This is a genomic window from Halococcus sp. IIIV-5B, assembly GCF_003602035.1.
Taxonomy (GTDB): Archaea; Halobacteriota; Halobacteria; order Halobacteriales; family Halococcaceae; genus Halococcus; species Halococcus salsus.
On sequence record NZ_QZWE01000001.1, the window covers coordinates 115,181 to 172,851 of the forward strand.

General features: G+C 56.2%; 42 protein-coding genes and 6 pseudogenes (1 of these 48 cut by a window edge). 16 read left to right on the plus strand and 32 right to left on the minus strand.

The features are described 5' to 3' along the window. Window positions 1-262 precede the first annotated feature (262 nt). The 3 genes from D3261_RS00510 to D3261_RS00525 form a co-directional block, all read right to left on the minus strand. The gene (locus D3261_RS00510) at window positions 263-1,027 is read right to left on the minus strand and encodes an IclR family transcriptional regulator (protein WP_120067709.1); all 765 of its coding nucleotides are present in this window, start codon (window positions 1,025-1,027) and stop codon (window positions 263-265) included. A gap of 319 nt (window positions 1,028-1,346) precedes the next feature. After that, window positions 1,347-2,384 carry a zinc-binding dehydrogenase gene (locus tag D3261_RS00515; RefSeq protein ID WP_120067711.1) on the minus strand — a complete coding sequence of 346 codons (1,038 nt, stop codon included), beginning with the start codon at window positions 2,382-2,384 and terminating at the stop codon, window positions 1,347-1,349. A gap of 1,055 nt (window positions 2,385-3,439) precedes the next feature. Further along, window positions 3,440-3,742 carry an L-rhamnose mutarotase gene (locus tag D3261_RS00525; protein WP_120067713.1) on the minus strand — a complete coding sequence of 101 codons (303 nt, stop codon included), beginning with the start codon at window positions 3,740-3,742 and terminating at the stop codon, window positions 3,440-3,442. Between the two features lie 78 nt (window positions 3,743-3,820). On the opposite strand from D3261_RS00525, the gene D3261_RS00530 reads away from it, so the two are divergent. After that, window positions 3,821-4,684, plus strand: a complete 864-nt coding sequence (locus D3261_RS00530) for an amidohydrolase (protein WP_120067714.1) — start codon at window positions 3,821-3,823, stop codon at window positions 4,682-4,684. A 59-nt stretch (window positions 4,685-4,743) separates the two neighbouring features. Then, window positions 4,744-5,472: a fumarylacetoacetate hydrolase family protein gene (locus tag D3261_RS00535; RefSeq protein ID WP_120067716.1), complete on the plus strand. Its 729-nt coding sequence runs from the start codon at window positions 4,744-4,746 to the stop codon at window positions 5,470-5,472. 229 nt (window positions 5,473-5,701) lie between these two features. Here the strand turns inward: D3261_RS00535 and D3261_RS20185 are convergent, their stop codons facing one another. Together D3261_RS20185 and D3261_RS20190 are read right to left on the minus strand one after the other, a co-directional pair. Further along, complete coding sequence (locus D3261_RS20185) at window positions 5,702-6,229, minus strand: alpha-L-rhamnosidase C-terminal domain-containing protein (protein WP_233553817.1); 528 nt, start codon at window positions 6,227-6,229, stop codon at window positions 5,702-5,704. Window positions 6,230-6,268: 39 nt separating this feature from the next. Beyond that, window positions 6,269-6,895 (minus strand): annotated as a pseudogene (locus tag D3261_RS20190) (alpha-L-rhamnosidase); the annotation flags it as partial. Window positions 6,896-7,013: 118 nt separating this feature from the next. Between D3261_RS20190 and D3261_RS20195 the strand changes: the two are divergent. Continuing rightward, window positions 7,014-7,412, plus strand: a complete 399-nt coding sequence (locus D3261_RS20195) for a hypothetical protein (RefSeq protein WP_199693842.1) — start codon at window positions 7,014-7,016, stop codon at window positions 7,410-7,412. Between the two features lie 190 nt (window positions 7,413-7,602). Here the strand turns inward: D3261_RS20195 and D3261_RS20200 are convergent, their stop codons facing one another. After that, window positions 7,603-7,959 carry a hypothetical protein gene (locus tag D3261_RS20200; protein ID WP_199693843.1) on the minus strand — a complete coding sequence of 119 codons (357 nt, stop codon included), beginning with the start codon at window positions 7,957-7,959 and terminating at the stop codon, window positions 7,603-7,605. Between the two features lie 321 nt (window positions 7,960-8,280). On the opposite strand from D3261_RS20200, the gene D3261_RS00545 reads away from it, so the two are divergent. After that, window positions 8,281-9,648, plus strand: a complete 1,368-nt coding sequence (locus tag D3261_RS00545; RefSeq protein WP_120067718.1) for a GntP family permease — start codon at window positions 8,281-8,283, stop codon at window positions 9,646-9,648. A 198-nt stretch (window positions 9,649-9,846) separates the two neighbouring features. Here the strand turns inward: D3261_RS00545 and D3261_RS20955 are convergent. The 7 genes and pseudogenes from D3261_RS20955 to D3261_RS00580 all read right to left on the minus strand — a co-directional run. Further along, window positions 9,847-10,029 (minus strand): annotated as a pseudogene (locus D3261_RS20955) (hypothetical protein); the annotation flags it as partial. A 334-nt stretch (window positions 10,030-10,363) separates the two neighbouring features. After that, a complete protein-coding gene (locus tag D3261_RS20500; protein WP_233553784.1) occupies window positions 10,364-10,738 on the minus strand; it encodes an IclR family transcriptional regulator C-terminal domain-containing protein in 375 nt (124 codons plus the stop codon). A 72-nt stretch (window positions 10,739-10,810) separates the two neighbouring features. After that, window positions 10,811-10,969: pseudogene (locus D3261_RS20960) on the minus strand (helix-turn-helix domain-containing protein); the annotation flags it as partial. Between the two features lie 959 nt (window positions 10,970-11,928). Then, window positions 11,929-12,051: a hypothetical protein gene (locus tag D3261_RS20505; protein ID WP_233553785.1), complete on the minus strand. Its 123-nt coding sequence runs from the start codon at window positions 12,049-12,051 to the stop codon at window positions 11,929-11,931. A 1,172-nt stretch (window positions 12,052-13,223) separates the two neighbouring features. Continuing rightward, window positions 13,224-14,687, minus strand: a complete 1,464-nt coding sequence (locus D3261_RS00565) for a sulfatase (RefSeq protein WP_120067721.1) — start codon at window positions 14,685-14,687, stop codon at window positions 13,224-13,226. A gap of 226 nt (window positions 14,688-14,913) precedes the next feature. Next, window positions 14,914-17,706, minus strand: a complete 2,793-nt coding sequence (locus D3261_RS00570; RefSeq protein ID WP_120067723.1) for an alpha-L-rhamnosidase — start codon at window positions 17,704-17,706, stop codon at window positions 14,914-14,916. A gap of 444 nt (window positions 17,707-18,150) precedes the next feature. After that, on the minus strand, window positions 18,151-19,341 hold the full coding sequence (locus tag D3261_RS00580) for an AGE family epimerase/isomerase (RefSeq protein WP_120067726.1): 1,191 nt from the start codon (window positions 19,339-19,341) through the stop codon (window positions 18,151-18,153). Window positions 19,342-19,533: 192 nt separating this feature from the next. Between D3261_RS00580 and D3261_RS00585 the strand changes: the two genes are divergently transcribed. After that, window positions 19,534-21,147 carry a sulfatase gene (locus D3261_RS00585; RefSeq protein ID WP_120067728.1) on the plus strand — a complete coding sequence of 538 codons (1,614 nt, stop codon included), beginning with the start codon at window positions 19,534-19,536 and terminating at the stop codon, window positions 21,145-21,147. Between the two features lie 293 nt (window positions 21,148-21,440). Continuing rightward, window positions 21,441-22,154: a hypothetical protein gene (locus D3261_RS00590; protein WP_120067729.1), complete on the plus strand. Its 714-nt coding sequence runs from the start codon at window positions 21,441-21,443 to the stop codon at window positions 22,152-22,154. A gap of 5 nt (window positions 22,155-22,159) precedes the next feature. Here D3261_RS00590 and D3261_RS00595 read toward each other — a convergent pair whose 3' ends face one another. Beyond that, window positions 22,160-22,813 carry a hypothetical protein gene (locus D3261_RS00595; protein WP_120067731.1) on the minus strand — a complete coding sequence of 218 codons (654 nt, stop codon included), beginning with the start codon at window positions 22,811-22,813 and terminating at the stop codon, window positions 22,160-22,162. Window positions 22,814-23,062: 249 nt separating this feature from the next. Here D3261_RS00595 and D3261_RS00600 point away from each other — a divergent pair, with 249 nt between their 5' ends. After that, window positions 23,063-24,730, plus strand: coding sequence for an extracellular solute-binding protein (locus D3261_RS00600; protein WP_147464858.1), 1,668 nt, complete (start codon window positions 23,063-23,065; stop codon window positions 24,728-24,730). A gap of 126 nt (window positions 24,731-24,856) precedes the next feature. Here D3261_RS00600 and D3261_RS00605 read toward each other — a convergent pair whose 3' ends face one another. The 5 genes from D3261_RS00605 to D3261_RS00625 all read right to left on the minus strand — a co-directional run bounded on the left by D3261_RS00605 (window position 24,857) and on the right by D3261_RS00625 (window position 34,949). After that, window positions 24,857-25,645: a sugar phosphate isomerase/epimerase gene (locus D3261_RS00605; RefSeq protein WP_120067734.1), complete on the minus strand. Its 789-nt coding sequence runs from the start codon at window positions 25,643-25,645 to the stop codon at window positions 24,857-24,859. Continuing rightward, entirely contained in the window at window positions 25,642-26,613 is a 972-nt protein-coding gene (locus tag D3261_RS00610; RefSeq protein WP_120067736.1) for a Gfo/Idh/MocA family protein, read from the minus strand. Before D3261_RS00610 ends, D3261_RS00605 begins: the two co-directional genes overlap by 4 nt. 249 nt (window positions 26,614-26,862) lie before the next feature. Next, complete coding sequence (locus D3261_RS00615; protein WP_233553786.1) at window positions 26,863-29,862, minus strand: family 78 glycoside hydrolase catalytic domain; 3,000 nt, start codon at window positions 29,860-29,862, stop codon at window positions 26,863-26,865. Between the two features lie 494 nt (window positions 29,863-30,356). Continuing rightward, window positions 30,357-33,620, minus strand: coding sequence for a family 78 glycoside hydrolase catalytic domain (locus tag D3261_RS00620; protein WP_199693845.1), 3,264 nt, complete (start codon window positions 33,618-33,620; stop codon window positions 30,357-30,359). A gap of 165 nt (window positions 33,621-33,785) precedes the next feature. Further along, window positions 33,786-34,949, minus strand: coding sequence for an ABC transporter ATP-binding protein (locus D3261_RS00625; RefSeq protein WP_120067740.1), 1,164 nt, complete (start codon window positions 34,947-34,949; stop codon window positions 33,786-33,788). A gap of 363 nt (window positions 34,950-35,312) precedes the next feature. Here D3261_RS00625 and D3261_RS00630 point away from each other — a divergent pair, with 363 nt between their 5' ends. From D3261_RS00630 to D3261_RS00650, 5 genes are all read left to right on the plus strand, one after another. Continuing rightward, a complete protein-coding gene (locus tag D3261_RS00630; protein ID WP_120067742.1) occupies window positions 35,313-36,278 on the plus strand; it encodes a carbohydrate ABC transporter permease in 966 nt (321 codons plus the stop codon). Between the two features lie 43 nt (window positions 36,279-36,321). Beyond that, window positions 36,322-37,203, plus strand: coding sequence for a carbohydrate ABC transporter permease (locus D3261_RS00635; RefSeq protein ID WP_120067744.1), 882 nt, complete (start codon window positions 36,322-36,324; stop codon window positions 37,201-37,203). 227 nt (window positions 37,204-37,430) lie between these two features. Next, window positions 37,431-38,414 (plus strand): alpha/beta hydrolase, encoded by a 984-nt coding sequence (locus tag D3261_RS00640; protein WP_120067745.1) that lies wholly within the window; start codon window positions 37,431-37,433, stop codon window positions 38,412-38,414. A gap of 170 nt (window positions 38,415-38,584) precedes the next feature. Next, window positions 38,585-38,893 (plus strand): GntP family permease, encoded by a 309-nt coding sequence (locus tag D3261_RS00645; protein WP_255409178.1) that lies wholly within the window; start codon window positions 38,585-38,587, stop codon window positions 38,891-38,893. Between the two features lie 55 nt (window positions 38,894-38,948). Next, window positions 38,949-39,980 (plus strand): zinc-binding dehydrogenase, encoded by a 1,032-nt coding sequence (locus D3261_RS00650; protein WP_120067748.1) that lies wholly within the window; start codon window positions 38,949-38,951, stop codon window positions 39,978-39,980. 57 nt (window positions 39,981-40,037) lie between these two features. Here D3261_RS00650 and D3261_RS00655 read toward each other — a convergent pair whose 3' ends face one another. From D3261_RS00655 to D3261_RS00675, 5 genes are all read right to left on the minus strand, one after another. Next, window positions 40,038-42,209 carry an LUD domain-containing protein gene (locus D3261_RS00655; RefSeq protein ID WP_120068197.1) on the minus strand — a complete coding sequence of 724 codons (2,172 nt, stop codon included), beginning with the start codon at window positions 42,207-42,209 and terminating at the stop codon, window positions 40,038-40,040. 59 nt (window positions 42,210-42,268) lie between these two features. Further along, entirely contained in the window at window positions 42,269-42,778 is a 510-nt protein-coding gene (locus tag D3261_RS00660) for an LUD domain-containing protein (RefSeq protein ID WP_120067750.1), read from the minus strand. An 85-nt stretch (window positions 42,779-42,863) separates the two neighbouring features. Next, window positions 42,864-43,892 carry an LLM class flavin-dependent oxidoreductase gene (locus tag D3261_RS00665; protein ID WP_120067752.1) on the minus strand — a complete coding sequence of 343 codons (1,029 nt, stop codon included), beginning with the start codon at window positions 43,890-43,892 and terminating at the stop codon, window positions 42,864-42,866. Between the two features lie 2 nt (window positions 43,893-43,894). Next, the gene (locus D3261_RS00670) at window positions 43,895-45,109 is read right to left on the minus strand and encodes an enolase C-terminal domain-like protein (protein ID WP_120067754.1); all 1,215 of its coding nucleotides are present in this window, start codon (window positions 45,107-45,109) and stop codon (window positions 43,895-43,897) included. A gap of 129 nt (window positions 45,110-45,238) precedes the next feature. Then, entirely contained in the window at window positions 45,239-46,003 is a 765-nt protein-coding gene (locus tag D3261_RS00675) for an IclR family transcriptional regulator (RefSeq protein ID WP_120067755.1), read from the minus strand. Window positions 46,004-47,010: 1,007 nt separating this feature from the next. Here D3261_RS00675 and D3261_RS00680 point away from each other — a divergent pair. Both D3261_RS00680 and D3261_RS00685 read left to right on the plus strand, forming a co-directional pair. Next, window positions 47,011-48,603: a sodium/solute symporter gene (locus D3261_RS00680; RefSeq protein WP_120067757.1), complete on the plus strand. Its 1,593-nt coding sequence runs from the start codon at window positions 47,011-47,013 to the stop codon at window positions 48,601-48,603. 452 nt (window positions 48,604-49,055) lie between these two features. Then, window positions 49,056-49,472: a universal stress protein gene (locus tag D3261_RS00685; RefSeq protein ID WP_120067759.1), complete on the plus strand. Its 417-nt coding sequence runs from the start codon at window positions 49,056-49,058 to the stop codon at window positions 49,470-49,472. 554 nt (window positions 49,473-50,026) lie between these two features. Here the strand turns inward: D3261_RS00685 and D3261_RS20965 are convergent. The 5 genes and pseudogenes from D3261_RS20965 to D3261_RS20915 all read right to left on the minus strand — a co-directional run. Then, window positions 50,027-50,451 (minus strand): annotated as a pseudogene (locus D3261_RS20965) (TrmB family transcriptional regulator); the annotation flags it as partial. A gap of 356 nt (window positions 50,452-50,807) precedes the next feature. Further along, window positions 50,808-51,101 carry a PadR family transcriptional regulator gene (locus D3261_RS00695; RefSeq protein WP_120068200.1) on the minus strand — a complete coding sequence of 98 codons (294 nt, stop codon included), beginning with the start codon at window positions 51,099-51,101 and terminating at the stop codon, window positions 50,808-50,810. Between the two features lie 342 nt (window positions 51,102-51,443). Next, window positions 51,444-51,911 (minus strand): hypothetical protein, encoded by a 468-nt coding sequence (locus D3261_RS00700; protein WP_120067760.1) that lies wholly within the window; start codon window positions 51,909-51,911, stop codon window positions 51,444-51,446. Between the two features lie 7 nt (window positions 51,912-51,918). Further along, on the minus strand, window positions 51,919-52,245 hold the full coding sequence (locus D3261_RS00705) for a ribbon-helix-helix domain-containing protein (protein ID WP_120067762.1): 327 nt from the start codon (window positions 52,243-52,245) through the stop codon (window positions 51,919-51,921). 172 nt (window positions 52,246-52,417) lie between these two features. Continuing rightward, a pseudogene (locus D3261_RS20915) lies at window positions 52,418-52,531 on the minus strand (UPF0175 family protein); the annotation flags it as partial. 53 nt (window positions 52,532-52,584) lie between these two features. On the opposite strand from D3261_RS20915, the gene D3261_RS20515 reads away from it, so the two are divergent. Continuing rightward, entirely contained in the window at window positions 52,585-52,776 is a 192-nt protein-coding gene (locus tag D3261_RS20515; RefSeq protein ID WP_233553788.1) for a hypothetical protein, read from the plus strand. A 36-nt stretch (window positions 52,777-52,812) separates the two neighbouring features. Then, a pseudogene (locus tag D3261_RS20520) lies at window positions 52,813-53,241 on the plus strand (MFS transporter); the annotation flags it as partial. Window positions 53,242-53,789: 548 nt separating this feature from the next. Here D3261_RS20520 and D3261_RS00720 read toward each other — a convergent pair. The 3 genes from D3261_RS00720 to D3261_RS00730 form a co-directional block, all read right to left on the minus strand. Further along, the gene (locus D3261_RS00720) at window positions 53,790-54,572 is read right to left on the minus strand and encodes an SDR family NAD(P)-dependent oxidoreductase (protein ID WP_120068203.1); all 783 of its coding nucleotides are present in this window, start codon (window positions 54,570-54,572) and stop codon (window positions 53,790-53,792) included. Between the two features lie 625 nt (window positions 54,573-55,197). Next, window positions 55,198-57,300, minus strand: a complete 2,103-nt coding sequence (locus D3261_RS00725) for a glycoside hydrolase family 3 protein (protein ID WP_120067764.1) — start codon at window positions 57,298-57,300, stop codon at window positions 55,198-55,200. Between the two features lie 122 nt (window positions 57,301-57,422). Continuing rightward, a protein-coding gene (locus D3261_RS00730; RefSeq protein ID WP_120067765.1) for a fumarylacetoacetate hydrolase family protein crosses the window boundary here: on the minus strand, window positions 57,423-57,671 show its end. Its footprint extends 627 nt past the window's final position; the window shows 249 of its 876 coding nt (coding positions 628-876); its start codon lies off the right edge, out of view; the stop codon is at window positions 57,423-57,425.

Here is a 57,671-nt window from a genome sequence, read left to right on the forward strand (position 1 = left end):
GGGAGCGGTCCCGACATCACGTCTGCGCTCATGCTTGGTCTATACAGAAACAGAAGGTGGCGCATCGTTCGGATCGAACTCTCTACAACGGTGGTGTGACACAAATATGTTTGTTACAATCATGAGCCTGAGAAAGTAGTAAGTCGCACGTGCGACCGCGGATGCTCTCGACTCTTGCATGGGTTGTTGCCCAGTACATTGAATGAAAAACGACCATGAGAGATGCTCGAGTAGTGCGATTCGATATTCTCGAAAGGATTGGTTACTCGTATCCGATACGGAGTTCGAGTTCGTTTGCCGACCCTCGGAGAATACTTCGGATCTCGCTATCCCGTTCCGGGTTGTCGAGTCGGTGACCGGGGCCAGAGATACTCAGTGCACCCAGGGGTCGGCCATCGGCGTCGAGGATCGGCGTACCAACGGCTCGAAGTCCGGGTGTATCTTCTCTGTCGTTGTAGGCCACTCCCTCCGCTCGGATCGACTCGAGTTCCGCGGTGAGTTCCTCCCTAGTCGTGAGCGTGTTCTCGGTTATGGGGGCGAGTCCATGTCTCTCAACGATGGCGTCAACACGTTCGGGCGAAGAGTGAGCGAGGATCGCCTTCCCGGCAGCGCTCGCGTGCATGAGTATGCGCCGCCCGGCGCGGAGACCTGCGTGGATGGCCTGATCGCCTGCTTCCGTGTACAGAACGATGACACGCCCGTGTTCCGCTACCGAGAACTGTGCTCGTTCGCCGGTCTCCGCAGCGAGGTAGGAGGTCTTCTTCTTCGCGATCTCGAATAAGGGGTTTCGTCGCCGTTCGTACGTCCCAAAGTCAAGAAACCGATAGCTCAACTGGTACACGCCTTGGTCTTGAACGACGAACTCTCGACGTTTGAGTGTGGTCAGGTACTGATGGACGGTACTCGGGGCTTTGTCGAGCTGTTCGGCGAGTTCGGTGAGCGTCACTCCCTCGTTAGCTCTGATCACTTCGAATATATCGAAGACGACCTCGGCCGATTGGATGACCCGTGGATTTGAGCTTTCCATGCTAACAACTCACAACTGGGGATGATAGGTCTTTTTACTCTTCTCAAACAGCTCGCCGTCCGTTCTAACTTCGATATCATCGAAACCACCCCACTGGGCAGAAACAGCTCGGATGTAGCATCGCCGACATCGGTCGGGAACCGAACGATACGCCGACCTCGATATCGGGGAGATCGTGGTCGAATTCGTCGACTTCCCGCGAACGACCGGCGCAGAGCTCTTCGCCGACGGCGCTGTCACCGAAACAACGTCGGTGACGTTATATGGACGAGTTGTCGTTCAGTCCTGAGAGCTGCGTTTGGATGAAATCATGCGAAGATCAAGGCGTGGTTGGGTCGATGATGATTTTCCCGATCACTTCCCGGTTCTCGATCGTTCGGTGACCGGCTGCTATGTCCTCGAGCGGAAGGGTACAGTCGACCTGTGGTACGAGCTCATTACGAGCAACGAGCGACAGGACGTCTCGAAACTCGACACGGTTCCCCATCGGTGCGCCCCGGATCTGCCGGTGTGCCTGATAGACGGATCGGATATCGATGTCCGGGTCGGCTCCGCTCGTTGCCCCACAGATAACCATCCGGCCGCCCATCGCGAGACTGTCGATGCTTTCTTGCCACGTACTCTCTCCAACGTGGTCGGCGACGATGTCGACACCCCGACCGTCGGTCAGCTCCGCCACCGTGTCCGTGAACGGGGTTTCGGTGTAGTCGATCACTTCGTCCGCCCACTGACGAAGCCGGGCAGCTTTTCGTTCGGTCGAAGTCGTCGCGTAGACTGTGGCTCCGACTCTGTTAGCGATCTGCAGCGCCGCGTTTCCAACCCCCCCGGAAGCGCCCAGGACGAGAGCTGATTCCGCTGGACGAAGTCCTCCTGTCGTAATCATCATCCGCCACGCGGTAGTGAACGCTATCGGTACCGCGGCCGCCGTCTCGAAGTCGAGAGCGGTCGGAAGAGCCTCTATGCAGCGTTCGGGAACGACGACGTACTCGGCCAGTCCACCGGGGCGGTCTTCGCCGATTATCTCGTACTGAGAGCACATCGTCTGTTCTCCCATGAGGCAGTACTCACAGTCCCCGCAGGACACCCCCGGATAGACGACGACGTTCGTTCCCTCCCACTCGCCGTCAGCCTCGGACCCGACCGTATCGACGGTACCAGCGATATCACACCCAGTCCGCTTCGGGAAATCGTCGTCGTCGGATGGGTGGCCTCTTCGGGCAAAGACATCGAGGTGGTTGAGAGCCACTCGCTCGACCTGGATCCGGACCTCATCAGGGCCTGGTTCCGGCTTGTCAACGTCGACTATTTCGAGTGCGGTCTCTGGTTCCCCGTACTGGGTAATGTGTGCGGCTTTCACACTTCATCCCATTAGCCACGGATCGCGTAAGTCTTCCTCAATTGGTCGTCATTCTGAGGGATCTGTACCGCTCTCAGGTGAAAGTAATGCAACTCAATATTTATTTCGTGTACTCTTGCAAAGCAGTACAAAATACGAACACAACCAATCAGTTCTTTTGATTGGTGGTCTCAATCGGCTTATCGGCTTTTCCGAAGGCGTCAGTCATCTGCTCGGCGAGTTCTCCGGCCTCGATGTGTGAGTGATGTTTGCGAACAGCTTCTTCGGAGCTGCCGAGAGCGCGAGCGGCAGCGGCGTGGCCTGAGGTCCGGACGAGAACCTCACCGTCGCCACGGCGGCCCCATGCGACATTAAATACCCGTCCCTGTCATCAAGCTCAATACCTGTCTGCTTGTAGAGCCGTCTGAGGACATGTCGTCCGGCACCAGTCATCTCGCGGAAATAGCCTGACTCCAACTCCTCGAAGGCCGTTACGGCATCTCGTGCTGGACGAGAAACGCAACGAACCGGTTGAGCTCTCTGTGAGCGTCGCTCCGATAGTTCCCGCTCTTTCCACCCTGGTTGCTTCTTGTTCGTCAGGAACCCTCAGTGACTGCATCGATGTGGGCCGCGCTATACACCCCTCCCCCGTTCACTGTCTCCGATATGCTTCTCAGCCTGCGCAGCCAGGGTTCTGACCTTCGTTATCGCGTTCACTGTGGTAGGGAGTAGGGGAGTGAGTGGAAGTACTGGCCTTTATTCGATTAAGCGCGAGCAAACTCATTTAGACCTGATTCCGCCGATACCAGCAGCCAGAAGCTCTATAGCGCCTGAAGCCGAACCTATAAACTTCATTCTGGGATACGGAATTTCCGCGACTGGAAGATGAGACTACAGTCGGTATAGAGGGGCCGTAATGCACGATGTCAGAGGAATAGCGGGAGCGGATAGTCGCCGAGTTGGGGGGAGTGTTCGATTTGTATTGATAGTATGATTAGGAGTGCATATAGGGTCTCCATTTCCGGATGTGGATTTTAGCGAATGGAACTTCTAATAGCAGACGGTGTTATGAGGTTTTATTTCATTCGATAGACTTCATCCATCCAAATATCATCGTTAGCGACAAGGATCGGGTCCATCACCGCGTCCCAATCTGCTTGAGCCTCGCTTTCGTCCATGAGGCGCTTGATCGCAGCTGGGTCTTCGAGTTCCATGAAACCGAATACATGACCATCTTTCTCAAAGCAACTATAGCTCTCGATGCCTGCATCCGATGAGAGATATGCTTCCACGAGGTCATCCGAAACGTCCTCATGTTTCTCACGGTAGGCGTCGCGCTGGCCCTCCTCGATTGTCAGATGAAACGCAATACGTTCCATAGAAGACGTTCCCTGACTGGGAACAAAGACGTTTCCCTGCGAAAGGATTTAGCCCCAACCGGCCAAATATTTCCAATAATGGTCATCGATAGTCACGTCCATGCATGGGGGTATCCAAGTACAGAACATCCGTGGGTCACTGGGGACATCGTCAAACTTGTCGAGAGTTTCGCTGTTGATGCCGCCTACACCGCCGAGAAACTCCTTGTGGATATGGATGAAGCGAATGTCGAGGAGGCAATCGTCGTTGGTTACCCTATCGGCGAATGGACCGACAACTGGTATACCGTTGAGGCAGCAAAACACGACCGACTCTCAGGAGTCGTGATGGTTGACCAGTTTGCACCTGATGCCGACGACCGACTTCGAGACCTGATGTCAAATGATGGAATCATCGGTTTTCGGCTCGGTGCTATCTGTCCCTACGACCAAATGTGGGAGACGTTCGACCCAACGGTAGAGTGGCTCCGTGAAGCCATTGACGAGACCGAGTTCTGGGCCGCTGCACGCGAGACGGACGCGGTAGTTCAAATCCTCGTTCATGTCGATCAACTTGATCAGGTAGTAGAACTAGTCGACACTTATCCGAACCTCACCTATCTCGTTGACCACTTCTCGCATGCCGACCCATTAAGCGCGCCCGCTGACTCGGGCTTCGCGGCCTACGCCGACCTCGCCAACTACGAGAACGTCTATCCAAAAGTCTCGGAGGTCCAACACCGTTCCGAGGAACTCTATCCCTACGAAGATATGCACGACCACGTCCGGTGGCTCATCGAGGAGTTCGGCCGCGAGCGCGTCGTCTGGGGGGCCGATTATCCTAATGTTAGTGACGTGGCGACCTACGAGGAGTGCGTGGCCTGGCTCGACCACGTTGACGGCCTCAGCAAGACAGACAGGGAGTGGCTTCGGGGCAGGTCATTGAAGCACGCGCTTGACTAGTAGATCAAGTTATCCATGAGTATAAGAAGTTCTTTGTAGTAGGATCTGGTCTTGCCTGCATGGCGAAAGTACGCTTCCGTGATCCGGCCGGTTCGATTCGTACAGGCACGCCGACCAACAACGGTGTCGAGTTCGGTAACGAGAGCTACAATTTCGACGAGGTTGACGTCCTCGCGCCGTGTGACCCCTCGAAGATCATCTGTGTGGGGCTCAACTACGAGGATCACGCTGAAGAAGAGGGAATGGACCTCCCGGATCGCCCGTTGCTCTTCTTGAAGCCGCCGAACGCGGTTTCGGGCCACGGCGACACCGTCACCCTCCCCGAGGGCAAGGAGAAAGTCGAACACGAGGCCGAACTCGCCGTCGTGATCGGCGAGCAGTGCCGGAACGTCGCGGCCGAGGACGCCATGGACGTCGTCGCGGGCTTCACCTGCGCCGACGACGTCTCGAACCGCGACGACCAGCGCGTCGAACAGAACTGGGTTCGCGGCAAGGCCTTCGACAATTCCTGTCCGCTCGGCCCGGTGCTCGCCGATCCTGACGAAGTCCCGGATGACGCGAACGTCGAACTCCGGCTCAATGGCGAGACGGTCCAATCCTCTTCGCGCGCGGAATTCGTCTTCTCGGTCCCGGAACTGATCGCGGAGATCACCCAGTACATGACCCTCGAAGAGGGCGACGTTATCATCACCGGCACGCCCGCCGGCGTCGGCGAACTCGAAGACGGTGACGAGGTTGAGGTCGAGATTGAGGGTATCGGTACTCTCGAACATACAGTCACACGGTAGGTATCACGACAATACATCTCATAGAAAAGTTGGCTTGCTAGTTGTTTGTGTTGCGTACTTTTCTAAGAAGCGACCACCAGTTAGAACGTTGGAGATTCGCAGCTTTGCGACTAATCCCGGGGCAGCGAACGTCTACGAACCGGAAGATGAGACTGAAGAGGAACAGATTCAGGAAGTCGGGAACGAAAATCACTCGCCTGTTCCGAACTCCTGGGACAAGAGTAGGAAATCAGAGAAGGTAACGAAGTCGATCGGCAACTTCGAGCGCCCATCGCTCGGCGTTGGTCGCCTCAACCCCATCGAGACTGTCGATAAGTTCAACTGTCACTCCGCCGTCGTAGCCTGCATCCCAAAGCATCGTGATGACAGTCGCAATACTGAGGCGACCGTCATCTGCTGGGCATTGGATCGCCGGCCAGTCCTCGATGTTGAAGACGTAGCTTCCGGACTCAACAGTGAGAACGACCTCACTGTTACCGTCCTCAATCGCAGTGATACCATCGAGCAACGTCCCACCTTCCGATGCGTCTGTCCAGATTGTCGTCTCATCCTCAACGACGCTCGCAGCGTTGACGTCCGCAGGCAGGCGGACCGTCGCGGTCGTATTCCACGGCACCTCGACATCAATGGTATATCCGGTATCAGTACGCGTCCAGTCGGACGCGAGCGTTCCGTTCACGATTTCTATCGACCCCTTAGCCCAGTCGAGGTCCGCGACGAGCGCAGGCGCGACCTCGACGGAGCCGTGGCCTGCCATTGAGTCGTTGAACTGGAGACCTGCGAGCGCCGAATAAAACCATTCGGAGACGAAGTTATACGGCGAATGGTTGAACGAATTCATCCCGTCGCCTATGCGGGTATCTGAATCCCATCGCTCCCACATCATCGTTGCGCCCTGGCGAACCATGTAGACCCATCCGGGCTGCTCCGGTTGTGAAACCACCTGATACGCGGTTTAGGCAGCACCATGGTCGACGAGCGTCTCGATAAGTGGGCGTGTCACAAGGAAGCCAGTTCGGAGCTTCCCGTTGCCCAACTCAACCTTTGCGACCAAGTTCTCGACGACGGCATCGACATGGTCCGCAGGAACGAGACCGAGATAGAGCGGCACCGCATAGGATGATTGCGTTCCAGGACCGTACTTGTCAGTACTCGGATCGAAGAACGCCTCGTTGAAGCTGTCCTTTATCGACTCGGCCCGCTCACGGTAGTATTCGGCGTCCGCCTCATTATCGAGAACATCTGCAATGCGTGCGAACAGGTTCGTGGTATGATATTGGAACGCTGTGTTATAGAGGTCGATCGGGAGACCCCGACGCCCGTCGTTGTTCTCGAAGGTAAGCCAGTCGCCATAATTGCCATATTCAGCTGGAAGGACACCGTCTTCGAACTGGTCAAGCCAGTAATCGATATAGCGACGCATCCCATCGGATGTCTGCGCGCAGTAGGGGAGATTCACCGATCATCTCGGATCCAGTCACGCCGTCGACGAGCTTGGCGCGACCCCACGCACCCTCTTCGACACTGGAGGCAGCGCTCACATGACACTCCTCAGCGAGGTTCGAGCCGTCAGCATCGCGAACGATAAGTTCGCCGAGTGCGAACGCCTGCCATGGACGGCGCTCCTCACGGACAAGTTGAGGATTGAGCTTCGCGAGATCACCCTCTCCGGGCGGGTCAGCCGGGTCGAACTCGTAGAGCTTCGTCGCGGTGACGCGGAGATAGCGTCCAACTTCATCGTCGACATCGAGAAAAACCGATTCGGTCCCTGGGTTCGGCTGGTCGGCGTCCGTCCGATCAACGAGAACACGCGCGTCGCTGAAGTCGTCGTCATCAGCAGTCTCGATCCGATATCGAGTTGGAAAGCTAAACCCGCCGGGACCATTGGTCGTCATGTGGTCGCCGGCGGCTTCCTCAGTCGAATAGACTGCAGAGACTGACATTCCATCGGGTGTCTTCGGCCCGTCGAACGGGTTCGTTGGGTGGAGTTCAATGGCCTCGGCATCGCGGGCGCTACCAAGGTCAACCTGTACTCACTCAGTCACATCAGTGTCGGTGGGATGCCACGTGCTCCGATAGCCAACGGAGTCGCCCCCATCGGGCTGATAGCCGATCCACTCACCCTCCCAGTCATTGGTCGCCAATCGCGGTCGAGAAGGTTGTCGGGTTGGCATACGAGGTCGCCTCATCGTCGCGATCCCAGATGCGCGCCGTCCAGTGGTATTCGGTATCTGTGGCGAGCGGCGGCCCTTCATACGTGACGTTCGTCAAGTTGGGAGACTCAATGCGACCGAAGTCCCAGATGTCCCCACGTTCGTCCATGAGGGCATCGCGCGAACGCGCAACAAGAATGCGATACGCTCCCTGTGCTACCCCACGATCTTCGGTTTCGACACGCCATGAGAAGCGTGGGGTCTGCACTGGAACGTTGTTTGGTTCAGATTCGTACTCGACGCGGAGGTCGAGCACGTTGTCTCGCGCAGGCATGTGTAGGTTAATATCAAATGGAACGCATTATGTGTTGTGATAGATTGATCGCGTTATCGTCTCCGGAAGAGCAGAATGAGAATTGGAAAGAGTACCACACTACGGGGCGGGTACCACGGATCTCGGTGAACACAAAAATGGACAGTGCGACTGAAACCAAGACCGAAGGTACCGAGATACACCAACGCAGGCTCAAACGGCAGTCCATCGTATCTACGCTCTAAATTGGTTCGTTCTTCGCTTAATTGGTCGATCCGGGGTGAAGACTCACGTAAGACAGCCGATCGGAATACTGATGTGCCGACTGATGGATCGTGAGGTATGTCGCAAGCCCCTCTTGTTGAGAGCCTCGTGCTTCAATCGGCGACTGCGAGCCCATCAATACTGGCGGTGAACATCGTTGTCGCGGTCGCCATCATTCTCGTGATGGTGATCCGATTCGACATCAACGCCGCGGTCTCACTGGTAGTCGGCTCGCTCTACATGGGGATCGCCTCAGGGCTCGGATTGGTAGGAACCACCGATGCGATCGGGACCGGGTTCGGTGACTTGATGGGGGCAATCGGGATCCCCCTCATCTTCGGAATCATGATCGGGACGTTCCTTGCCGAGTGTGGCGGGGCACGTAGGATCGCGACGACACTTGTTCGAGTGGTTCCGACCGCGTACGTCCCCTATGCGGTCGGGATATCGGGTGTGATTGTAGCGATCCCGGTGTTCTTTGATGTTGCGTTCATCGTGCTGGCTCCGATGGTGATCGCGGTATGGCGCGAGACCGATCTCACCTACCCGACGGTTATTGGCTCACTTGCTATCGGGGCTGGTGTGGCACACACGTTCATTCCGCCGACCCCGAATCCACTCGCGGCACCAAACATCATTGGGTTCCCGCTCGGCGAAATGCTCGGAGTGGGGCTCGTCGTTGGTCTGGTTTCGACTGTATTCGCGGTCGCGGTCTACCGACGGATCATCGGTTTAGTCTGGGATGACGCGAACGATATTCGTGAAATACCCTTTGAAGAGATTGAGGATTCGCCGGAGATGCCCTCGTTCGGCGCGTCCCTGTTGCCGATCGCTACGCCGCTGGTGCTCATCCTGCTGGTGACCGTTACAACCGCCCTCGCCGGGGAGCCGAACGTCTATATCCAGTTCCTCGGGAGCAGGATCATCGCGCTACTCGCGGGGCTAGCCGCTGCCGTTGCTGTCTACATCTCGGTTGAAGGCCGCGATAAGTTGGCTGAGCGCTTCTCCGAATCGCTGGAACCAGCGGGGTTGGTGCTCGCCATCACCGGAGCCGGTGGGGCATTCGGTTACGTGATCCAAGAAACGGGATCGGCAGACGCACTGGTCAGCGTAATCGGGATCGGAACCGGCGGGTTCGGTATCCTCCTTCTAGCCTATGTAATCGGATTGGTGCTGCGGGCTGCCCAAGGATCGGGCACTGTCGCGGGGATCACCGCTATGACTATCGTTGCGGGGATCCAAACGAGCGTTCCAGGTGTCGCGCTGGCAATGGCAGCGCTCTCAGGTGGACTAGCGTTCGGTCATATCAACGACAGTGGGTTCTGGATCGCTACAGAAGTTTCCGGGTTGGAAACCAGTGGTGGGCTCAAGACCTACACCCTTGGCCAGACGGTCGTCTCGATGTTCGGCCTCGTCGGAGCTGTTGCCGTCGCGTTCATCTTCTGAGAGATCGAGGGTATGATCTACGACAGTATGCATGGCGTCGGGTTCGGTGGAGTAAATTTCATGCAGAGATATAAGTAGGGATCGGGAGAAGAGAAGTAACGCGATCGAGTTCGTTCGACTATTTATCGACCCATCCGAACGGAAAACCAGATCCGGACTATCGAGTGCGCGTCGGGCCGACGAACTACACCGGGGGGTCGTAGGCGGCGAGAGCAGCGAGTCGAGCTGTTCGAGACATAACGTGCCGCTCGCGATCACGGTTCTACCAGCGGTTTCCCTGGTTGTAAACTGCTCACGGAGGCGCTCGCCGACGTCCATCGCGGCATCGTAGTATTCAGGATTGTAGCCGAAACTCCCCGCCATCCCGCAGCACTCGACGTCCGGGTCACCACATTACCAACCGGGCCCATTCAGTTCCGGCGGGCCTGGGGGTTGTCGCCGTCAGCGTTGTTGTACTCCTCGAACTTGCTCATCACGGTGACGAGCGGGAACTCCACGAACTTACCCCACGAGTCCGTGCTGACGTTCGTCGCTAAAAGGTTCGTTATTTGCGTGGCTGGGTTCGTAGGCGCGCGTCGTGTGCGAGCCCGCCGACTGCGAAGGGACGCTCATGCGTTCGCTTACGGCGGTTCAAACCAGATAGAGTGAGGCGACAAGCAGTTTAGTCCGGTGATAGCGGACGGTTAGGCGTGGACGATACTGACCTCAATGACGATCACGGTGCTCTGGACCTCGATCTCGAAGCGGTCGCCACACATCCGGCTTCTGGGCCGCGTTCGCGGATCTCGTCGGGTTCCGCCCGGAAGGTTTCCTCGTCGCTAATGGTGTGCCCGGTGACTGCCGAGAGGCCGTGAGCGTCGATGATCGAGCGCCGGCGATCGTCGTCGATGAATGCGAGCATCGACTCCCAAACGCGGTGGTATGGAGGTGAACACCCATCCCAGCGTGCGTGTCGAGACTCACAATACTGGTCTTCGAATTTTGAAAGGAACACCTCGTGGTCGTTCTCTTCGACTATGAGGTTCGCGTGATCGCCGGTTTTGATAGCAAGTTCTTGGATATCGGGTTTGACGACTCGGTAGATCGCCATCCGTTTGCGGGTCTCGCCACCGATCTCGAGGAATCGAGGGATCGGCCGATAGTCCCCGTCAACTTGCACGGCATAACCCATCTCCGTGAGCGTCCGGAGGTGGTGATGGACCGTGCTCTTCGGTACGGACAAGTGCGCGGCGAGTTCTCCGACTTCTGCTCCGCCAGCCTGACGAAACGCTTCAGTAACCCCGGAAAGAGCTTTGTGTCGTCCGGACTGGCAGCGTGATATTGTTAGCTATAGTTCCCCCTTACAGCTCAACCACAAGACCTGTCCGGTTTTGCCGTACATAGTATCTCAGAACGACTTTTACGGCTAGCTTAAATGGTCTGGTTTCAGAGAGAACAGTCAAGTGAGATCAGAGGCGATTCAGTACATCCAGACTACCAGTATTTAAGATTTATCAACTAAAATATAACATAAGTGATCTCGGAAATTAACTAGATCCTACACTACCAATACATACGAAAGATGCAGATACATATAGAGAATAATCGAGATAATCGGTGTAACTGGATACCATTTGTTTAATAAGTGTTTTGAGAATTGGTCGAAAGTAGGCATTAACTGTACAGCTCAAGCACTACTACGATCGTCAAGCCAGTTTATATCGTAATTTAATGATTACCCCGCCGAAATCGTAACACCGATATAGGTGTTACACAGTGTGTGAACGATGCTAGTTTGATGGGGCTGTGGAGATCTTCCTCGCCACAAAGCGTCCGGCCTTATCGGACGCTTACTCCGGGTTACAGATGCCGAGTATACGGGAACAAGAGGAACAATAGGTTACAACTAAGAATTCTTCCGATATGCTCCGATACCACCGGTAGAGCACATCAACATGCTGTCCGGTGAGTCCGGACAAAGAAGTAGAAATATAGTTGGTGATAGTAGCAACTGATGAGGCTTGAACCAAAATCAAGCTGCGGACATTTTGAGAGAGTGAACTGAACTATCAGCATCTGAAACCATATTTCTTCATACTGTGGTGAGTGTATTCAGTCAGACCGCTCGGGTTAATTCGTATAAACCAGTAGAATTATCTGTATCATTGAGGGTTTCCCCAAGAGGGACGTTACGGCGTGGCCCGCCATGGCGATATTCACTCACCAAGTGAACTACTCTGTGTTACCCGACACGGGGCTTCCTCCTTTTTCGACGTGCTTTGCATCCATCGTGACAGTCGACTAAGTGTCGTCGGTGTGCATAGGGAGTACCGGCTGCACAGTTTTGGTCGATAGCCAGATGTCGTCCCGAGCCACGCTGGACTCGCGGATTCCTTCACCTATGTACTGCTCGTTTTCGTACATCTGTGCTGTGTCGACGTGCCAGAAGCCAACGTCGAGCGCGGTCCGAGCGTTGTCACGTCACAATTCACGGTTGTCGATGGCGCATGTCCCCATCCCGAGTTGTGGGAAATTCTCACGTGAGCTCAAGTTGAGGCGGCCACCTCAGGAAGAACAGTTTATCGGCCGACTGTAGCGGGCATGGTCACGCATAGCGCTGCTTAATGGTAACTAACCGGACTCATTGGCCACTCAGTGCACGAGACGGTATCGAACCGATTCGAAGCGAGGAACGTGTCGGCCACGATGGTTCACGTTCTCACCGCCGGCAAATTGTGTAAGCCTGCAGCCCGCTTGTCCTCCACGTCCTCGAGACAGTGCAGCTCAAGTGGTCCAAGAAGTTACCTTGCTTTTGACGGAGGTCTGAGAACGGGAAGATACTACACGTTGACGGTAGTGGCGAACCGGTCGATGTTGGGTACGTTCTATTCATCGGGTCGATCACGATCCCCCCGGTGCGTACGACAAACGCCGGGATTCCGTCAAGCAGATGGTGTAGAGGCCGCCGGTATCACTCGCAAGACATCGGCGATAGGCCACGGCCGTGGCGCTACGAGGGATTGCTCAATCATACGCCTCATCGGAAATTTCGCGTGCTTCGATGAGGGCGTCACGGAGTGGCCCTCGTGCGACCTGTACTACACCTCCTATCGGGCGCAGTGTTCCCCATTCGGGCACCGGACGATGGCACGACGGACACTGACGGACGACGCGGTCTCGTTCTTTTTGTACGTCCCACTTCACAACGTCTCCATCGACCCCTTCCCATCCACAGGAACACTGTAGGTGGATGTTCGGTTCGTAGTAACTAGGTCTGATCTTTGGCCCAGCCATACAATCAATCTATTTTGATGGAGTGTTATATGTTTGGCCTGTTCGCGACGACAGTACTCAACTGACTCTTACAGTACTCCTCCGACGGATTCGAATCGCCTTTCGAACCCGAATTACACGGAATTCTACAGAACAAGTATCGAAAACTCTGCTGACAGGCTTCTCTACCTGTTATTACTTTCGAGGTATTCTGAGCGCTTCCCCTGGTAGCGTCATGCTTGCTATTGTGAATAAGGTGATCAATCTACCTTGCGAAAGAGGCCTTCTACCGGTCCAGCCGGAAGTTTCCCTATTTTCCGGGGCTACCGGTACTCTTCTGTCCAGTCGGCTGTCTGAACTCCGCCTTCGATTCGCCAGTTGAGGAGACGTTCGTGGAACTCCTGTTTAACGTCCGAAACCGCTGGATCATCCCATAGATTCTCAGTCTCACTGGGGTCCTCACTCAGATCGAAGAGTTGCCCCTCATCGTAGTCTACGAAGTGAACGAACTTCCAGTCCTCACTCCGAATCATCGTCATAAACTCCGTCTCTTGAAGGATGCCGTCGCGGGCGTGTTCTGCGAAGATGTGGTCGCGCCCCGTCCAGGAGGCCTCGCCCTGCAACGCTGGAATCAGTGACTCAGCCTCCAAGGTATCGTCGATAGGAGCGTCGGCTATTTCGAGAACTGTCGGCCCTAGGTCGAACAATGAAACGAGATCCTCAACCGTCCGAGATTCGAACCTGCCCGGAGACCATACCATCGTCGGAACCCGCGTCACTTGATCGTACATCGTCCATTTCTGGCTGTGACCGTGGTCGCCGAGGGCTTCACCGTGATCCGAAGTGAATATGATGACCGTGTCTTCGTAGCCGTTCGTCTCTAGGGCTTCCATGATCTTCCCCACCTGTTCGTCGATCATGGTGACGTTCGCATAGTAGTACGCACGCTGGCGATGGCGGTCTTCGTCGCTTGCGAACGTTTGGTGGGACACCGAATCGTGGTCTACTTCTTCATTATGCTCACGAAGGAGCTGTAACGGGGTCGGCTGGTTCTCAAGGTCGTCCTCCGACACATCTGGTAACGGTAAGTCCCGGTCTAGGTACTCCTCGGCGTATCTTGAGACTGGATCGTAGGGTGGATGCGGGCCGGGAAAGCCGACTTCCATGAATAGCGGAGCTTCGAGTTTCGGCTTCATGTCTAGCCACTGTTCGGTGAAGTCACCGACGAACACATCAGGGTGTGTGTCTTCGGGCAATTCCCACTCGAACGCGCCGAGACGATCCTCGTAGTCGTCCCATTCGCGATAGAACTCGCGTTGCTGTTTCGTAAATCCCTTCGCTTGCAATGCCCGGTCCCACTCATCTAAATAGAACTTCTCACCGGGTAATGGTGGCTCTTCGGCGGGAACTGGTGCCAGGTATCGATCCTTGTTTTCGACCTCGTACCGTTCGTCGAACCCCATCGGCGCATCGTAGGGGGCGGAGTGCATCTTGCCGACGTTGACGGTATAATACCCGCTGTTCGAGAGCTGTTCTACCCACGAATGCGTCCACCGATCACCGTTTACGTAAATGCCTGTGGTGTGAGGATAGTACCCTGTGAAGAGACTTGCCCGTGCTGGTGCGCAGGATGGAGCCGTAGTGTGGCAATTCGTAAACGATACACCCTCATTGACGAGTCTGTCGAGGTTGGGCGTGTCCATGTGTTCAGCACCGAGAGCGCTGATCGTATCGAACCGCTGCTGGTCAGTGTTGATGAAGACTATGTTCGGCCGGGACTCCGTCATACAATGGGCACTAAGTAGCGAGGACAAATATATTGTGCAACTGGCTATCTGGTCTCAAAACCAAAATATGTTCAAAGAATGATTTATCTGTGGTTGTATTCCTTCCGCAGGAATCGTCGATCATTCACATTGATGCGCACGAGCCTATCGAAGATTCGGGATATCGTCGAATTACCATCAGAAACAGATCGCTTTTTCACAGGATTTGCGTCAGTCTCGGACGTGGTTATTGGCGACTTCCTGTTCGTTCGAGTTCGAAGCTGAAGGACCCGGAATTGACGTCGACAACGATCCATTCGTTCTCTCTACCCACACAATTAACCCCGCAAACCTCCTTGGCAGTTCTACTACCATCTTCCCAGATGTTCGTTCCGTCCACCCGGACGCTGGTAGGATCGCCTCCAAGCGTCGGAATCCAGATTTCTCCAGTGGTATTCCACGGAATCGTAACGGCGAGGGCAAGTCCGTCGGCTGTCAACTCCCACTCGGAATCTATTACCCCATGGATAGTGTCGACTCGACCGCCAGCGGATTCCAGATCCGCTACCGGCTTCGGAGCGATCTTGATCCGTTTGAATCCCGGTTCAACGGGTTCACGAATGCCAGCGAGATATTGGTAGAACCACTCATCGATGGTCCCCAGGAAGTGGTGGTCACGGGATCTAGCATCCAAGGGCCAGTACTCTAACAGTGCAGTCATTCCGTTCACAACCCAGTGACCCCAACTCGGATAGGTCGTTTGTGTTGCAACTGTGTAAGCAAGGTCGTGATGACCATGTCGAGTAAGAACCGGAAGAATGTGCTTCGTACCGAACAGTCCAGTAAAGAGGTGGCCATCGTGCTCTCGTTCGATATCGTTGACGAGCGAATCAACAACTGAATCAACTCTGTCTTCAGGTACCATTCCGAACGCTAAGGGGAGAATGTTCGACGTTTGGACGTACGAGTCTACATCGTCGGTTCCGTACGACTCGGAACTCGAATCATAGAATCCATCGTTGAATGCGTCCGCGACGAGACGTTTCTTTTCATTATACTTATCTGATTCGTCGGAATAACCGAGAGTTGAAGCGATCGCCGCTAAGATGTCCAGTTCACGGTAATAGTAGGACGTGGCGGTGATCGGCACTTCTTTTTCACCTGGGGTGGCCCAGTCGCCGAGCCCCATCTCCGGGACGTAGCCGTCGAAATAGCTCTCGAACCACTGCAAATATATTTTCATTGACTGGTAGTGGTGCTGAAGAACCCGTTTGTCACCGTTGTACTGGTACATTACCCACGGGATGATGAAGTACGCCGCATCCCACCCGGGCGTTGGTCCCTGAACTGCGGGCCATCCTGGAGCATTCTCGTAGCTCCAGTCACTAGTCGGAACAATGACCGGAACCTCGCCAGAATCGAACTGCGCATCGCGGAGGTCTCGTAGCCACTTTTGATAGAAGCGAGCCATGTCGAAATTGTACATAGCCGTTACGGCCATCGCTTGGGCGTCACCCGTCCAACCATTCTTCTCGTATACGGGCGTGTCTTGGGGCACACCATGGTGGTTGTTCAATAGCGCTCGACGCGTATTCTCGTGGATCCGATTCAACAACTCATTCGAACAAGAGAAGTCACTGTCGTCCCCTGCTTCGAGATCGGTGTGTGCGAGAACACCCTGAATCTCTTCCCCTGACGGGGTCCCTGGATATCCTTCGATCTGGACGTATCGAAAACCCTTATACGAAAAGCTCGGTTCCCAGGTCTCAGTCCCGTTCCCGCGCAGAATGTACGTGTCGTCCTGAATTGGTTCGGGGTAGCCTGGTGACCAACTATGGATGACGGTTCCGTCGTCATCGAGCTTCTCGCCCATCGAAATTCTAACCTCTGTGCCTTCCGGCCCATCGACTGTGAGTCGGGTCCAGCCAGCAATCATCACACCCATATCGAAGACGAACACGTCGTCTTCGGGGCTCGATCGGTCGACTGGAGTGATGGTATCCTGTATCCGGACCGGTTGAACTCTCTGTGGCTGTAGATCCCCCTTGGGGGCGTCGACTATCTTCGATGTCTCCCAGTTAGTATCGTCGAAATCAACGTCAGTCCACCCTGGTTGTTCTCTACGAGCGTCGTACTCCTCCCCATCGAACAGCGAATCGTATCGTGTTGGTCCGTCTGTCGTTCGCCAGTCTTCTCCACTAGAAAACGACTTGGTTGACCCGTCGTCGAATATGATATTCAGCTGAACGATTAATTGTGGGTCGTTCCACCATGGGGTTTCATCCCAAAACCAGGTGTTCTCCAGCGGCTCCCCATATCGTCCACGTCCCACCGCTACACCAATCGCGTTTCGTCCTCGCTTCAGTACGTCCGCCACCTCGTACGTCGTATATAGTACCGTCTCCTCATAGTCAGTTATCGCGGGGTCTAAGACGTGATCACCGATTCGTTCGCCGTTTAGGTGAGGTACGTTGTAACCGAGCCCGCAGACGTGGAGTCGTGCCTCAGAAATCCCATCGTCGAGGTCGAATTCCGTTCTGAAGAGCGGGTTTGGCGGTACCTTCTTTGAATGACCTTCTGATGACTCGATAGCATCGAGGTCGGCACCTATCCAATCGCCTTCCCACTGTTCGTCGGAATCTGAGATGGAGGTCGAAAACCTCGCAGTGTCGCTCCATTCACTGCGCTTCCTATCCTGATTCCATACTCGAACCTTCCAGTAATACGTCTCATCGGCCGAAAGTACCGGTCCGTCGTACGGTATCTGAATCGATCTGTTCGAATCGACCTTCCCCGAATCCCACATCTGTCCCCTATCCTGTTCTAATTCGTGGGCCTCTTGAGCCACGATGATACGATAGGCAGATTGACCCTCCGCGAACGTCTCCGGAACTCCAGACCAGGAGAAGCGCGGTCGCTCCGCGCAGTCATCTTTCATGGGCTCGAGATTGAGTGGATCACGCTCGTACTCGACCCGGAGGTCAATTGGAATCGGGGGGCATTCAGAGTGCGTGTCGTCGCTGTCATTCCGTGTCGTCACCTCCTCACGATCGGTACGTGAAGTGGAATCAGAACGTCTCTCGTCTGATTGGTTTTGAGTCGATCCAACCACTGAATTTGGGGAGCTTTCGGAATTCGTGTCTCTGCCGAGTGTGTTGTTCTTAACCACGCTATTGATCTCGTACGGTCTCGAAATTCATATAATTGATCATTCGGGTAAGATACCACCCCGGACTGCGCCCGTGATCGCGGTCGCGACCTTCCGTGCGTCCCCCGCTCTGGTGAGCAGCACACCGATCACGATCGGTAATCCGATAGCCTGTATCAGACTTCCAAACCCCTCACCGATGCTAGCAACTGTTTGGTTGTGTCCGAGTCCGGAAGCGATATCCATGAAAAGTGCAACCCACGACGAGTGACACGGCAGGGCCAAATACGGTACTATCGTACCCCTCCGTATCCACATGGACGTAGTCGACCGGAATCAGTGGAAGACGTTGATACTCTCGAAACACGCACCGATCGGATGATAGCTGGGCCCAACGGAAACGCCCTCTTTCATCGGAATAGGCGTATTTTCTTGTGTCACTTTCGTGTACCAGATCCCGAGTTGTGGGTTGATCAGGTGGTCTGTCGCGTACTTCCAGAACTCGTCATACCACGCGGTGTACGAACCCTGTCCGGTCTGCTCGTATAAGAGCGCGGCTGTGCCGATCGCTTCGGCGACCTCCCACGCGTACTTATCCGTCACGATCGGGTCCCCATCGGGGGAAACCGTGTAATAGAATCCACCTGCGTCCTCGTCCCAGCCGTCATCTATTGCGAGAGCAAAGAGTTCCTCTGCACGGGTGGTCAGCCACTCCGCCTCGTGGTGGCGGGAAAGGATCGCCAATAGTTTCGCCCACTCAAGGTGGTGCCCCGGCTGGTACCCCCACGGCCTGAACTGATGAGTCGGATCGTCCCGATTATATTCGAAGTCGTGCTCCCACTCTGGGGTATAGTGTTCCCAGATCCGTCCGTCCGTCCCAACCGAGAGCCGTCTGCTGATACCGTCCGCGATGGTCATCGCACGGTCGAGATAGCGATCGCGTCCAGTCGTCTCGTAAGCAGCGATCATCGCTTCGCACATGTGCATGTTGGCGTTCTGTCCCCGATAATCGATCACCGACGATTCATCGGGCACGTACTCGCTCCGACAGAGCCCATGCTCTCTCTCCCAGAATCGGTCGATGACGAGGTCGTAGACTTCATCAAGTCGTTTGCTGGCGAGATCGATACCCGTGTTCCCTGCACGAGCAAGTGCAAGTAGCGCGAACGCGTGTCCATAACAGCGTTGTGAGTCGTCAACAACGTCAGTTCCATTCAGAAGCCAATGAAATCCACCGTGCTCTCCTTCGCGGTGTTCATCCAGCAGAAATGTGAGACCGTGCTTCGCAGCGGAGAGACACCACTCCGGTCCTCCGAGGATTCCCCCGATACTGAAATTGGTGATATATCGACAGGTTGCGACCAAGTGCTTCGAACCAGGGTCGTACAGGTCTCCGGTCTCCTGGTCAAACTGGATGGAATAGCCTCCGTTTCGTGTGTCGATACATTTCGGATGGCAGAATTCGAGATAATTTTCAACCTGGGACGTGAGCCATTTGACATCCTGGTATAGTGGCTTCGGCGACACTGGTTTCACTTCTCGAATGAAAGTAATGTATGTTGTGGATACTGAATTCTGGTTGTCAGGTCACGGAGACTGAATTCGAGTCTGGCTTCGATAAGGCAAACAAATCAACTGGACCACGGAAGCTTTTCGTATAAACTTGAAGCCGATTGCTTCAACGAGAAGGCGGAGATCGCTCCGGGGGACATCGTTGAAATGCTTGCGACCGCGCTGGCAGAACGTACTATTTCTCATACCGACTCGGCGTCATTGACGTACGACACGATGGAGTTCGACCACGCTCAGAAGATGGGAGTCATAGACCCCGCATTTCGAGCGTTTGAGAGTAACCTACGGCCGAGACTGACCACAAGAGCTAATTCACCCACCACCGAACGTTCGCTGACCACCGCCGAATCACAACCACCGACAATGACAGTGAACACCATACTGATAGACATCGACTCGCTGCGGCCAGACCACATCGGTGCGTACGGATACGGGCACAAAACGACCCCGCGAATCGACGAGTTCGCAGAGGACGCCGTTCGATTTCAGAACGCCTATGTGGCGAACTCCCCTTGCTTACCTTCGAGAGCCGCGCTGATTTCCGGGCGACATGGTATCAGCAACGGTGTCGAAACGCACGGACCGCGGGGGCAACAGATCGACTTCCCCGCGAATTGGCCCTCAAATCAGTGGGCAGGGTCTTGGATGAGCGAACTGGAGACGCCTGAAGCCTGGTACACGCTCCCAGAACTGCTTTTCCAACACAGAATCAAGACGGGTGGTGTCTCCTCCTTCCCGCGACATACGGCGCCCTGGTTCCATCGACAGTGGCACGACTTTCGGTACCCACAAGAGCCGGAAGAGCCGGACGAGAAGTTCCAAACCGTGAGGGGAGAGAACGTAACGGACCTCGCCATCGATCTCGTGGACCGGTACCAGGAGGATGAATTCTTCGTCTACGCGCAATACTGGGATCCACACGGTCCATACAAGCGAAGCGACGACGAGATCGAGGAGTTCCGGGGTGAGTGTACTCACCCGTACCCGACTGAGGAACAACTGGCCGATCACGTGACTTGGGACAAGTGGCGGTCGGCATCGGAGATGGGCATCGAGAACCGTGCGGACCTCGCCGAACTCGTCGCGGCATACGACGCCGAGATCCGCTATGCCGATCGCCACGTCGGTCGTCTCCTCGATCACCTCCGTGACAACGGACTCTACGACGATTCCCTGATCATTCTGACGGCGGACCACGGCGAAGAGTTCGGCGAACACGGACTCTATCGTGAACACTGGAGCACCCATGACGGAACTCAGCGGGTCCCGCTTCTCCTCAAACCCCCATCGTCGGTTTCGACTGAATCGGGCGAGCGCTCACAGCTCGTCACGAACGTGGATATCGCCGCGACCGTCGCGGACTATACCGAAATTTCGCGTCCGGAGAAATGGCAAGGCTCGTCACTTCGACCCATCGTTGAGGACGAAGCGCAGTCCGGACGGGAGTATCTCGTCTTCGATCACGGCCTCTATACGGCACAACGCGCTGTTCGAACGGGACAGTGGAAGTACATCAGAACCTATCATTCGGGAATGTGGGAGGAGACAACACCCGAGGAACAGCTGTTCGACATGGAGTCCGATCCATGGGAGCAGGACAACGTGGTAGAAGACCACCCAGAGGTCGGAAACGACCTGTCCGATCAACTGGAAGCATGGACCGAGAGGTACGTCGGAGATGCAGACCCCCTCAAGGAGATATGCGACCCGGGACCTGCGGGCTACCTCTGGGCGAAGACCACCAACAATCGGTGGCGCTGACACGAAGGAAAAGCACCGAGAATTCGACGGTTACGACCAGGTGAGCGCCGTTATATACTTGGGATAGGCGGACTCCCGAAATCCGTTGGTAGTATCTTCGTGCTCGTAGGGTGGGTTGAGACTCACCAACGAATACTGCCCCAAGTCGGTGGGACGGCCGGACGAGTTTGAAGCCGTTCGCTCGCGATAACCCCTCACTCGTCGTGTGATGCTGAACTCGGACTCCCACTCGAGCGTTAACGACTGACCACTGCGACCGCAGAAGTATTGAACTAGGCCGGCCGACGAGTAGTATGAAATACGCTAGTGCGGTCGTCAGGAGCGCACGATTGACGGTGCGTAACCCCTTCGCGGTCGTGCTGGTCAGCGTTGGCGTAACTGTCTCGTTGCTTCCATTCGTGACAGGGGTGATCGTCGCGGGGGTACTCGGAGGCCTTGTCGGGCTCTGGCTCACGTCGTTCATGCTGGGGTTCGTGGGTGCCGGTGGCGCGCGGTTGATGACCATCATTCTTGAACGTGAATCTTCACTAGGGACTGATTACTTCTGGGAGGGATTGCGGGACGCACAGCGCATCGGACCAGCGATCGGGGTGGGTACGTTCGTCGTCTCTATCGTCGCGATCGTGCTTCTGTCACTTCCCGGGAACGATGTAATTAGTATTGGAATCTCTCTGCTAGGCGTCTATCTCCTAGCAGCCTGGTTTGTCGTCGTCGTCTACGCCCTGTCACTGTGGGCTGCCTTTGAGAACGCACGTGACGTACGCAGCGCGTTCGTCGACGGTGTAACGCTCATCCTCGAAGAGCCCACGGCTGCCGGATGGATCCTCGTTCAGTCAGTCGGATGGACGTTGCTCATGGTACCGCTGATCATCGCACCGGTCATCGTCCTTCCAGGCTTCGTCCAGCTAATCGCGACCGAGATCGTGAGGATCGCGACGATTGAAAGTGATCGCCAGCCATCCGTCGTTTCGCGGGACGAAGACGACGAGTCAGGTTCAACGGCGTAGCCGACTCAGACAGGTTCGTGTTCTGCATCAATGGCAGCAGTGATGTGAGTGGACAGCAGACAGAGTATGCCTGGGAGAAATAAGCCTATCGTAACGACGGTTACGCCCGCAACGAGCGCGCACGCGAAAGAGAGGAACAGAAAGAGCGCAACAGCCGATGGTGCATCCAGGAGTCGAGTGAAGCTCGCGTGAATTGCGGTTCTCAGTGGAACACCTTCAGCGATCTCCGGGCTGGCGAATCCGACGACGAGGTACCAGTCCACAATCAGAAACGCGGCGACACCAGTGGCGAAGGGTGCCAGCGCGGATGGCACAACAGACACGATTGTGACCGAGACGAGTGTGACGAGGAACGTGACTGCGCCCAGGGTGAATCCAGTACGTGGACCTGCGATCCCGGCCCGGACATCGGACCAGACCGAAACCGGAACGCCCCGTTCGGCGACAGTCGTCGCGAACCGGAACGCACCAACGAGAACAACACCCAGGAGCAGTGAAGTCGCCCACAGACCGGCGAGGATTGCGAGCGGCGCCCCGATAAAGAGCATTGTCGCGAGGGGAAGCACGGAGAGAGAAACCAGCAAACTCACGACAATCGTACCGACGAGGTTCCGGTAGCTGTTCCGGGCGGTGTCGACGGTGACCTGTCGGGCGTTCATCTCCGATCGACCCTTCGAGGCGAGAGTATTTGTGCGACGATTCGATGCATGAGTCCACCTTCAATAGTGACGAACTTTATCCCGCCGATCGTCGTCGAACGTTGTTATCAGTGTATATTGCCGGTATGAAATCGATTAGGGTCAATCCGCGATATTGAGGATGGTCCACAACGAAGATACGGGGATAGGATGGAGCATCGGTTCACACATGCAAACGTTTATAATCGTTACTGCTAATTAGGAGGTTGTATGTCAGACAGTGACAGTAGTGGTTCTAGAGCGCGGGGTACGACCACCAATCGACCGGTGACCCGTCGGAACTGGATTCAGATGGCCACAGCGACCGGCATCGCAGGTCTCGCAGGCTGTATGGGTGGCGGCGGGAACGGTAGCGGCGGGAGCGGTGGCGGCGGGAACGGTGGCGGTGGTAATGGGAACAACAGCAGCAACGGGGGCAAGGTCGGCAGTACCGGCGGGATGACGACCATCGAGTACTGGCGGTGGCCTCACTCAACGGAGCCCTCGAACAAGGGCGAAGACGAGATCGTCAAGGCGTTCAACGAGGGTCCGGGTGCAAAGAAGAACATCCGTGTCGAACAGGTAGTGAACCCTTTCGACGATCACAATCAAGCGCTACGGACCGCGATCGGCGGGAACGACGCACCGGAGGTGGCATGGACATTCCCGGAGCAATTGTATGACTTCGCGGGCAAGTCCCGGGAACAGATGGAAGGGAACGCGCCGTTCGCGTACCTCGACGATTATATGGATGACAGTTACAAAAGTCAGTTCTGGCAACCCTTCTGGGACTGGCAGGAATCCCGGTTCGGCGGGCCCGTCGGTGTTCCATTCATCTCCTCGATTTTCCCCGGACTGATGTATGTCAACACCGATGCATGGAAGGCAGCGGGTCTCGGAGACCTACCACAGGGCAGTTGGAGTTACGAGGAGTATCTCAACGCGGCGGAACAGATCGACGGGACCGAAGTCAATGGTACCACAGTCAACGGTGTTGGTATCGGTCTCGAAGACACCGTGTCAGCAGCACAGTGGGACGCATATCTTTCGCAGTTATCACGAACCGCTGGAAGCCTGATCGGTGTTGGATACCAGAACAAAGACGACGAATACGCCCTGACGCTCGCATCGGATCCGGAGTTGGAAGCCTGGAACGCGTTCTTTGGAGAACCGATCGCGAACGGCTGGACGAACAATCCCGGTGCGTACACCCTCGACGGAATCCAGGATCCGTTCACGGCCGGTCAGATCGGTCTCCTCCCCTCGGGAACGTACGCACGCGTTGAATTCGCTCAGTCTGATGTCAACTACGACATTATTCCGTTCCCGACGAAGGGCGGCAACAGCAACTACGGTGTGTACGGGGCTGGCGGGTATGCAGTGATGCACTCAGCGTACATTGAGGAAGTCGGCGGTCAGCCGGAAAAAGCGTGGGAATTCATCAAGTTCCGTAACAACGCTCGCAACCAGTACAACTGGTTCAACACGTCCTCACAGACCGTCTCGAATAAGGAAGCGTATCAGCTCATGAAGGACGAGGGCGTGTCCGACTTCGTGAAACAGAGCGGTGGGCTCGAAGTGATGAACCGGACGGACGAAGCGATGAAGCAGTACCCCAAACAGCAACAGGCGATCAAAGACCGTTACCCCGACATCAAGCTGGCTGCAGGCGGTACGCCCGTCACAACTCCTCCTGTACTTGTCGGCAGCGGACGCGTTCATGAGGCGGTCGGCGGGGCGCTTCAGCAACTTAACCAAAACAATAATCAGAACGCCAAGGAAGTCTTTACTGAGGCCGAGAACACGTGGTGTGACCTCGTCGAGAGTTCAAGCGATGCCAAACTCGCAGAGTCCAGTCGTGGATACAACAAACCGGAACCCAAAGCAGGTCCGCTGTAGAGAGTCAGTCCACGGCCTTGTTTTTGCGCGCGGTCTGATCGGTCAGTGAGGTCTCGGTCCGGCGAAAATCGATGGCTTTCGAGGGAGATGAGGTTCGTTTCTATCGATCTCGGTGGAGACGCCACTCTACACGCTGTGAGCGCTTTCCAACATGGTCAACAGGTCCTTGGCCTGTTGCTCAGCAATATCCGGGACAACACCATCGAGGGAATCGATATACTCTACGGTGATGGCTTCGTCGTATCCCGCGTCACGGAGCGACTTGAGGAACGATATGACATCCAGATCTCCGTCTTCGACTGCCATCTGGATCTCTTCCCAGCCAGTGCCGGCCTGCCGAAGGTGTACATGAGCAACGTTTGGCAGTAGCCCGTCCCACAAACCGTCGTGGTCGTCGACGTTTATCACGTAGTGGCCCGGGTCGAGCGTGTAGCCCAGTCCGGAAACGCCAGCGGCATACTCGGCGACCACCGATGGATCTTCGGTCAACGTATTCCGGTGGGTCTCGACGGTGAGGGTTACGTCAGTCCCTTCAGTGATCCCGACGAGCGTTTCGAAGCGGTCCAAGTCGTCTGAGAGGAGCGCCTCAGCCGGTGCAGCCGGGAGCGTGACAACCGGGATGCCGAGTTCGTCCGCGAGGTCGATGACCGCACGAACCCGTTCGACTTCGATCTCCAGATTCACGTCGCCCGCATTCGCGTTCAGCGCGACGGGTTCGAGTCCCGTCGTCTGGCAGATGTCGTCGATCGCTGCTACTGCAGTGTCGCTTGCCCCGACGAGACCGCTCGGATCGAAATGAGCCCAGCCCTCCTGAACGCCGATATCGACCGCACCGAAGCCCAATTCCGACAACCACCGACAGGCGTCCGCGAAGGAGTATCGGCTGTATAGGAGCGACGATCCGGCGATCCTCATAGCCGAACCCACCCGTCGATCTCGTTGGCCTTTAGGACCGCTCGTTCGAGTTCCATTCGAACGAGGCCATCCGCGCCAGTCGTAGGCGGCGTCTCGCCTGAATGGACTGCATTGACGAACGCCTCGACTGAGCGCTCGAAAGACTCGTTGAGATCGATCGAATCGACACCCCTGATATCGTCCGCCAACGGACCTGGCGCGACGGTGCCAGTGCTATCTTCAGGTGTCATACCGGTGAGACGGAATCGGCCGTCCGTGCCGTATACTGCGAGGTCGATGAGATGATCCGAGAGTTCGGTGTGGATCGACGCGGCAATCGAGGCGAGGGTACCGTTTGTGAACTTGATAGTTGCAGAGACAGCGTTCGAGGGCACGTAGAGCATGTCGTCCAGATGGAATCGTTCATCGACGACCGTCTGATCGTGTTCGAGCGTCGCTCGGATCGCTTGGGGCTCTCCCATGAGAAAGACCAGCAGGTCCAAGACGTGATGCCATCCGTAGGCGTGAACGTCGACGCTGGCGAAGTGGACTTCTCCCAGGTGTCCCACCTCGATGGCCTCAGCAAGACGCGCGAACGATGGCATGTGGCGGTAGTTGTAGTCGACGGCTAGCGTCCGACCCGCACGTTCGGCCGTCTCGACCATCTCACGACCGTCATCGAGCGAGTGAGCCATGATTTTTTCACAGAACACGTCGGCCCCCTCTTCGAGGGACATGATCGTCGGCTCGACGTGATGGCGCTCCGGTGTTGCAACTGAGACCACGTTCGGTTGCACTTCGGTCAACAAGTCCGCGAGGTCGAAGAACGGTTCGGCGGCGTACTCCGTGGCCAATTCGTCCGTCCGGTTTCGATCCAAGTCACAGACAGCGACTAGCTCCGCGTTCGCCGCGTTTCGATAGCCTGCCGCGTGGTTCCGACCGGCACCGCCACAACCGACGATCGCGGCTCGGAGTTGGCTTTCAGTCATCGACCGACCGCACGCGTGGAGGGCGTAAATAGTTCGCCGTCAACGCCAGTGGTGGTAATTCACCTCTCGAATCGGTGTCGGTCCCACCCCCCGACGCCCTCCGATTCGGAAACGGACTCCCTCGACGTTTCCTACGACCCGATCCGGTTTCGGGTCACGAACAGTTCGTACGCATCGATTTCATGGTCAATCGAAAAGGGGATAATCGTGGTTCCTCGCTGGATAAATGAGTCGATATCGACGAGAGCGTCAGTGCTCGATATCGAACCCGTACGAACCTGAACCCACCGTCAGCACGACCTCTTCGTCACCGGCGGTTGCATCGTCGACACCGTCGGGTAGCGACCCCACAGCGCCGTTCTCCCAGACAGCCACGTCGTCTATCTCCACCGTGGCCGATTCCCCATCGTAAGGAATGCGGACCGTTGCCGTCGTGTTCCACGGGATCTCGACGTCGAGAGTGAGCCCGTTGTCCGTTCGCTCCCACCGCGAGGCGAACTCACCGTTGACCGTCTCCATCTCGGCGGCCGCCCAGTCGAGGTCGTCCACGACGGCGGGCGCGACCTCGACGGTCCCATGTCCGTGCATCGAATCGTCGAACCTGAGGCCGGCCAGCGCGTAGTAGAACCACTCTGAGACGAGGTTGAAGGGTGAATGATTAAACGAGTTCATCCCATCACCGATACGGGTATCGCTGTCCCAGCGTTCCCACATCGTCGTCGCGCCTTGTCGGACCATATACACCCAACCGGGTCGATCCGGCTGGGAGACGACTTCGTAGGCGGTCTCAGCGTGACCGTGGTCGACGAGTGTGAGGATCAGCGGGCGCGTTCCGAGGAAGCCCGTCTGGAGCTTCCCGTCGTCGCTCTCGACTTTTTCGACGAGGTTGTCGGCGACCGCGTCGACGTGCCCGTCGGGGACGAGTCCGAAGAACAGCGGCACGGCGTACGACGCCTGCGTTCCGGGACCGTACTGGTCGGCTTCGGCGTCGAAGAACGCCTCGTTGAACGCCTCAGCGATCGCCACCGCACGGTCGGTATAGTGTTCGGCGTCGTTCTCGTTACCCAACACCGCTGCGATCTGCGCGAACAGGTTCGTGGTGTGGTACTGGAAGGCCGTGTTGAACAGATCGCGCGGCAGACCCACACGGCCATCCATGTTCTCGAAGCCGAGCCAGTCGCCGTAGTTGCCGTACTCGTCGGGAATGATGCCGTCGGTGGACTGTTCGTGCCAGTAGTCGATGTACTGGCGCATGCCTTCGTAGTGGTCTTCCAGCACACCGACATCGCCGTAGTGGCGGTAGAGGTGCCACGGGATCGTCACTTGCGTGATCCCCCACGTCGGGTCTTCCGGGATCGTCCCGTAGCCGTATGGGATGGTGTCGGCGAGATAGCCGTGTTCGGAGCGAACGTCTGCGTGGTCTCCCATCCACTTCTCATAGAAGCGAGCGGCGTCGAAGTTGTAACACAGTGCAGGGCTGACGATGTGGTTGTCACCCGTCCAGCCGCAGCGCTCGTCACGCTGCGGGCAGTCCGTCAGAACGGAGTGGACGTTCCCGCGTAAGCCCCATTCAGCGTTGCGTTGGAGTTGCGAGAGGTCCTCGTTCGAGCAATCGAACTCGGCGATCGGCTCGACGTCGCTGTGGACGACTTTCGCGGTGACGTCCGCCGGGTCGAGTTCGTCGGGGTAGCCGACGACCTGCACGTAGCGAAATCCGTGGTACGTGAAGCGTGGTTCGTACGTCTCGGTACGGTCGCCCTTGGCGATGTAGGTGTCGGTTGCATCGGCGCTCCGTAGGTCCTCCAGTGCGAGACTGCCGTCTTCCAGCAGTACTTCCGCGTGACGGAGTTCGATTTCGTCCCCCGCGTCTGCATCGTTGATAGTTATCTCGACCCAGCCGACGAGGTTCTGTCCGAAATCGAGGATCGGCCCCTCATCGCGGCCGAGTACTTCTTCCACGTCGACCGTCTCGGTCACCCTAATCGGCGGCGTCCGCTGTGGAACGAGGTCACCACCGGGTGCTTCGACGATTACGACGGAGTCCCATCCGACGTCGTCGAAAGCAGGTTCGGCCCAGCCTTTGGACTCCTCGCGCGAGTCGTACGTCTCCCCGTCGTAGAGGTCGTTCATCAGAAGCGGGCTGTTCATTGCAGTCCACGAGCCGTCGGTCGAGACCGTTCGGGTAGTACCATCGACGTACTCGATTTCGAGTTGGAGGATGGCTCTCGGTGAGCCGAATCCGGTCCAACCGCGAGCGTTGCGACCGAACCACCCCTGACCGAGCCAGAGACCCAATGCGTTCGCGCCGGCGTCGAGCTGTTCGGCGACATCGTAGGTGCTGTACAGTACTCGTTCGTCGTATTGCGTCCAGCCGGGATTTAGCACCTCGTCGCCGATCCGCTCGCCGTTGATGTACAACTCGCCGTAGCCAAGCCCACAGAAATGCGCCTGCGCGCGTTCGACCTCTCCGCCGAGATCGACATCGGTTCTGAGTAACGGCGATTGGGGAGCCATTCGGGACTCGTAGTGTCCGTCCACGAGCTTATCTCGACCCCACGCACCCTCTTCGACACTGGACGAAGCAGTGACGTCCTTGTCAACTGCGAGATCTTCACCGTCACCATCCCGAACTGTTAGCCCGGCTAACGCGAAGGTCTGCCACGCGCGACGCTCCTCTCCGATATACGCTAACTTTTGGTTGAACTCGCCCCCCGAGGGGTCCGACGGATCGATCTCGTGTAGATCCGTCGCCGTGACTCTGACGTAGCGGCCGTCGATACTGTCCAGATCGAATGTGACCGCTTCGACCCCGGGATTGTGGTGAGCCTCGTCGGTGCAGTCGATGACTGTTGTGGACTGTGCGAAGTCGGGGTCGTTGGAAACCTCGATCCGGTAGCGCTCTGGAAAGCCGAACCCTCCAGGACCGTCGGCGGTAACTCGTTTTTCGGATTTGACCTCTTCGGTGAACTGTGCCGACACTGGCAGCCCATCTGGCGTCGTAGGCCCATCGAGCGGTTCAGTCGGATGGAGCTCGACACGATCTATCTCGGCGTTGTCGCCGAGATCGACCTGAACCCACTCCTCGGCGTCCGCGTTGACGGGGTGCCATCGACTCCTGAAGCCGTTCGAGTCGCCACCGTCGGGCCGATAGCCGATCCAGTGACCCTCCCACTCGTGTTCGCCAATCAGTGCTGTGGAGAACCGTGCCGCCTCAGCCCATTCCGATGGAGTACCGTCTTCATCCCACACGCGAGCGGTCCAATAGTAGTCGGTGCCCGACGCTAAAGGAACGCCATCATAGGGAACGTTCGTCGAATCCGCCGACTCGACTTTGCCAGAATTCCAGAGCGAGCCCTGGTCGTTGTCGAGAGCTTCCGGCGAGCGAGCGACCAATACCCGGTAGGCGCTCTGGGTACCACCGCGTGAGTCTGACTCAGATCGCCAAGAGAAGCGGGGCTCGTCTGGTAAGATATTGTTTGGTTCCTGCTCGTACTCGACCTTGAGGTCGGTAAGAATCGCACGACTGTCGCTGTCAGTCTTCTCCGACATACCCCCTAATTTTCAACGGTTGTAATTATAGATTTGGGTTGGAGCGAACGACGACGAGATTTCGGTGTCGCGGTCGACAGTGCTTTCCTCGGGAGAGTCATCACAAACTTCGCAATCCGATCTCGTCGGTGTCACGAGTGATGCCGGTAGAGCCGTCATCACGACATGGCCGAGTACCGATAGTCATGTCCCCGTTATTCGACGGCAAATTCGAACTCCCCAGATCCGACTTCGAGGACGAGGTCGTCGCCGTCGGTTTCGACGGAGAGGACGCCATCGGGTGCGCCCTCAGCCAACGGGATATCTGACTCGGTGACCGCGGCATCGGCGGTGTCCGGAAGCCAAATCGTCGCCGCGGCGTTCCAGGGAATCGTCACCCAGCAGTCGTACCCTCGCTCGTTGCGCTCCCAGATGACTTCGAGATCGCCCGCCCGCGTTTCGACTTTGGCGTTGACCCACTCGAGATCGTCGACCATTGCTGGCGCGATCGTGACGTGGTCGGTGATCGGTTCGTCACCCAGTCGAATCCCAGCGAGTACCTCGTAGAAGAACTCCGAGATGTGAACGAACGGCGAATGGTTGAGGGAGTTCATTCCTGAGCCGACGCTCTCGTCGGAGTCCCAACGCTCCCACATGGTCGTCGCGCCGTTGCGAGCCATGTACACCCAGCCGGGCTGTTCTGGTTGGCTGACGACTTCGTAGGCCAATTCCTCGTAGCCGTGGTCGGCAAGCGTGTGGATCAGCGGACGGGTGCCAAGGAACCCGGTCTGCAGCTTCCCGCCCTCTTTACGGACTTTCTTGGCGAGATTCGCGGCGACCTGTTCGGCGTGCTCTTTGGGGACCATCCCGAGGAACAGCGGCACGGAATAGGAGGACTGCGTTCCCGGACCGTATTCGCTCGCTTCGGGGTCGAAGAAATGGTCGTTGAATGCATCTTCGATGTACTCGGCACGCTCGCGGTAATTCGCGGCGTCGGTGTCGTTGCCGAGCACGTCGGCGATCTTTGCGAACGTCTCGGCGACTTGATAGACGAACGCAGTATTGAACAGGTCGTGCGGGAGTCCACGGCGGCCATCCGTGTTTTCGAACGCGAGCCAATCGCCGTACTTCCCGTACTCGTCCGGAACGATTCCGTCTTCGGCGACGCCGGTCCAGTAGTCGACGTACTCGCGCATTCCCTCGTACTGCTCGCGGAGGATTCCCCCGTCACCGTCGTGGCGATAGAGGTACCACGGGACCATGATACGCGTGATCGACCACGTCGGGTCGGCAGGATCCTCGGAGGCCTTGTTCGGGATCACGTCGGTGACGTAGCCCATGTCGGCGGCGACGTCGTCGTGGTCCCTGGCCCACTTCTCGTCGAAGCGAATGGCGTCGAAGTTGAACAGGAGTGCGCGCGTCGAGATGTGGGCGTCACCGGTCCAGCCGAAGCGCTCGTCCCGTTGGGGGCAATCCTCCGGGATGGAGTGCGTGTTGCTGCGTAGCCCCCAGACAGCGTTGTGCTGGAGCTGATTGAGATCCTCGTTCGAACACCTGAACTCCCCCCGACGGTCCATCGCCGTCGAGACGACCTTCGCTGTGACGGCGTCGGGATCGAGGTCCCCGGGATAGCCCGCCACCTGCGCGTAGCGGAAGCCGTGGTAGGTGAAGCGTGGCTCGTAGCTCTCGCGGTCGTCACCGCGGGCGACGTAGATGTCGGTCGCGTCGGCACTCCGCAGGTCGGTCGTCGAGAGGTCACCCTCTTCGGTCAGCGCCTCCGCGTGGCGCAGGGCGATTTCGTCGCCCTCGTCGGCGTCTTCGATCTCGATCTCCAACCAGCCGGTAAGATTCTGACCGAAGTCGAGGATCGGTCCTTCGGGATGGTCGTGAACGGCGTTGACGTCGAACGTGTCGACGACGCCCATCGGCTCGATGCGCTCGGGGCGGAGCGTTCCGCCCGGATTGTCGACGATGGCGGCCTGATCCCACGTCGAATCGTCGAAGCCGGCGACGGTCCACCCGTCCTGTTCGCGTCGAGCGTCGTAGCGTTCACCGTCGTAGATGTCGTTCTCCAGCAACGGGCTCTCCGTAGCCTGCCAGTTGCCGTCGCTTGAGATCGTTCGAGTGCGTCCGTTCTCGAACTCGACGAACAGGGTCACACGAGCGCGTGGGGACCCGTCTGCGACCCAGTAGGCGCCCTGCTTGGCGAACCATCCCTGACCGAGCCACACCCCCAGTGCGTTTTCGCCCTCGGAGAGAACGTCCGTCACGTCGTGACTCGAATAGAGGACGCGCTTTTCGTACTCGGTCCAGGCCGGGTCGAGCTTGGCGTCACCGATCTGGTCGCCGTTGATCGAAATCTCGCCGTATCCGAGGGCGGCGGTGTGAATCCGTGCCGAGGCGACTGCGCCGTCGAGGTGGAATTCAGTGCGTAGCTGCGGCGAGGACGACGCTACCCTGGATTCGGTGGAGCCATTTACGAGATGGTCGCGACCCCACGTCTCTGCCTCGATCGACGAGGAGGCGGTCACGTCGGCCCCCGCAGAGCGGTCCTCATCTCCGTCGCGTACGGTGAGCGCGGCGAGTGCGAAACAGCGCCACCTCCGGGTTGCCTCGGTCAACCGCTCGCCACTCTGCAGCGGCGAGTCAATCTGGTCTGCGGGTTCGACCTCGTACAGGTCGGTCGCCGTGACGCGGACGAATCGGCCGCTCGCGTCGATATCACCGTGGGTTTGAACCGCCGCCTCGCCGTCTTCGGGCATTCCCTCGAGGACGTCCTCGTCGTTTTCGTTTTCCAGTGTTACCTTGGCGACGACCGTCCCATCCGCGAACGTGGAATCGTCGCTCACTTCGACGCGGTAGGAGACGGGAAAGCCGAAGCCGTCGATCGGGTTCCCGAACCACGACAGCGTAACCGCGGTGTCGTCGGGGGTCCGGACGACCGTGACCGGATTCGATGGGTGGAGCGTGATCTCGGATACGTCACGGCTCTCCCCGAGGTCGATTTGGATCCACTCCTCGCAGTCCTCTTCGGAGGAACGCCACTGGCTGCGCCAGCCGTTCGTGTCTCCCACCCCTGGTTGGTGGGAAATCCATTCGCCGTGCCAGTCCTCGGGTTTGAGCGCGGTCCCGAACCGTGCGGGGTCGGCCCACTCGCTCTTACCACGCTCCGTCCGAACCTTCACGGACCAGTAGTACGTCTCGTCGGCAGCCAAGTCCGGGCCTTCGTAGACGACGTCCGTCGCCGCGCCGGACTCGACAGTATCGGAGTCCCACACTGTGCCCTCGCCGTCGGCGAGCGTGTCCGGGTCACGACCGACCACTAGACGGTAGGCAATCTGCCTGCTGTTTCGCGCGTCCGTTGCAAGCCGCCAGCTGAACCGTGGCGGTCGCGTCGGGTCGACGTTAACCGGCGAGTCCTCGTACTCGGTTTGAAGATCGACCGGTTGCCGTGACTGCTTGCGCTCGGGTGTAGACATGTCCGATATTACCATAGCAGTCGTGTTAAATCTTCTTCTCGCCACTGGTGTGTATCGACGCTCTCCTGGCCACTGATAGGCGTTACCCCAGAGATCAACGGTAGTGTTCGATCGGGTACGAGTCAGAAAATTCGGGTCGTCAGAGGTCAGGGTTCCGTTCGGGATTCAGGCTTCTGAACGTGTGGAACTGCTGTCCGCCTCGCTCGCGAGGTCCTCACTGGCCGGAGTACCGCGCGTGATCAACGCGTCGCCGCTCTGAGAGTCAAAGACGTGGATCTCATCCTGAGGGAACGAAATCTGGATCTCGTCTCCAGGTTCGATCTCCGTATTGCGGTTGACGCTGATCGTCGCCTCGCTGCCGCCGATCTCCGTATAGAGGTAGGTCACGTCGCCTAGCGGCTCGACGACGTTGATCTCGACGGTGAATACGTCCTCACCGGAGGCCTTGTCTTGGGTCAGGATCTCCTCGGGGCGAATGCCCATTACGAACTCTGATCCGGCATGGGTAAGTTCGGCATTGATATTGTCCGAGACCGATACCTGGAAATCGTCTCCAACCAGCACACCGTCGTTGAGTTTGACGTTGAAGAAATTCATCGAGGGCGAACCGATGAAGCCCGCGACGAACTGGTTCTCCGGCTCCTGATAGCACTCTGAGGGGGTGCCGACCTGCTGGAGCTTGCCGTCGTTGAGGATCGCGATCCGGTCGCCCATCGTCATCGCCTCTGTCTGATCGTGGGTGACGTAAATCGTCGTTACATCCAATCTCTGTTGGAGGTCCTGGAGTTCGGTTCGCATCTGTGTCCTGAGCTTGGCGTCCAGATTCGAGAGGGGTTCGTCCATCAGGAACACTTCGGGATCGCGGACGATCGCTCGTCCGAGCGCGACACGTTGTTGCTGACCGCCAGAGAGTTCGCCAGGCTTCTTCTCGAGCAGATCCTCGATATCCATCACCTCGGAAGCGTCGACGACCCGTTCGTCGATCTCGTCATTCGACAGGTCCGTCGTCATTCGCAGCCCAAACGCCATGTTTTCCCGGGCGGTCATATGCGGGTACAACGCGTAGTTCTGGAAGACCATCGCCATGTTGCGGTCTTTCGGTTTGCGTTGTGTCACGGCTTCGCCGTCGAGAACGATCTCACCGCTCGTGGGTTGCTCTAGTCCGGCGATACAGCGCAGCGTTGTCGATTTCCCACATCCTGACGGACCGACGAGGATCAAGAACTCCCCGTCGGCGATATCGATGTCGAGGTCTTCGACAGCGACGATGCGTTTGCCGCCAGCTTCCCCGAACTCTTTCTTAAGCGTCTCTAAGTTAAGCTCTCCCATGGATACTCACCAATCTAATTGACAAGCATTAAGTTTTTCGCTCGTGTGTGTTGTTGACTTTAGATAGCGGCTCGAACAGCGGGTTTGGCGGCTTTTCGACCGGGGTCCGTGTTCGAGAACAGCGAGCGCGACGCGTACTGAACGGAACATGGGTCGGTTCCAGCGGCGCTTGAATCGACGTCGTCAACTCCGACAAAAACATTTATCATACAAGACCCCGTCAGAATTCTCGTATGGCAGTCCGTCACGTGGAATCGTTAGCTGGCCTGGACGACGAGTTTCGGGCACCTGACACAGTACCAGCATTCACTTTCCAACTTCGCAGGGACGAACCACCTGTACAGCAACAGGGGTGGTTCACCGATGGCCTCTGAGTCACAAGAGGGCTCGATCAATATTAACAAATCCGAGAACCAATCGCGATTTAGCGTCGACAACCTCACGCTGTCCCAACAGGAGTTCATCGAAGGGTGGGCGTTCGTGCTAGGCAAAATCGCGCTCATCCTGTTCGTCATCGGGTTCCCGATGGTGTTCGCGGTGTACCTGAGCTTCACTGATTCTAACCTCGTGAACCTTCCGGGTGAGTTCATCGGACTGGAAAACTATGCATGGGTTCTCGGACAAGACGTCTGGTGGACCTCGCTGAAGAACGTATTCCTCCTCGCGGGAATCGTTATCCCGACGAACATCATATTCTCCTTCTCAACAGCACTCTTGCTGAGAGAGAAGCTCCGAGGGAGCACACTCTACCGGGTGGCATTCCTCATTCCGGTGTCCGGGCCGCCGATTATCTGGGCGATCGTCTGGAAACTAGTCTTGTTCCCCAATGAGGGCGGGATCGTCAACGCGGTCCTGCTCGAATTCGGGATGGTCAATTCGTACATCCCCTTCCTTTCAGATCCAGCCTATGCGCTCCCCTCGATAATCGTATCCCAAATGTGGGGCTTCGGACTATCCATGTTGATATACATGGCAGCATTAGCCGGACTCCCGGCGTCGGTGATGGAATCGGCCGCGATGGATGGGGCCAACAAGTATCAGAAAGTCAGACATATAATTTGGCCGCTGATGAAGCCGACGACGTTCTTCCTTGTCGTCATCCAGCTCGTCCTCGTGCTGCGGATGGGCTTCGGTGCAGTCTTCGTAATGACTCAAGGTGGCCCCCTCAACGCGACGATGGTCCCGTCATACTTCATCTACAATCTGGCATTCCAGTACAACAGCTTTGGTCAGTCTGCGGCCGCGGCGATCCTGATGTTCATCGTCACTGCGCTCATCGCACTACTGACCTACAAGCCTCTACAGGGCAACGCGGAGTACTACCAATGAAACGGCACCAAGCAGACGACCGTCACGATGAGGTGATCGTCCAATGAGTTCCGAACACGAGACCATCCTAGAGAACCCCAACACCTCGAAAGGGAAGATGGAGCGCTTTGGAGCGCACGCGTATCTGCTCGTTATCGCCCTATTCACTGCGGGACCGTATCTGCTGATGATCTCGGTCTCACTGATGGGAGAAGGCTGGAATCCGGTTGTTCCGCCAAAACTTCTCCCCGAGACTTGGAGCTTCGTGAACTACGTCGACGTCTGGCTCGGGCAGACGGCCCTGCTAGACCGCGCGTTCTTCGGGTTCTTCGTGAACTCGCTGGTGTACGCAGGTGGCGCGACGCTGGTCGTGCTTATCTTCGACTCGCTGGCGGGGTACGCGTTCGCCCGCTTAGAGTTCACCGGACGCGACGTGACTTTCGCCGCCGTATTGGCGACGATCATGATTTCGCCGATGATTCTCTTCATTCCGGTGTACCTGATGTTCAACCAGCTCGGTCTGGTCAACACCCGGGTAGGGATTATCCTCACGCACACGATCGGCGGCTTCGGTGTGTTCCTGATGCGACAGTTCATCAAAACACTACCCTCTTCGTTGGAGGACGCGGCGCTAATGGATGGGTGCTCGCGCTTCGGCGTCTTCTGGCGCATCGTGGTCCCAATGATGAAACCAGCGCTGGTAACGCTGGGGATCATCACGTTCATCAATGTCTGGAATTCTTTCCTCTGGCCGTTGGTGCTCGCGCGTGACGCGGAACTATACAACCTTCCGGTCGCTCTGGGCTACTTCCAGGGTCAGGTCAGCACGCTTTGGGCACCTCTGATGGCCGCCGCGGCACTGACGTTGGTCCCGATGGTCGTGCTGTTCGTCTCGATGCAGAAGTACTACGTGCGCGGATTCGTCCTCGGCGGCCTGAAAGGGTAAACTTTCCAGCCCACTTCTTTTAGGCAATTTCCTACTCGGTTCGCGAGAATGAGCCGCTAATGTGAACTCCGACAATCAGTCGCCAGCGATGGGTTACTGACTTCAACGCTCAAGAGCCGCGAAGCAATCGATGGAGGATCCAGTTCGAATCACGATGGGAACGTGGGCGGGAGCAACCGCCACAAATTAGGGTGTCTTTTTGTCAACCCTGTCCCTTTCATCTTCATATGGACGATATCACAGTCCACAATGGCATCACATACGTAGTGCGTGAGGACGGCGAGATGAACCTCGATCTCTACGTTCCAGAGAGTGAAAACCCTCCACTCGTCGTCTACATTCATGGTGGCGGATGGATCTCGGAGACGCGCACGAACGTTCCGAGTCCGGAGCGGTACGCCGACGAATGGGACTGCGCCATCGCCAGCGTCAGTTATCGCCTACAGGAAGCCCCCAAAGATGCAGCAGTCGAGGAGATGTACGACCAGACGAACCCTACACCCAGGGGTAGTTTCCCCGATCATTTCGTGGACGTGAAGGCCGGGATTCGCTGGCTTCGAGGCCACGCCGACGAATACGGGTACGACGCCGAGCGCGTTGCCACGTGGGGGTCGTCTGCGGGCGGGCATCTCGCTCTGCTCGCGGGCGTCATTGACGACGTGACCGACCTAGGGGACGCCTTTGCCGACGAAGTAGAGAAGACCGTTGTGCCCGAAGAGTCAGGCGCTGTACAGGCAATTATCAGCTGGTATGGCGTTTCCGACTTTACCCTTACCGAAAATGCCGACGAAGGTATCATCCCGTTACTATTGGGTGGACCACAATCCGACTGCCCCGACAGATACGTACAAGCGAGCCCCGTTTCTCATGTCACACCCGAGAGTCCTCCGACGCTGTTAATGCACGGCCGCGAAGATGAGGTGGTAAGCGTAGAGCAAAGTCGCCAATTCTCCAATGTGATGAACGACGTCGGCGTGAGCGTAGTCCGGTACGAGTTACATGACTTGAATCACGTTTGGGCAGAGGCCGTCGAGAGAATTGAGTCCGAACGCGTGGCAATGGATCTGCTCGCGGCGGAGCCGAACCATGCTCAATCGGTGTACGAAACGACTCACTTGGGGATAGGTCAATCGCCGGATCCTCTCATTGTGGACCTCCCGCCTGCCGGCCCTGAAGCCATCAATCAGTTCCTCGATCGGACCATCCGGTGAACCGACGTTCGTGGGCTAGTTCGGTCGAGTTGAGTCGGTACAACGTGTTTCTTCACTATGATGACAGTCAGAAGATTCACCACACCTATGACCGTCAATCGAGGCTAAAGATCCTCAACTTTCGCTAGTGGGATCGCCTCAGGGCCCGGATTGGTAAGAACCACGGCGCGATCAGAACCGGGTTCGGCGACCTGATGGGAGCGATCGGTATCCCGCTCGTTTTTGGGGTCATGATTGATACCTTCTTCGCCGAGTGTGGCGGGGCGTGCAGGATCGCGACGACGCTCGTTCGAGTGGTTCACATGGTGTACGTTCCGTGCGCGGTCGGGATATCGGGAGTGGTCGTCGCGATCCCGGTGTTCTCCGGTGTCGCGCTCATCGTGCTGGCTCCAATGATGTTCGTCCGTGAAAGCGTGGACCGTGGTGTCGAGTCGGTGACACAAATTTCATCCAGAGATATAAGTAGGGAGCGGGGGTAGTGAGAGTAACCCGATCGTTCGGCGACCAGTGGTCAACACTGAGGGACTTCCAAAAATGCAAGCAATCGTACAAACGGGCGCGAAGACGGTCGAACTGCAAGAACGCGAGAAACCCACACCAGAGTCGTCGGAGGTGTTGGTTCGGGTTCATACCGCGGGGATCTGTGGGAGCGATGCTCACGCTTACAAATACGACGGTGGGTACGAATGGATTCCTATTCCCAGAGTGATGGGCCACGAGTACTCTGGGACTGTGGCGGCAGTCGGCGGCGACGTCAAGGAGTTCGCGGAAGGCGACCGAATCATTGAGGAGCCTATCCACGACTGCGGGAATTGTTTCCAATGCAAGAACGGCCAGCCGAACGTCTGCCAGGACTTCTCGATCACCGGCATGCACAGGGACGGGGCCTACACCGACTACGTGGCTGTCGAACCCCAGCACCTCCACCGAGTTCCTGACGGCGTCCCGCTTTCCGAAGCCGCGCTAACTGAACCCACGAGCATCGCCGCACGCGCGGTGTTGACCCGCTCGACGCTCCAGCCTGGTGAGTCGGTGCTCGTCCAGGGGCCTGGCCCGATCGGGGTGTTGACCGCGGCGGTCGCCGACTCACTCGGCGCGAACGTCGTGGTCTCGGGACTCGGCAAGGACACGGAATACCGGCTTCCGCTCGTTCGTGACCTCGGCATCGATACCATCGATGTCGAGGAGACCGACCTCGGCGAGGTCGTGGACGAACGGACCGTGGGCGGCGGCTTCGATGTGATCTTCGATGCGACGGGACACCACTCGGGAATCGAGACCGGCGTCGAGCACGTCCGCAAGGGCGGGCAGGTCGTGATGGTCGGCATCCCGAACGGCGCGAGCAACGTCTCCTTCACCGATTCTGTGCGGGGAGAAGTCGACGTCAATACCTCCTACGGCTCGACCTGGACCAACTTTGAGCAGGCGCTCCGGCTGATCGAGAACGACGCGGTCGACGCATCAACTATCATGGACAACTCATTCTCCTCTTCTGACCCCTCGGCGGCCTTCGAGGCGTTTCTCGCCTCAGAGACCTGCAAACCCGTCTTCTCGTTCGCCGACTAAACGAATCCGTACGAATAATTCTTCTAAGCTGCTTTTTGAACGAGCGAGGGCTCTTTACTATCGAGTACGCGTCGGGTCGATGAGCTGTACCGGGTGGGTCGTGGGCCGTGAGAGCAGCGAATCGAGCTGTTCGAGACACGACGTCCCGCTCGCAACCACAGTTCTGTCGGCGGTTTCACTGGTAGTAAACTGCTCGTGGAGGCGCTCGCCGACATCCATCGCGACGTCATAGTATTCGGTCTTATAGCCGAAACTCCCTGCCATGCCGCAGCACTCGACGTCTGAGGTCAGCACGTTGTAGCCAAGCGCGTCGAGCACCGCTGTGGTGTGGGATTCAAGATCCATCGTGCGCTGCTGACAGTGGCTGTGGTAGGCGATCTCGCTTCCCTCACCCGTCGAGAGAGAGTCGGGTTCCGCGCCGTTCTCAAGCAAACCGTAGACGTACTCCAGCACCTCGTAGCTGTTCCCAGAAACCGCTTCGTATTGCTCGTCCGAGAGGAATCGCTCGTACTCGCCGCGGAACATCGCGAGGTCCGAGGGTTCGATTACTACTACGTCGCGCCCGGCGTTGAGGTGGGGCGTGAGCGCATTTTCGACCCGCTCGGCATGATCCGACGCGGTTGCGATCATCCCCTGAGAGAGCGGTGCGCGCCCGCTTGACGAGATTTTCGGGATGTGGACCTCGACACCAAGGGCTTCGAGAGTCCGAACGGCGGCTTTCCCGCGCTCAACCTGAACGTGGTTCGTATAGGTATCAGGGTAGAGCACGGCTGTCCGAATTGGACCCGAATTCCGTGGCGCGTCGCGCGCTTCGAACCACTTTCTGAGGGTTTCGCGCTTGAACTCGGGGAGGTTGCGCTCGCTGGCGATGCCGAGAGTACGCTCCATGAGAGGGCGGACGCCGGGAAGATCCGTCACCAGGTTCGAGAGCGGCGCGGTCGCGCTGCCGAATTTCGCGAGAGTAGCGTAGTTGCCGAACAGTCGTTTCTGAATATCGACGCCACCCGGCTCTTCGTCAGGCGTCAGTCCTTCGACAAGCCAGTCGAACTCTCCATCCTCGCCACGATTTATCCGGTCCCGGACAACAGTGTTGATCCAAGGGATATCGATTTTCACCGGACATGCCTCGACACAGCGCGAGCACCCAGTACAGAGATCGTTGAACTCGCCGGCGGTCTCTTCCCCATAGATTCCAGCTTCCCAGCCGGTGGCTATGCCTCCCGAGTAGGTCTCGCCGCCGAAAGCATGGCCGCCGACCGACTGAAAGTTTGCGCAGGTGTTCGAACACGCTGAGCACCGGATGCAATAGAGCGTCTCCTTCAGTTGATCGTCCTCGCGCATTGCCATTCGCCCGTTGTCGATGAGGACGAGATGGAAATCGCGGTCGTCGGCGCTCCGGCCGCCGAGGTTCGGGGAGTCAAGGGAATCGAAGTCGATCGGCGGTGGACTGGCAGGCGGGGTCAGCAGCGAGATGTAGGAGGTGATGTCCTGGCCCGTGCCTGACCGGCCGATAAGTTCGACGAACGGCTGGAGATCCTCGACACGTGGGACAACCTTCTCGACGCCCGCGACCGCAATGTGGGTGTCCGGCACAGTTGCGGTCTTCCGGGCGTTGCCTTCGCTGGTGACGAGCGCCATCGTGCCCGAATCGGCAGTGATGAAGTTCGCGCCGGTCATTCCGATATCGGCCCCCTGAATGAGGTCGCCCAACTGCTCGCGCGCGAACGCGGTGAGTTCTTCGGCGGTTTCGAGGGGTTCGTCGGGCTCGAACTGCGCGTTGAACAGATCCGCGATCCCCTGCCTCGATTTGTGGATCGCGGGCGCGACGATGTGTGAGGGGGCCTCGTCGGCGACCTGGAGCACCCACTCGCCGAGGTCGGTTTCGACCACTTCGACTCCTCTTTCTTCGAGGTGGTCGTTGACCTCGATCTCCTCGGTTGTCATCGACTTGCTCTTCACTAGCCTATCGGCGTCCTTCGATTCGACGACTTCCTCCACGTAGCGATTGGCGTCGGCGGCGTCCTCGGCGATGTAGACCGTCCCGCCGTTGTTCTCGACGGTCTCATGGAGTTGGTCGATGAGGTCGGGGAGGTTCGCGATCGCATCCTCTTTGATCGCTCGTGCTCGATTCTTCAGTCCGTCGTAGTCCTCAAGCGTCGAGACCGAGTCGTATCGCCCGGTGTTGAATCCCCGCGTGTTCTCGCCAACGGGCTGGCCCTCGGTTCGCATCACCTCGCGGAGCTTCGCGGCCTTTCGTTCACGAGAGCTCCCGGACGGGGATTCCGAACTCATCGGTCGCTCACCACCAACACGTGGACCTCCTTCGGTCCGTGGACGCCCTTCACCAGCGACCCCATGTCGGCGGTGGCGCTCGGTCCCGTCGCGAGGATCGCGCCACGACGCTCGTCACGAAGCAGCGGCCCCAATCGATCGAATGCCGCCGCCATCGAATCGAGGATATCGCTCTCGCGGACGACCGCGACGTGGCGGTCGGGAAAGAGGCTCACTGGATCGTCGCCATCGGGTGTGTCGGCCACTACAACGGTGCCGTAAGGTGCGACCGCAAACTCGGCGGCCGTAACGCCGGTGGTCGCAGCATCGAGTTCCGCCGGTGTGGGATGGATCGTAATCGGAAGGTCGCCGAACGAGACGCCCTCGATCGGTACTGGTGTGCCGACGACGGGTTCGCGAATCGCCTCCTGAAGGTCGCTTTCGAACGTCTCAGTCGTTGTTCGAGTTCGAGTTACGCCGAGGTCCGCGAGCGAGGATTCGAACTCGGCAACGGAACGAGTGGACATGCTCCAACGATCGGGTTCATCGCTAAAAATTCTTCGCATCACCGGGGTGATGACGCCTCGAAGCGGGATCGAAATCGAGAAGCTATCAGTCGAACTGCGGCATGACCTCGTCGGCGAACAGTTCCATCCCGCTCGTATCCGGGAAGTCGATGAACCACCCCTGAAACTTCGTCACCCCGGCATCGATCCGATTTTCGATGGCTTCGGCACACTCCTCGGGGGTTCCCATCACGAAGAACTCACGGGCGTTAGCTTCGGTTTCGATCGGGGCTTGGTCCTGATACTCCTCTTCGAACTGAATCGGAAGCATCCGGTCGAGGAGCCGGTCCAGCTTTTCTTCGTCGCGCGTGCAGATCACGTGGCCATCCCACGAATACGTTAGATCGTCAGGGTCGCGGTCGACGGTCTCACAGTGGTCCTCGATCACGCCGATCTTGTGTTCGAGGGTCTCGACATCGCCGTTGAAGACATCAGTATTCCAGACGTCGGCGTGTTTCGCGACGAGTTTCAAGGTCACCTGCTCGCCCTGGCCACCAACGAGGATCGGCGGGTGTGGGTCCTGGACCGGGCCGGGCGTACAGTAGGCATCCTCGATCTCGTACCGGTCGCCCGAAAACGAGACACCCGAGCCATCGTCGTTCCAGAGACGTTTGATCAGCCGGAGCGACTCGTCGAGGCGCATCAGCCGCTCGAAGCCGTCCCGGTACTCCCAACCATAGGCCTCGTACTCGGGTTCGTGCCAGCCAGCGCCGAGGCCGAGCTCGAGCCGACCCTCCGAGACTACGTCGAGCGTGGCGGCCATCTTCGCCAGCAGCGCGGGATTTCGGTAGTCGTTACAGAGCACCAGCGATCCCAATCGGATGTCGTCGGTCATCCCCGCGAGCGCGGAGAGGAGCGTCCAGCACTCGTACTCGGCGTGATCGCGACCCAGCATCAGATGGTCGGGAGCCCAGGCGGCGTCGAACCCCAACTCCTCGGCCAGCAGGACCGCCTCCTTCGTGTCGGCCCACTCGAGCGATTCGTACGTCGGCGTATCGCGGTGAACAGGATTGGTCCCCTCGTGTGGCGCGCCCGCGAAGACGGGGATGTTGTATTCGAACTGAATGTCGGCCATTGTCAATCGATGCTGAAGTGGTCGAGCGCCTTGCGGTTGAGCGTTGCGCTGATCCCCGGTCCCTCGGGCAGCGGGATCGTTCCGCCGTTCGCGTCGGGCGGGTTGTCGTAGATCGCGTCGGCGTAGGTGGATTCGCGGTCGTCGGCCTCCTCCTGGCGCGCCTTGTACCACTCGGGGATCGGGAAGTACTCCGCCATCGGGGCGTTGGTCGAGGCGGCGATGAAGTGAAGGTGGGGGTTCGTCCCCGAGTGCGGAATCACGGGGACGTCGTAGGTGCTCGCCATCGCGTCGACCTTCAGCATGTCCGTCAGCCCGCCGCAGCGATGCACGTCGGGCTGGAGGATGTCGACCGCGCCGCGTTCGAGCATCTCCTTGTAACCCCAGCGGGTGAACTCGTGCTCGCCGCCCGAGATCGGTACGCTCGACGACTCGCGGACTGCGGCGTAGCCATCCAGATCGTCGGGGATAACGGGTTCCTCAACCCACTCCATGTCGTAGCGTTCGAGCCGGCCGAGCATCTTCTTGGCGTACCGGACGCTCCAGCCCATGTAGGCGTCGCCGGCGATCGCGAGGTCGTCGCCCACCGCGTCTCGTACCGTTTCGACGATGGCCTCGTTCTCGGCCATGCCCTTTCGACCGGCCTCGGGGCCGTACCGGAATCGGAGTTTCATCGCGTCGAAGCCCGCCTCGGCGTACTCGACGGCTTCCTCGGCGAGCGTCTCGTGGTCCACAGGGTGAAGGTTGCTCGCGTACGCGGGGATCTCCTCGTCAACTGGACCGCCGAGGAGTTCGTAGACGGGCTTGTCGACCTCCTTGCCCGCGATATCCCAGAGCGCGAGGTCCACGGCGCTGATGGCCTCGATGGCCGCGCCCTTTCGTCCGAAGGGGATCGTCGCGCGATACATCATGTCCCAGAGGCGCTCGCGTTCGTGGGGGTCCTCGCCGACGATGAGTTTCGAGAGGGTCTCGTCGACGATGGTCGATATCGCGCCGGTGGCCCAGTTGCCGTGGCCCACGCCAGTAATTCCGGCGTCGGTCTCGACCTCGACTACCACGTCCCCGACAGGCCCCATCCAGTCCCGCCGGGCCTGGGGGTTGTCGCCGTCGGCGTTGTTGTACTCCTCAAACTTGCTCATCACGGTGACGAGCGGGAACTCCACGAACTCGCCCCACGAGTCCGAGCTGACGTTCGTCGCTGAAATGTTGGTTATCTGCATGACTGTCGAAGGCGCGTGTATCGTGCGCATTCCCGCCTACAGCGAAGCGACGGTTAAGTGTTTGCTTACACCGGTTTGAGCCCATTGTGCTGGGAAGTCATGAAAGAGCTGTCCGGTTATAGCGGACGGCTATTCGTGGACGATGTTTACCTCAATGACGTTCACTGTGCTCTGGACCTCACTCGGGACTTCGACCTCAAAGCGGTCACCGCGCATCCGACTTTTGGGACTCGAAACGCTAACCGCAGCTAGCACGGTACCGTCGGTACCGATCACAGGCGCAGCGACACACCGCATCCCCTTGACGCGCTCCTCATCATCAACGGCGTAGCCACGTTCACGGATTTCCTCGAATTCCGCCCGAAGAGTCTCCTCGTCATCAATAGTGTACTCGGTGACTGCCGGTAGTCCACGTCGGTCAAGAATCGAGCTCCGTCGGTCCTCGTCCATGAACGCGAGCATCGACTTTCCCAGTGCAGTAGTGTGGAGGTGAACTCGCATTCCAGCGTACGTATCAAGATTCACAGTACGCTGGCCTTCGGATTTCGAAAGGAAGATTCCATATCCATCTTCCTCAACCATGAGATTCGCGTGGTCACCGGTTTCAATAGCGAGTTCTTGGATCTCTGGCTTGGCAACTCGGTGAATCGCCATTCGCTTACGCGTCTCACCACCGATCTCGAGGAATCGAAGGCTCGGCCTGTATGCCCCATCAATTTGCACCACATAGCCCATCTCCGTGAGCGTCCGGAGGTGGTCGTGAACCGTGCTTTTCGGAACGGACAAGTGCGCAGCGAGTTCTCGAACTCCTGCTCCGTCAGCTTGACGAAGCGCTTCAATGACCTCGAAAGAGGTTTGTGTTGCTTGCACCGGCAGCGTGGTATTGTTGCCCATGACTCTCATTTACACTGTAGCCATAAGTATTGTCCGGTTCTGCCGTACATGGCAGATTCGAGGTAGCTAATGCTGTCGATCCATAAATATCAGCATTGGAGAAGAAATAGAGATCGCTTGTCAGATATGTTTGATTCGCTCTGAAACTCGTAACACGCATACCGTCGTTACGTACTGTGCCAGTGACGATTGTTCGTTTCTGGAGGAAGAATTCGTTCTTAGAAGACCGTCCGGCCCTATCGGACGCCCATCTATGGCTATAGATGTTGAATGTACGTGGACAAGAGACACAAGAGCTCACAGCTGAGAATTTTCCCTATTTTGGATTGCTAGCCACGGATTGCAGTTCTGTGAAGTCCGGTAGGTCCGGACATCTAAATCGTGGTATAGGCGGTAGTGGTAGCCACTAGTACAGCTTGAGCCAAAGTCGACTTGCAGGTAGTTTGAGAGGATGAACCGAAACTCCAGCGCCTAAAAGCATATCTCGATCACACCGAGATGGGTGAAGATAGTCTGACTGTTCAGGTATCCAATATTAAAGCGGAAAGATTGCTGGACCGCTAACCAGCGATTCCGAAAGAAACGCCATAGGGTGGGTGTATCCTATTCCAGAGACAGCCATTCACCGAGTGAACTCCTCCATGTCGGGTTGCACGGATTTACTGCTTCCAAATTGTGTTGTATATACATCGTGATAGTCAAACGACTGCGCCAGTGGGTGCACGTGGATTTAGAGCGTCCTACAGGTATCTTCTCCATATCGTAAGAAGGGGCATTGTCTACGCTTTGTGATATATTGAGTATCAGATTCATGCCGAGGTCTTCCAGAGAGGGTCGTCTCACTTTTCAGCCAACCATGCCGAAAGTCAGTAGGAAAAATATCCTTCTATCGCGTTCTTTCTTACACGCTATTTTTCACCCCATGATTCCAGATGACTGGCAATGTCGTTCATTATCACGAGCACTAGGGAAAATTATAAATATAATCCCTTCTGTAGTGGATTCAGATGCTCATACAGAGCGTGCCATCGTTAGTAGCTACAGAGTGGATAGCAATTGGAGTGTTTCTGCTCTCCTTGATTGCTTTTGGACTCTATATGAGAGGTAGCGCAGTTGATTCATCAAGTACGTTTCTTGCGGACCGATCTCTCCCTCCTTGGGTTCAGGCATTCTCGACAGTAGCGACGAACCTGAATGCAAATGATTTTATTGGATTGGCAGGCTTTGCCTACGCTTTCGGAATAATTGGTCTTATGACCCCAATTTCAACTGCAATCGCCATAGTTATTGTTACCATTGCAATAATACCATTTATACGTGAAATACAGGCTTTTTCACTAGGTGAATGGCTAAACAAACGATTTGCAAGCCCCGTAGGGGATGCTTACGATTTTATTTGGACGTTTGTGTGGATGTTCATCAATATGGGTCTGTACATTTATGCGGGATCGCTCGTCTTGAACACTTTGTTGGGATGGGACTTATGGTTCTCTGTTGCGCTCGTAGTGGCTGTAGGAAGCATATACACTCTCCTCGGTGGATTTGGGGCAGTGGCAGGTTCGGACACCATTCAGTTCATTCTCATGTTTGTACCATTGGCTCTACTCCTACCCGCTTCACTGGATCTGGTTGGTGGTGTATCCGGGATTGTGGACAATGTTCAGTCGTACCAGTCTTCGATGACGCCTACCGACCACCCTTTATTAGCAGATTTCCCCTTGGGTGGGCCTATCGCGCTATCAATCCTTTATCTCGGATTCATCACTCAGTCGATCTCATATTGGGGTGCTGAATCACAGATCCTCCAGCGTCCACTAGCTGGTGAAAGCTCAGACTCTGCGCAGCTCGGGTACCTGTACACTGGAATCTGGTATGCAATACTTGTACCCCTCTTTATTCTGCTTCCTGGAGTCATTGCAGCAGCGCTCTTCCCAGATCTGGGAGTGTCCGATAGAGCAATGCCGATGCTCATACGAGAGACAATGCCACCGGGGCTTTACGGTGTGATTATCGTCGGGCTGATTGCAGGGGTACTCTCCAGTTTTGATTCCCAACTAAATGCGTTTCAGACGCTGTTCACAGAGCGGGTATACCGGCGATTTGTAGCTTCAGGTCGACAGCCAGAGCATTATGTTTTGGTTGGAAAAATCGCCGGGATAATCTTTGTAGTGCTGTCCATCGGCATGGCATACTACTTCTCCCTACAAGACTCGATGTATTTGGTTGCTCAGTCACTCCTGGTGATTATCATGCCTACGTTTGCAGCTGTATCTGTTGTAGGTGGACTTTGGGATCGAGCTACAACGACCGGTGCCTTAGCAGGGATCGTTGTGGGAGTGATTCTTAGCATCATTTTGGGATTCACCCTGGGACATGACGCAACCTATATTCGCTCGTTCTACTCCTTCATCGCCATCTCATTGGTGATTATAGTGACAAGTACTATCTCTTCATCCAGAGAGAGTGAAACCCCCACTGGATTTATACATGATGTCCGTGATGAGACTACTACAACAATCTCATCAAGAGTAAAGCGTGCGGCAATAGCTACAACAGGACTAGCCGTCTTGACGTTCGTCAGCGCGCTAGTCGTGTTCTAAGAGACGAAGCAAAATCACAAAACCAACAATGTCAGAAGAAATATCGGCTACACGCAACGGGGATGAACAGAACCATTACGACCTACCAGTAGAGCTGTTTGCAGGAACGGTCGTTACTACAATGGGAATTCTAGTGGTTCTTACACCACTCATTGCAAATATGCCACGAGATTATGTGTGGAATCCAGTACTCATGGATTTGTTATCTGGCGCAATTTACATTGTAATCGGCATCTATCTACTTATCCGATCGAGGAGGTCATAAGCTGAATAGTAGCCTCTGAAACGGATATGGAGTATGATGGTAAAAGGCTGGACTGGGTTGCGGTTCTCTATGACCTTGTTCCGACCTGCTGGAGAAAATGAGAGAGTAGAGATTTCAAAGTAGAGTCTACCAATAGGGAAAGAAACACTGTCATAACACTTAAGCTGTATACTGGCCAAACTATAACATGGCCATACTCACAGTAATTGATATAAATTCCGAGACTAAACCCGTCTTGTCCGTTGGAAACGAATTGGCAAATACTTTTGGAGAAGAACAAGTAATACTACAGGTAATCTCTGACTCTGACGACGAGATGGAGATGAAAGAGACGATCGAAAAGAGAGTCCGAGATGATATCGGTGAAATTGATGACACAACAATAGAGATTGACAAAGAGCCCTCTTTCTGGGAAGTGAATGATCCAGCTGAACGGGTTGCGAGTCAGGTTACTGATAGAGCTGAAGAGATAGATGCCAATTATATCGTGGTTGGATCGCGAAAACGTTCACCAGCAGGGAAAGCAATTCTTGGAAGTGTCGCTCAGAAGGTATTACTCAATTCAGCAGCACCTGTCGTTATCGCTGATCAATCGGGCGAGTAGCTATATTCGAAGATCGAAAATTTGGTTGAGAACCCAGATAGACATGTAATAGCTCTGTTTTCCCATCAATCATCCTGCCGAATAGTTCGGATAGAAACAGGGTCTCTTCTATATAGCTAGTTATAAGTAATTATGTGTTGTGTCCGGGTATCTATACTGAGTACAGGACGTACTGTATTTTAGATTCTAGAGGTTATTTTTGTAAGATATCTTAGTAGCTGTTTGAACTGCCGCTAATATCCTCAAACGGGTTGTAGCAATGAAAAGATATAAGAAACAAATCTACTCAAATATAATAAATATAGTAGCATTCGTTGTTTAAGTCATTGAAATATCTAATTCCAGAATCTTCTATTTCATCAGATATTTCGAACTATTCTTGCTAAGTCTGCCAATTTCGGAGCTAAATTCGGTGACTCTCATTCTAATTTCTGTTTTCTTCCTGCTGTGAGTCTCGATTGAGAGTCATCCAAGAATATCTTGTTTCAATAGAGGTAGTGATACGATGCGCAGAAAATACGTAAATATTTTCTACTTCCGAGGTCAGGGTTGTACTATCTGTCGACGGGTGCTTCCATCGCCTCTGTTCTGATGATGAGCTTGTTATCGGAATTGACAACCTCATCAATTGTGCCAGTGATCACGAGACTCGATTTCGGTGTCGACCCACGATGATAGAATCGCCTTCATGGAAGTCCCGTACTGAGCCTTGCAATCGAAGCTCGGCCCGGTATTTCTCGGGATGGTGGACGCTCATGAGATTGATATTCTAGATGACTTGTTCGTCGATAGGGTCACCGTTGTAACTCAGCGGAATGGAGGCAGGTTCATCCATCTCTTCGATGTCGAGCGTGTTGTACGCGTTCGCCATCGGCTTGTAGCTACCCTTCGGCCCCGGAACACTCTCGACTAGCTGGAGAGCTTTCAAGCTCTGCATCTGATTCCGGATCGTACCTGCGTTACGGTCGATCTGTTCGGAGGAGAGGTCGGCCTGCCATTCGACAGCCCTCGACCGAGTTTGGGAGGCAAGGCTGTTGGAGTTCTTTCCCAGATAATTGTATCGGAATCCTGCGATGGTGTAATTTTTTTTTTTGAATGGACGAAGCTATTGCTGCAATTAGAATTGTACGTAACCGATCTGGCTGAGAATCAGACAAGTGAAGAGTATTAGTACTCCTATCCATGTGGATTGTTATTACATGTGAAAAGACGTGGAGGCCGAACCCACTCCGGACATCAACGATTTGCTAATTCGATGCCCCGAATGTGGTAGACCCTTCTTGGAAGAAACCGCTATGAAGAGCTACAAAACCGCGAGTCACTAACAGCATGGTTTTAGTCGCTGCTCAGATCGACATGCTGGCGTTCCCACTCGCGACGGGCTTCAAGTTCGCGACGGCCGCGCTGGGTAACTGAGTAGGCGTTTGTGCGCTTGTCAATCGCTGAAACTTCGATCAACTCCATGTCGGCAAGCGTGTCGAGATTGGGATAGAGTCGACCATGATGAATCTCACCTGCATAATCCTCTTCGAGGGAGTCCTTGATCGCGAGGCCATGCGGTGGAGTTCCGTTCTCAAGCCCAGCGACTACGTACAAGAGGTCGCGTTGGAAGGCGGTCAGGTCGTCCATCATAGTACCCTGATACGTCGAGAAACAGACGGATAAGTATATCGGGTAGAAAGCCAGTTTGAACGACTATCAGGCGTCGACTTGAACTGACTGTGTAGATACAGTTCCGAGTCTAGATCGGTTTTCGGCCGCGATTGTATCCTCAACGATCGGTACCTACGAGTAGATGGTTAACTGAACTCAGCGACCTCACTACCAGTGCTCGTTGAGTGTACTCATAGTGAGGCCTCCTCCCACACAGTGCATCGTTCCCCTACCAAGCGAGTCTAAGGGTCTTATCCGCAGAGAGCGACCAAAATGGCCTTCGGCCGTCGACAGACAGTAGGGGATTCGTTCTCAGCGTTAGACAGTATATTCGATCGTTATCGCTGGGTGATTGTGATTCTCTGGTACACACTGGGCGAAGGCCTTGTCGTTTGTCAGAATAGTCGGGTCACGCTCGCTATGTTTGTAGGCGAGCATGAGGATAGGAACGTCCTTTGCCTGAATACCGAGCGACTGAGCAATAAAGCCCACATAGGTATTGTTTCGAGTCTCGTCAAGGATAGTCTGAGTCATGTCTCGGCTCGAGGGTGCTTCTAGAAGGCCGGTCATCCGGTGCATTCGAGCGAGAAACGTTGTTTGTGCTTCGTCACACTGAGCGGACGAGAGCTGTGGCGTACGCTCGAACGCGTTCAGAACTTCTTGAACCATGTAGGCATTGATTGCTGAGAGCGTCTCACCACGCTCGATGTTGTCGAGAATTCCCGCTGCGCGGCCGTTCTGACCGAGGAGTCCAAACACCCAGAGGTTCGAATCAAGGATGACCACGCTGGCGCTACTGTCCGTAGATGGACTCAGCGGTTTCCTCGCGCGATTCCGTTACTGCGTCGGCGAGATCATCCGGATCGATATCCTCACCGAGTTCCTCAAGTCGAGCTTTGAGCGCCGCTGATTCTTCGGGGTTTTGCTCGGCGTTCGCAAGCAGCTGTTCGGCTCGACGTGCGGAAATCACACCGTCGGAGTTCACATCGCGAAGATGACTTCGGCAGGCCTCCTTGATGAACTCGCTTTTGTTGGTGTAAAAGCCGGTTTCGTCGAGGAATCGCTCGATCTCCCTATCAAGTTCTTGGGGGAACTTGACACTGACGTGGGCGTAGTCCATAGTGATACTATCGTATTACGCCAGCGTAAATGCTTCGCCGTTCTGGTTGGGAGGCCAGAAGAACGGACGTCAACAGAACATAGGCCATTATCCCACAGCTGGTTGATATAGGCGAAATTCGAGAGAACGGTCATGTTAAGAGCGCTTGGATGGATTGGAATATCGTCAATTGTCATTTAGCGTGTGACTTCTCGTCCCCCATCGACTCATCACTAAATTCGAGTTCTGCCGCAGCCTCAGCCTCGTAGGCCGCATCCTCCTCATCTACAAGCCCAAGGCGGAGTTCTCGGAACCATCTCCTGGCATCTACCGTTCAGCGTGTATCTAGTCTCTGTCCCGTTGGGGATACTCGCGTATCTCACGGTCCCCGAACTCGAACTGGAGTCGATCCAGAGTAATGAGACATCCCCGACGGGTGGTGTTCGAGGTCTCATGGTCGTATTCGTCAAAACACCGCTCTTGTTGCTCGTCTACGGCCTCTACTTTGCGACGAACACCCTGCTCTACGTGGTCACGATCTACTATCCATAGCTACTCTCGGGATTCGGCGTCTCCTCGTCGTTCACGCTCAGTCTCTATCTCGCCGCCATGGGACTCGCCGGCGGAGTGAGTGCCTACTTTTACGGCCAGATCAGACAACGACACGACTATCGTCAACTCACACTCACGGCGCTTTTTCTGTGGGTAGTCGGCTTTGTGGTCGCGGGAGTCGCTTCAACCCGCTATCTGGCTATCGTTCCCGTACTACTGTTCGGACTTGGTCAAGGACTCGTATTTCCAACTGTGATGCTCTGGGTTGAGGAGTTAGTGCCGACAGACAGGCAGGGGCAGTTCAGCTCCTATATTGCGATGGCGGGCTACACCGGTCAGTTTCTCTCGCCGGTGCTCTTCGGCGTCGTCGCTGGACCTTTTGGGACTCGAAGTGTGTTCGTCGCCGCCGCAGTCTTCGCAGGTGTCTCGTTTCTCGGGTCAGGTGTTCAATACGTCGCACATTGAATCCAAAATCAGTCTGCTTTTCTTGTCCTCCGGATTCACAGTTCTCACGACCAACATCGATTGGATCGACCGTACGTCGTTGACTGACAACCTGCTATCAGCCCTTAAGTGTAGCGGATGGCGGCATAAAATTACTTTCCCGATGCCGAGCGACAGCGGAAGGCACTTGCGTCCCGTGCTATGGTGAACCGCTGGTGGGGATCACGCCGCAAACACTGGTCTAGGAACCAGCGTTTGAAGAGACTTCATGAGTTTTCCTATGCATTGAGAGCACCAGTCTCAACTTCCGTTGCGCTTCGAAGGATGTGGTTAGAACCGGCACAGAGGGGCTGTAGTGTAGGATCCAAAGAACGAACGAGACTGAGCAGCTACCGAATCAAGATTAAGCGTTCCATTCAGACTGATAGCTGGTTATAAGCGCACCTGAGAGGTGTACTGAAGAATGCTGTAGGTCAGACATTGAACGCTCTTATTTGTTGGCCAAAGCAACCTCTATAGAGCGATCGACCAATCATCAGACAGTACCCCCAGAAGGAAGTTGAGTGGACCTACTCGTCCACACCAAGATGCTTGCCGAAGTTCGGCTGACCGGCGGACGCCGTCATCGCACCATCAATGACGAGGTCGTGACCGGAGACATACGAGGCGTCACTGGAGGCCAGGAACACCATGCCATCTGCGATCTCCTCCGGCTCGGCCCCGCGTTCGAGAGGTACCCGTTCGCCGTAGTCCTCCATGATCGCTTCGTTGTCCTGAAAGTCCTGCGTGGCGTCAGTGAGAACCAGTCCAGGGCTCACACTGTTGACGCGAACTTCCGGGCCGTGATTGATAGCAAGTGCCTTTGTTAGATTCTTCACACCGCCTTTCACAGCGTTGTAAGCTTCGAGGCCGTAATCTCCACCACTACCAGAGATCGAGGCCGTATTAATGATGCATCCGCCCGATTCCTCCAGGTGTGGCATCGCTGCCCGACTTCCATAGAAAACGGAGTTTAGATCCACGCCAACTGCAGTATCCCAATCGTCGTCGCTGAGATCAGGGACATGGCCAAACATCCCGACTCCAGCATTGTTCACCAGTATATCGAGTCCACCGAACTCCTCAACAGTTTCCTCGACGAGTGCGTCGATCGACGACGAGTTACTCACGTCTGCCTCGACAACCAGCGTCTCACCCTCAAGCGAATTTGCGACGTCTTCGGCCGCTTCAACATCGATATCTGCGAGGGCAACTGAGGCCCCTTCTTCGGCGAAGCGGGTTGCGACTGCCGCTCCGATCCCCGCGGCGGCACCAGTAACGATCGCGCGCTTTTCTGACAATCGATTTGGCATCCCCGACATTTCGTCATGAGGAGATTAACACCTTTTGCTTCTCTGGCGCAGTCTGGTCAAGAATATGCTTGACTGGCGTTCATCAATCGAGTGGCCGGTTCAGTCGACCGCTATCATAATAGTGAACCCGTCACAGCTCAACAGGGACTGATGGATTCGAGAGTTAATAGAATTAGTGTACAGAGAAGTCCGACGGCACTGTCTAGTTAAGTGAATTCGAGCGAATGGATGTTGCTATTCTATGAATTGGGATCAGTTCAGACCACCAAGGTAGATCGGGCAGCTGAGAATCGCTATCGCTCGACAACCGAAGAAATAGCTCTCACCATCTACTCCAGACGAACCTCGTGTCTCAAACCCCTGAAACCAGCTGATCGCGCTTAACTAGACAGTGCCGGTCCGACAAGCTGCTCTACGCATTGAGAGCACCAGTCTCAGCCTTTGTGTGCATTTTGGAAAGTGCGACTGTAGCATGTACAGAGGGCCTACAATGCATGGTCTCAGAGGAATAGCGGAATCGGATTGCCGGCAAATCGGAATTAAGCACCCAAATTATTTTGGATTTTTGACTTGGATCGTAGCACGAAATATCCATTGACAATAGATTTCCATTTTAACGAGTCGCTCAGATAGTTATTTCGAGTTTTACATTTTGAGCGGATTGAGCTATTTCAATCGTAAATGGTGGGTTGCGCGTCGTCCATCCTTCTGCCTCGTCAAACTGCATGAATGCAATTTCATCGAGGGAAATCTCGATTGAGACACACTCACCTGCTGGAATGAGTCGGGAGCTAAAGCCACCGAGTTCCCGAGCGGGTCGTTTGGAGTTAGCGGTATCTGCCGCGCTTACGTATGCTTGCACTACTTCACGTCCGTCCCGATCTGCAGTGTTTTCTACGTCAACCCGTATTTTTCGGTTGTTCACGATCTCCGCGGAGTGATAGACAAAATCAGCGTAAGATTGGCCATGGCCAAACGGATACGTTGGTTCGACGTTGGCCGCATCGAAGTACTTGTACCCAATGAATAGTCCTTCACTGTACTCTACTTCACCGGCCGCTCCAGGAAATCGGTTTTCAGTGGAGGTTGGATAGTTCTCCTCCTCCGCGAAGGAAACAGGTAGACGGCCACCTGCATCCACATCGCCGAACAGGACCGAAGCGATTGCCTCGCCATCAGACTGCCCAGGGTACCATGACTCCAGTATCGCACTCGCCTCGTCTCGCCATGGAAGTTCGACTGGACCACTGGATTGCACTACAACGACAACATTGCCGTTGACAGCCGCTACCTCTCCGATTAGTTCGTCTTGCTGGCCTGGAAGTCCCAGTCCATCTCGGTCCTCGCTTTCAGATGCCGTATCTTGGACTACGACGACAGCGACTTCAGCATCCGATGCTGCGTCTATTGCATCTGCAAGTTGGGGGTCTTCGCGTTCTACGGCATCTTCCTCCTGCTTACCGAAAAACGAAACTTGTGAGATTTCAGGGATTCCACGCTCTGTCCGAACTCTTCCGTTTGCACGCTCCTCAATTCCATCAGCGGTTGAGATCTCGTAAAGGGAATCGATCTCGGATGAACCACCACCTGTAGTAGTTTGTTCGATACCAGGCCCAATGACTGCGATGTCAGCGTCCTCGTCCAATGGGAGAACCCCCTCATTTTCCAGAAGCACCGTTCCTCGTGCAGCCGCTGATTTCGCGATCGATCGGCTATCGTATTCCTCCGACGGGGCCATCCTGTGGCCATCCAATATTCCGAATCGTTTCATCTGTCTTAGGATCCGTACAACCATATCGTCAAGGCGGTCCTCCGAGACGTCACCTGCTTGAATAGCCTCCAAAAGTGGTTCTGAGAAGCGATTGTTGTTAGATCCATCCGGCATACCTCCCGGATCAGCTGCTGTCTCCTCGAGAGCTTGCCCGTCACCCCTGTCGGTCAGGTCGAATCCAAGCGCTTCCCACATCTCCTCACGAGTGACACCGGGCATCTCGAGATCTAATCCGGAGTTGGCAGAGGAAACCGTACTCACGGTTCCGAACCAGTCCGAAACGACGAAACCATCGAATCCCCATTCATGCTTCAATATCCTTGACAGAAGGTCTTCATTTTCGCTCATGAATGAGCCATTGACGCTGTTATAAGCGGTCATTATCGAACCAGCGCCTGCCTCCACTGCCGACTTGAATCCGGGTAGATAACATTCCCTAAGTACCTTCTCGTCGACGACGACATCGACTGACGTCCGGTTTGTTTCTTGGTTGTTGGCTACGAAGTGCTTTGGTGTCGCAATGACGTCCTGTGATTGTATTCCCTCGACAGTAGCACGGGTGAATGCCGACGTCAGAACTGGGTCTTCCGAGTAGTATTCGAAATTGCGTCCTCCAGTGGGGACACGGATCAAGTTCAATCCAGGGCCCAGCAACACGTCTATATTGCGCTCTCTCGCTTCTCGTCCCATCGCGGCACCCTGCTTCCGAGCTATTTCCGGATCGAAGGTTGCTGCCAAACTGATCGAAGCTGGAAAAGAGGTTGCTGGCTTCCCTTCAGCGTGAACGCCGAGTGGACCATCAGTCAATCGAAGTTCCGGTATATCGAGCCGTTCGATACCTGAGATGTATCCAATGGCTGTGCTTTCCGGGTCTACTGCCCCGTGAACTAGTTCGATTTTTTCTTTAATGCCGAGCTGCTCAACGACCTCGTTTACGTCAGTAGCTTGCTCCGTCATTCAGCTAGTACCCTGGTGTCTGTCCGTATAAATATGGCAGGTACGGAAGCGGACCATGCGACGACAGGGTAGTTAAGGACGGACAACTGAAGAGTGGGCCTGGCCCACTGCCAGACCGTATCTCAGTTTGTTTGTCCGTGCTTTTGAACGTTCACGTCTTCAAAGGATACGTCTCGTTCTTCAACATTCACATTCAACGACCCCACTGACTCAATCTCTGCCTCGATACTATCACCATCTACGAGCGGACCGACACCTTCTGGGGTGCCCGTGGTGATGATATCCCCCGTCTGCAGCGTAGCGCCGATTGAGGCATACTGAACGACGTCTGCACAGGTATAAACCATGTCGTTGGTATTCGCTTCTTGACG

What these genes read in the sequence shown, in the direction of transcription:
- D3261_RS00600 (WP_147464858.1), top strand. Translation starts at nt 23,063, where the DNA reads ATGTCAGACAGTGACAGTAGTGGTTCTAGAGCGCGGGGTACGACCACC.
- D3261_RS00620 (WP_199693845.1), bottom strand. Translation starts at nt 33,620, where the DNA reads ATGTCTACACCCGAGCGCAAGCAGTCACGGCAACCGGTCGATCTTCAA.
- D3261_RS20195 (WP_199693842.1), top strand. Translation starts at nt 7,014, where the DNA reads ATGACACTCCTCAGCGAGGTTCGAGCCGTCAGCATCGCGAACGATAAG.
- D3261_RS00675 (WP_120067755.1), bottom strand. Translation starts at nt 46,003, where the DNA reads ATGGGCAACAATACCACGCTGCCGGTGCAAGCAACACAAACCTCTTTC.
- D3261_RS00545 (WP_120067718.1), top strand. Translation starts at nt 8,281, where the DNA reads ATGTCGCAAGCCCCTCTTGTTGAGAGCCTCGTGCTTCAATCGGCGACT.
- D3261_RS00530 (WP_120067714.1), top strand. Translation starts at nt 3,821, where the DNA reads ATGGTCATCGATAGTCACGTCCATGCATGGGGGTATCCAAGTACAGAA.
- D3261_RS20185 (WP_233553817.1), bottom strand. Translation starts at nt 6,229, where the DNA reads ATGGCAGGCCACGGCTCCGTCGAGGTCGCGCCTGCGCTCGTCGCGGAC.
- D3261_RS00665 (WP_120067752.1), bottom strand. Translation starts at nt 43,892, where the DNA reads ATGGCCGACATTCAGTTCGAATACAACATCCCCGTCTTCGCGGGCGCG.
- D3261_RS00725 (WP_120067764.1), bottom strand. Translation starts at nt 57,300, where the DNA reads ATGACGGAGCAAGCTACTGACGTAAACGAGGTCGTTGAGCAGCTCGGC.
- D3261_RS00640 (WP_120067745.1), top strand. Translation starts at nt 37,431, where the DNA reads ATGGACGATATCACAGTCCACAATGGCATCACATACGTAGTGCGTGAG.
- D3261_RS00635 (WP_120067744.1), top strand. Translation starts at nt 36,322, where the DNA reads ATGAGTTCCGAACACGAGACCATCCTAGAGAACCCCAACACCTCGAAA.
- D3261_RS00610 (WP_120067736.1), bottom strand. Translation starts at nt 26,613, where the DNA reads ATGACTGAAAGCCAACTCCGAGCCGCGATCGTCGGTTGTGGCGGTGCC.
- D3261_RS00585 (WP_120067728.1), top strand. Translation starts at nt 19,534, where the DNA reads ATGCTTGCGACCGCGCTGGCAGAACGTACTATTTCTCATACCGACTCG.
- D3261_RS00655 (WP_120068197.1), bottom strand. Translation starts at nt 42,209, where the DNA reads ATGCGAACCGAGGGCCAGCCCGTTGGCGAGAACACGCGGGGATTCAAC.
- D3261_RS00535 (WP_120067716.1), top strand. Translation starts at nt 4,744, where the DNA reads ATGGCGAAAGTACGCTTCCGTGATCCGGCCGGTTCGATTCGTACAGGC.
- D3261_RS00590 (WP_120067729.1), top strand. Translation starts at nt 21,441, where the DNA reads ATGAAATACGCTAGTGCGGTCGTCAGGAGCGCACGATTGACGGTGCGT.
- D3261_RS00565 (WP_120067721.1), bottom strand. Translation starts at nt 14,687, where the DNA reads ATGACGGAGTCCCGGCCGAACATAGTCTTCATCAACACTGACCAGCAG.
- D3261_RS20200 (WP_199693843.1), bottom strand. Translation starts at nt 7,959, where the DNA reads ATGCCTGCGCGAGACAACGTGCTCGACCTCCGCGTCGAGTACGAATCT.
- D3261_RS00625 (WP_120067740.1), bottom strand. Translation starts at nt 34,949, where the DNA reads ATGGGAGAGCTTAACTTAGAGACGCTTAAGAAAGAGTTCGGGGAAGCT.
- D3261_RS00595 (WP_120067731.1), bottom strand. Translation starts at nt 22,813, where the DNA reads ATGAACGCCCGACAGGTCACCGTCGACACCGCCCGGAACAGCTACCGG.
- D3261_RS00525 (WP_120067713.1), bottom strand. Translation starts at nt 3,742, where the DNA reads ATGGAACGTATTGCGTTTCATCTGACAATCGAGGAGGGCCAGCGCGAC.
- D3261_RS00670 (WP_120067754.1), bottom strand. Translation starts at nt 45,109, where the DNA reads ATGCAGATAACCAACATTTCAGCGACGAACGTCAGCTCGGACTCGTGG.
- D3261_RS20505 (WP_233553785.1), bottom strand. Translation starts at nt 12,051, where the DNA reads ATGTACGAAAACGAGCAGTACATAGGTGAAGGAATCCGCGAGTCCAGC.
- D3261_RS00650 (WP_120067748.1), top strand. Translation starts at nt 38,949, where the DNA reads ATGCAAGCAATCGTACAAACGGGCGCGAAGACGGTCGAACTGCAAGAA.
- D3261_RS00720 (WP_120068203.1), bottom strand. Translation starts at nt 54,572, where the DNA reads ATGCCAAATCGATTGTCAGAAAAGCGCGCGATCGTTACTGGTGCCGCC.
- D3261_RS00685 (WP_120067759.1), top strand. Translation starts at nt 49,056, where the DNA reads ATGGCCATACTCACAGTAATTGATATAAATTCCGAGACTAAACCCGTC.
- D3261_RS00660 (WP_120067750.1), bottom strand. Translation starts at nt 42,778, where the DNA reads ATGTCCACTCGTTCCGTTGCCGAGTTCGAATCCTCGCTCGCGGACCTC.
- D3261_RS00680 (WP_120067757.1), top strand. Translation starts at nt 47,011, where the DNA reads ATGCTCATACAGAGCGTGCCATCGTTAGTAGCTACAGAGTGGATAGCA.
- D3261_RS00605 (WP_120067734.1), bottom strand. Translation starts at nt 25,645, where the DNA reads ATGAGGATCGCCGGATCGTCGCTCCTATACAGCCGATACTCCTTCGCG.
- D3261_RS00630 (WP_120067742.1), top strand. Translation starts at nt 35,313, where the DNA reads ATGGCCTCTGAGTCACAAGAGGGCTCGATCAATATTAACAAATCCGAG.
- D3261_RS00510 (WP_120067709.1), bottom strand. Translation starts at nt 1,027, where the DNA reads ATGGAAAGCTCAAATCCACGGGTCATCCAATCGGCCGAGGTCGTCTTC.
- D3261_RS20500 (WP_233553784.1), bottom strand. Translation starts at nt 10,738, where the DNA reads ATGGCGATCTACCGAGTCGTCAAACCCGATATCCAAGAACTTGCTATC.
- D3261_RS00705 (WP_120067762.1), bottom strand. Translation starts at nt 52,245, where the DNA reads ATGGACTACGCCCACGTCAGTGTCAAGTTCCCCCAAGAACTTGATAGG.
- D3261_RS00695 (WP_120068200.1), bottom strand. Translation starts at nt 51,101, where the DNA reads ATGGACGACCTGACCGCCTTCCAACGCGACCTCTTGTACGTAGTCGCT.